This is a genomic window from Burkholderia sp. Ax-1720 (genome assembly GCF_011753035.1).
GTDB lineage: Bacteria > Pseudomonadota > Gammaproteobacteria > Burkholderiales > Burkholderiaceae > Burkholderia > Burkholderia gladioli.
Genome location: NZ_VWWK01000041.1, coordinates 1 through 49171, shown reverse-complemented (window position 1 = coordinate 49171; position 49171 = coordinate 1). Strand labels below are relative to the sequence as shown.

Annotated in this window: 46 protein-coding genes, 2 tRNA genes and 2 pseudogenes; 17 read left to right on the top strand and 33 right to left on the bottom strand. The window is 66.4% G+C overall.

The window, feature by feature from the left end:
• The 4 genes and pseudogenes from F3J18_RS15145 to F3J18_RS15130 all read right to left on the bottom strand — a co-directional run.
• A pseudogene (locus tag F3J18_RS15145) lies at window positions 1-212 on the bottom strand (23S rRNA pseudouridylate synthase B); the annotation flags it as partial.
• A 63-nt stretch (window positions 213-275) separates the two neighbouring features.
• Window positions 276-1385 (bottom strand): SMC-Scp complex subunit ScpB, encoded by a 1110-nt coding sequence (scpB, locus tag F3J18_RS15140; RefSeq protein WP_166913229.1) that lies wholly within the window; start codon window positions 1383-1385, stop codon window positions 276-278.
• Window positions 1386-1689: 304 nt separating this feature from the next.
• The gene (locus tag F3J18_RS15135; protein ID WP_240154657.1) at window positions 1690-2895 is read right to left on the bottom strand and encodes a pyridoxal phosphate-dependent aminotransferase; all 1206 of its coding nucleotides are present in this window, start codon (window positions 2893-2895) and stop codon (window positions 1690-1692) included.
• A gap of 64 nt (window positions 2896-2959) precedes the next feature.
• Window positions 2960-3862, bottom strand: a complete 903-nt coding sequence (locus F3J18_RS15130) for a LysR family transcriptional regulator (protein ID WP_025098688.1) — start codon at window positions 3860-3862, stop codon at window positions 2960-2962.
• A gap of 415 nt (window positions 3863-4277) precedes the next feature.
• On the opposite strand from F3J18_RS15130, the gene F3J18_RS15125 reads away from it, so the two are divergent.
• Window positions 4278-4679: a transposase gene (locus F3J18_RS15125; protein WP_013697771.1), complete on the top strand. Its 402-nt coding sequence runs from the start codon at window positions 4278-4280 to the stop codon at window positions 4677-4679.
• Window positions 4680-4817: 138 nt separating this feature from the next.
• Here F3J18_RS15125 and F3J18_RS37835 read toward each other — a convergent pair whose 3' ends face one another.
• Both F3J18_RS37835 and F3J18_RS15115 read right to left on the bottom strand, forming a co-directional pair.
• The gene (locus tag F3J18_RS37835) at window positions 4818-5075 is read right to left on the bottom strand and encodes a hypothetical protein (RefSeq protein WP_205194098.1); all 258 of its coding nucleotides are present in this window, start codon (window positions 5073-5075) and stop codon (window positions 4818-4820) included.
• A gap of 190 nt (window positions 5076-5265) precedes the next feature.
• The gene (locus F3J18_RS15115; RefSeq protein WP_013697770.1) at window positions 5266-5583 is read right to left on the bottom strand and encodes a hypothetical protein; all 318 of its coding nucleotides are present in this window, start codon (window positions 5581-5583) and stop codon (window positions 5266-5268) included.
• 200 nt (window positions 5584-5783) lie between these two features.
• Between F3J18_RS15115 and F3J18_RS15110 the strand changes: the two genes are divergently transcribed.
• The 3 genes from F3J18_RS15110 to F3J18_RS15100 all read left to right on the top strand — a co-directional run bounded on the left by F3J18_RS15110 (window position 5784) and on the right by F3J18_RS15100 (window position 7401).
• Window positions 5784-6500 carry a YdcF family protein gene (locus F3J18_RS15110; RefSeq protein ID WP_166913227.1) on the top strand — a complete coding sequence of 239 codons (717 nt, stop codon included), beginning with the start codon at window positions 5784-5786 and terminating at the stop codon, window positions 6498-6500.
• A 228-nt stretch (window positions 6501-6728) separates the two neighbouring features.
• The gene (locus F3J18_RS15105) at window positions 6729-6989 is read left to right on the top strand and encodes a hypothetical protein (RefSeq protein ID WP_013697768.1); all 261 of its coding nucleotides are present in this window, start codon (window positions 6729-6731) and stop codon (window positions 6987-6989) included.
• 157 nt (window positions 6990-7146) lie between these two features.
• Complete coding sequence (locus F3J18_RS15100; protein ID WP_013697767.1) at window positions 7147-7401, top strand: hypothetical protein; 255 nt, start codon at window positions 7147-7149, stop codon at window positions 7399-7401.
• Between the two features lie 51 nt (window positions 7402-7452).
• On the opposite strand, the gene F3J18_RS15095 is transcribed toward F3J18_RS15100, so the two are convergent.
• On the bottom strand, window positions 7453-7743 hold the full coding sequence (locus tag F3J18_RS15095) for a putative quinol monooxygenase (protein ID WP_013697766.1): 291 nt from the start codon (window positions 7741-7743) through the stop codon (window positions 7453-7455).
• A gap of 493 nt (window positions 7744-8236) precedes the next feature.
• Complete coding sequence (gene bamC / locus F3J18_RS15090; protein ID WP_166913226.1) at window positions 8237-9460, bottom strand: outer membrane protein assembly factor BamC; 1224 nt, start codon at window positions 9458-9460, stop codon at window positions 8237-8239.
• A 619-nt stretch (window positions 9461-10079) separates the two neighbouring features.
• On the opposite strand from bamC, the gene F3J18_RS15085 reads away from it, so the two are divergent.
• The 3 genes from F3J18_RS15085 to F3J18_RS15075 all read left to right on the top strand — a co-directional run bounded on the left by F3J18_RS15085 (window position 10080) and on the right by F3J18_RS15075 (window position 12807).
• A complete protein-coding gene (locus F3J18_RS15085; RefSeq protein WP_166913225.1) occupies window positions 10080-10244 on the top strand; it encodes a hypothetical protein in 165 nt (54 codons plus the stop codon).
• A gap of 5 nt (window positions 10245-10249) precedes the next feature.
• Entirely contained in the window at window positions 10250-11875 is a 1626-nt protein-coding gene (locus F3J18_RS15080; RefSeq protein ID WP_166913224.1) for a hypothetical protein, read from the top strand.
• A gap of 389 nt (window positions 11876-12264) precedes the next feature.
• Window positions 12265-12807, top strand: coding sequence for a class I SAM-dependent methyltransferase (locus F3J18_RS15075; RefSeq protein WP_240154656.1), 543 nt, complete (start codon window positions 12265-12267; stop codon window positions 12805-12807).
• A 325-nt stretch (window positions 12808-13132) separates the two neighbouring features.
• On the opposite strand, the gene F3J18_RS15070 is transcribed toward F3J18_RS15075, so the two are convergent.
• Window positions 13133-13209 (bottom strand) — tRNA-Pro (locus F3J18_RS15070).
• A gap of 85 nt (window positions 13210-13294) precedes the next feature.
• Window positions 13295-14539, bottom strand: coding sequence for an MFS transporter (locus F3J18_RS15065; protein ID WP_166913223.1), 1245 nt, complete (start codon window positions 14537-14539; stop codon window positions 13295-13297).
• A 232-nt stretch (window positions 14540-14771) separates the two neighbouring features.
• On the opposite strand from F3J18_RS15065, the gene F3J18_RS15060 reads away from it, so the two are divergent.
• Complete coding sequence (locus F3J18_RS15060; RefSeq protein WP_166913222.1) at window positions 14772-16220, top strand: PLP-dependent aminotransferase family protein; 1449 nt, start codon at window positions 14772-14774, stop codon at window positions 16218-16220.
• Window positions 16221-16271: 51 nt separating this feature from the next.
• Here F3J18_RS15060 and F3J18_RS15055 read toward each other — a convergent pair whose 3' ends face one another.
• The gene (locus tag F3J18_RS15055; RefSeq protein WP_025098695.1) at window positions 16272-16442 is read right to left on the bottom strand and encodes a Flp family type IVb pilin; all 171 of its coding nucleotides are present in this window, start codon (window positions 16440-16442) and stop codon (window positions 16272-16274) included.
• A 361-nt stretch (window positions 16443-16803) separates the two neighbouring features.
• Between F3J18_RS15055 and F3J18_RS15050 the strand changes: the two genes are divergently transcribed.
• Complete coding sequence (locus F3J18_RS15050; RefSeq protein ID WP_166913221.1) at window positions 16804-18978, top strand: hypothetical protein; 2175 nt, start codon at window positions 16804-16806, stop codon at window positions 18976-18978.
• A 103-nt stretch (window positions 18979-19081) separates the two neighbouring features.
• Here the strand turns inward: F3J18_RS15050 and F3J18_RS15045 are convergent, their stop codons facing one another.
• From F3J18_RS15045 to F3J18_RS14980, 14 genes are all read right to left on the bottom strand, one after another.
• Window positions 19082-19492 carry a MerR family transcriptional regulator gene (locus F3J18_RS15045; RefSeq protein ID WP_166913220.1) on the bottom strand — a complete coding sequence of 137 codons (411 nt, stop codon included), beginning with the start codon at window positions 19490-19492 and terminating at the stop codon, window positions 19082-19084.
• A 56-nt stretch (window positions 19493-19548) separates the two neighbouring features.
• A complete protein-coding gene (locus F3J18_RS15040) occupies window positions 19549-19950 on the bottom strand; it encodes an integration host factor subunit alpha (RefSeq protein WP_013697759.1) in 402 nt (133 codons plus the stop codon).
• A 73-nt stretch (window positions 19951-20023) separates the two neighbouring features.
• Window positions 20024-22453, bottom strand: coding sequence for a phenylalanine--tRNA ligase subunit beta (gene pheT / locus F3J18_RS15035; RefSeq protein WP_166913219.1), 2430 nt, complete (start codon window positions 22451-22453; stop codon window positions 20024-20026).
• A 79-nt stretch (window positions 22454-22532) separates the two neighbouring features.
• The gene (gene pheS, locus F3J18_RS15030; RefSeq protein WP_013697757.1) at window positions 22533-23546 is read right to left on the bottom strand and encodes a phenylalanine--tRNA ligase subunit alpha; all 1014 of its coding nucleotides are present in this window, start codon (window positions 23544-23546) and stop codon (window positions 22533-22535) included.
• A gap of 148 nt (window positions 23547-23694) precedes the next feature.
• Window positions 23695-24054 carry a 50S ribosomal protein L20 gene (gene rplT / locus F3J18_RS15025; protein WP_004192938.1) on the bottom strand — a complete coding sequence of 120 codons (360 nt, stop codon included), beginning with the start codon at window positions 24052-24054 and terminating at the stop codon, window positions 23695-23697.
• 29 nt (window positions 24055-24083) lie between these two features.
• Complete coding sequence (gene rpmI / locus F3J18_RS15020; RefSeq protein WP_004191477.1) at window positions 24084-24281, bottom strand: 50S ribosomal protein L35; 198 nt, start codon at window positions 24279-24281, stop codon at window positions 24084-24086.
• A 188-nt stretch (window positions 24282-24469) separates the two neighbouring features.
• The gene (infC, locus tag F3J18_RS15015; RefSeq protein ID WP_080562332.1) at window positions 24470-24994 is read right to left on the bottom strand and encodes a translation initiation factor IF-3; all 525 of its coding nucleotides are present in this window, start codon (window positions 24992-24994) and stop codon (window positions 24470-24472) included.
• Between the two features lie 49 nt (window positions 24995-25043).
• A complete protein-coding gene (thrS, locus tag F3J18_RS15010) occupies window positions 25044-26951 on the bottom strand; it encodes a threonine--tRNA ligase (protein ID WP_013697755.1) in 1908 nt (635 codons plus the stop codon).
• Window positions 26952-27201: 250 nt separating this feature from the next.
• A tRNA-Val gene (locus tag F3J18_RS15005) sits at window positions 27202-27278 on the bottom strand.
• A 93-nt stretch (window positions 27279-27371) separates the two neighbouring features.
• Window positions 27372-29606, bottom strand: a complete 2235-nt coding sequence (locus F3J18_RS15000) for a bifunctional (p)ppGpp synthetase/guanosine-3',5'-bis(diphosphate) 3'-pyrophosphohydrolase (protein ID WP_025098699.1) — start codon at window positions 29604-29606, stop codon at window positions 27372-27374.
• Between the two features lie 31 nt (window positions 29607-29637).
• On the bottom strand, window positions 29638-29991 hold the full coding sequence (locus F3J18_RS14995; RefSeq protein ID WP_025098700.1) for a RidA family protein: 354 nt from the start codon (window positions 29989-29991) through the stop codon (window positions 29638-29640).
• A gap of 81 nt (window positions 29992-30072) precedes the next feature.
• Window positions 30073-30972 (bottom strand): alpha/beta hydrolase, encoded by a 900-nt coding sequence (locus F3J18_RS14990; protein WP_166913218.1) that lies wholly within the window; start codon window positions 30970-30972, stop codon window positions 30073-30075.
• 262 nt (window positions 30973-31234) lie between these two features.
• Entirely contained in the window at window positions 31235-31876 is a 642-nt protein-coding gene (locus F3J18_RS14985) for a CoA transferase subunit B (protein ID WP_047837208.1), read from the bottom strand.
• A 1-nt stretch (window position 31877) separates the two neighbouring features.
• Window positions 31878-32582: a CoA transferase subunit A gene (locus tag F3J18_RS14980; RefSeq protein WP_025098703.1), complete on the bottom strand. Its 705-nt coding sequence runs from the start codon at window positions 32580-32582 to the stop codon at window positions 31878-31880.
• Between the two features lie 222 nt (window positions 32583-32804).
• Between F3J18_RS14980 and F3J18_RS14975 the strand changes: the two genes are divergently transcribed.
• Window positions 32805-33350: a LuxR C-terminal-related transcriptional regulator gene (locus tag F3J18_RS14975; RefSeq protein WP_166913217.1), complete on the top strand. Its 546-nt coding sequence runs from the start codon at window positions 32805-32807 to the stop codon at window positions 33348-33350.
• 61 nt (window positions 33351-33411) lie between these two features.
• Here F3J18_RS14975 and F3J18_RS14970 read toward each other — a convergent pair whose 3' ends face one another.
• Both F3J18_RS14970 and F3J18_RS14965 read right to left on the bottom strand, forming a co-directional pair.
• On the bottom strand, window positions 33412-33843 hold the full coding sequence (locus F3J18_RS14970; protein ID WP_013697748.1) for a thioesterase family protein: 432 nt from the start codon (window positions 33841-33843) through the stop codon (window positions 33412-33414).
• 33 nt (window positions 33844-33876) lie between these two features.
• Window positions 33877-34653: an SDR family oxidoreductase gene (locus F3J18_RS14965; RefSeq protein WP_025098705.1), complete on the bottom strand. Its 777-nt coding sequence runs from the start codon at window positions 34651-34653 to the stop codon at window positions 33877-33879.
• Window positions 34654-34822: 169 nt separating this feature from the next.
• Between F3J18_RS14965 and F3J18_RS14960 the strand changes: the two genes are divergently transcribed.
• Window positions 34823-36496, top strand: a complete 1674-nt coding sequence (locus tag F3J18_RS14960; RefSeq protein ID WP_025098706.1) for an electron transfer flavoprotein-ubiquinone oxidoreductase — start codon at window positions 34823-34825, stop codon at window positions 36494-36496.
• 127 nt (window positions 36497-36623) lie between these two features.
• Here the strand turns inward: F3J18_RS14960 and aroC are convergent, their stop codons facing one another.
• From aroC to F3J18_RS14945, 3 genes are all read right to left on the bottom strand, one after another.
• Window positions 36624-37724 carry a chorismate synthase gene (gene aroC / locus F3J18_RS14955; protein ID WP_036051822.1) on the bottom strand — a complete coding sequence of 367 codons (1101 nt, stop codon included), beginning with the start codon at window positions 37722-37724 and terminating at the stop codon, window positions 36624-36626.
• A gap of 163 nt (window positions 37725-37887) precedes the next feature.
• Window positions 37888-39822, bottom strand: coding sequence for an MFS transporter (locus tag F3J18_RS14950; protein WP_025098708.1), 1935 nt, complete (start codon window positions 39820-39822; stop codon window positions 37888-37890).
• Between the two features lie 183 nt (window positions 39823-40005).
• Entirely contained in the window at window positions 40006-40476 is a 471-nt protein-coding gene (locus F3J18_RS14945; protein WP_013697743.1) for a CBS domain-containing protein, read from the bottom strand.
• A 229-nt stretch (window positions 40477-40705) separates the two neighbouring features.
• Between F3J18_RS14945 and F3J18_RS14940 the strand changes: the two genes are divergently transcribed.
• Entirely contained in the window at window positions 40706-41026 is a 321-nt protein-coding gene (locus F3J18_RS14940; protein ID WP_025098709.1) for an Mpo1-like protein, read from the top strand.
• A 119-nt stretch (window positions 41027-41145) separates the two neighbouring features.
• Here F3J18_RS14940 and F3J18_RS14935 read toward each other — a convergent pair whose 3' ends face one another.
• Complete coding sequence (locus F3J18_RS14935) at window positions 41146-42459, bottom strand: YihY family inner membrane protein (protein WP_166913216.1); 1314 nt, start codon at window positions 42457-42459, stop codon at window positions 41146-41148.
• 84 nt (window positions 42460-42543) lie between these two features.
• Between F3J18_RS14935 and wrbA the strand changes: the two genes are divergently transcribed.
• The 4 genes from wrbA (at window position 42544) to F3J18_RS14915 (ending at window position 46028) form a co-directional block, all read left to right on the top strand.
• The gene (gene wrbA, locus F3J18_RS14930; protein WP_036041330.1) at window positions 42544-43152 is read left to right on the top strand and encodes an NAD(P)H:quinone oxidoreductase; all 609 of its coding nucleotides are present in this window, start codon (window positions 42544-42546) and stop codon (window positions 43150-43152) included.
• A complete protein-coding gene (locus tag F3J18_RS14925) occupies window positions 43149-43631 on the top strand; it encodes a DUF2069 domain-containing protein (RefSeq protein ID WP_025098712.1) in 483 nt (160 codons plus the stop codon). Before wrbA ends, F3J18_RS14925 begins: the two co-directional genes overlap by 4 nt.
• Before the next feature lie 31 nt (window positions 43632-43662).
• The gene (locus tag F3J18_RS14920) at window positions 43663-45084 is read left to right on the top strand and encodes an FAD-binding oxidoreductase (protein WP_025098713.1); all 1422 of its coding nucleotides are present in this window, start codon (window positions 43663-43665) and stop codon (window positions 45082-45084) included.
• 98 nt (window positions 45085-45182) lie between these two features.
• Complete coding sequence (locus tag F3J18_RS14915; protein WP_166913230.1) at window positions 45183-46028, top strand: metallophosphoesterase; 846 nt, start codon at window positions 45183-45185, stop codon at window positions 46026-46028.
• Window positions 46029-46193: 165 nt separating this feature from the next.
• Here F3J18_RS14915 and F3J18_RS14910 read toward each other — a convergent pair whose 3' ends face one another.
• Window positions 46194-46358 (bottom strand): hypothetical protein, encoded by a 165-nt coding sequence (locus tag F3J18_RS14910; RefSeq protein WP_166913215.1) that lies wholly within the window; start codon window positions 46356-46358, stop codon window positions 46194-46196.
• Between the two features lie 150 nt (window positions 46359-46508).
• Window positions 46509-47450, bottom strand: a complete 942-nt coding sequence (locus F3J18_RS14905) for a LysR family transcriptional regulator (protein WP_166913214.1) — start codon at window positions 47448-47450, stop codon at window positions 46509-46511.
• Window positions 47451-47608: 158 nt separating this feature from the next.
• On the opposite strand from F3J18_RS14905, the pseudogene F3J18_RS14900 reads away from it, so the two are divergent.
• Window positions 47609-49042, top strand: a pseudogene (locus F3J18_RS14900) (efflux transporter outer membrane subunit); the annotation flags it as partial.
• Between the last annotated feature and the right edge of the window lie 129 nt (window positions 49043-49171).

Genomic DNA, 49171 nt, shown 5'->3' with positions numbered 1-49171 from the left:
GCGGCTTCCGCACCTTCGGCCGCCGGATCGGCATTCTTCGATTTCGCCGCCGCGCGACGACGCGCGATCAGGCTGCGCGGGCCGCGACGCAGGCCGCGGCGCGGACGGTCTTCGCCGCCCGCGTCCTGGCCGGACTGCTCGGGAGCGTCCTCGGCGCGCGAAGCCTGGGCGTGCGCGGATTCGGACGAATCAATGTCGTGGGTATCAGTCAAAACAACCTCGAAATGTCAGGTCTCGCGCCCGTCGCGGGCGCGGCAATCTCTATATGGCCGCAATCAAGCGCGGCGTTGCGCGGGCTCGTCCTCGTCGGGCGAGGCATCGCCCGAGCCGGTGTCTTCCGCTGAACCGGTTGCGTCGCCGTGCCGGTAGGCCGGGGCCGCGTCGATATCGTGTGGTGCTGCGTCCGCCGGGTTGCGGCTGGCTTGCGCCTCGTGGTGGCGGGCCGACTCGTCGTCAATCTCGGCACCAGGCACGGGGCCTTGTCCTGCTTCATGCTCGACCGCGAGCGGCCGGGCGGGTTCCGTCTCCGCCTGCTCGGCGCTCGCGTCGACAGGCTGCGATTCCTGCTGTTCGATGACGGTTTCGGCGGCCGGCTCGACTTGCTCCGAGGCCTCCGTTGCTTCGACCGGCTCGACCGAGCCGGCCAAATCCAAGCCAATGGGATCGCGCGCCTCGCCGCCTGCGGCCTGGCTCTCCCCCACCGACGGATCGGCAGCATCGCCGCTCGCGCCCGGCACCGGCTCGCCCCCGGCATTCGCCTGGAGCGATTCGCCCGATGCAGCGGAATCAGCCACGTCGAGACCAGCCTCGCCGGCTTCGCCTTCGTTGAATTCCATCGATGCCTGCGCCAGCAGGCTCGCCTCGAGATGCGCGGCGGGCTCTTCGAGCGCCGGCAGATCGTCGAGCGCCTTCAGCCCGAGATCGTCGAGAAACTGTTTCGTCGTCGCATAGAGCGCCGGACGGCCCGGCACGTCACGATGGCCGATCACCTCGATCCAGCCGCGATCCTCGAGTTGCTTCACGACCTGCGTATTCACCGTGACGCCGCGAATCTCCTCGATATCGCCGCGCGTGACCGGCTGGCGATAAGCGATGATCGCCAGCGTCTCGAGCACCGCGCGCGAATATTTCGGCGGCTTTTCCGGGTGCAGGCGGTCCAGATAGACGCGCATCGCAGGCTTGCTCTGAAAGCGCCAGCCCGTCGCCAGCGCGACTAGCTCCACGCCGCGGCCGGACCACGCTTCCTTCAATTCTTCGAGCAACGTTCGGACTGTGTCCGCCGACACGGTGTCGGCAAAGAGCTGCCGCAGATCGCCCAATTTGAGCGGTTCCTGCGCGCAGATCAAGGCAGTCTCGAGGACGATCTTCGCCTCTTGGGTATTCATGCAGCTAGGCCAGACCCTCTGGTCAAACGAACCGGATCAATATACGAAACAGACGATAAGGAACAGAAGACGCGCTCGCCCGATTCTGATCGGTCATATTGATGGGAGCACGAACCGGGGGTGGCGAAACCAGCGTGTTGCCTGACCCTGACCGGACGGAACAGCACGAAACCATGATGGAATCGCGTGACTGGACGCCATCTTACGCACATTCCGACGACGCGTAAAGCCGGCCATTCGATCGATGCCACGCTTTTTCGGGCAATGGTTTTCAATCGCCACCCCGACCAGCCCGCCCTCGCCCTCAGCCGCCCGCTCCCTGCAAAAAGGCTTTCAGGCGCTCGACGCCGGCGTCGAGCCGGGCCACGTCGCAGGCATAACACCAGCGCACGAAACCCTCGCCCTCGTCGCCAAAGGCGCGTCCCGGTGCCAGCCCGAGCCCCGCCTCGCGCACCAGGCGCTTGCAGAACGCCAGGCTGTCGGCCGCGCCCGGCAGGCGCAGGAACAGGTACATGGCGCCGTCCGGCGCCTCGACATGCACGCCGGGCAAGCCGTTGAGCGCGGCCACCAGGTGATCGCGGGCGGTGCGCAGCGACGCGACGAACTCGGCGACGAACGGTTCGCCCTCGCGCACCGCCGCCACGCCCGCGGCCTGCACGAAGCCCGGCGCGCACGAGGTGTTGTACTCGACCAGCTTGGACAGGGCGTCCATGGTGCGCTCGGGCGCCACCAGCCAGCCGAGCCGCCAGCCCGTCATCGCCCAGGCCTTCGAGAAGGAATTGACCACGATCACGCGCTCGTCGCGGCTGGCCAGATCGAGGAACGAGGGCGCGCCGCCCTCGCCAAAACCGAGCCGTTCGTAGACTTCGTCGGCCACGATCCAGATGCCATGTCGCCGACAATGCGCAAGAATAGCGGCCTGCTCGGCCGTCGAAAGGGTCCAGCCGGTGGGATTGTTGGGCGAATTGACGAACAGCATGCGCGTGTCCGGCGTCAGCGCCGCCAGCAGCCGTTCAAGATCGAGCCGCCAACCCGCCTCGCCGAACGCCAGCGGCACGCATTCGACCCGCGCGCCGAGAATCTTGGGAATCTCGACCAGGTTGGGCCACAGCGGCGTGATCGCCACCACGCGGTCGCCGGCGCCGACCAGCAACTGCGCGGCCAGCATCAGCGCGCTGACGCCGGCGCTGGTGACGGCGATCTGGGCGGCCCGCGTCGTGCCGTGGCGGGACGAAACGTAGTCGGCCAACGCCTCGCGCAGCGGCGCCGCGCCGAGATTGTGGGTGTAGAAGGTCTCGCCGCGGGCGAGCGCCGCGCTGGCCGCATCGCGGATGAAGGCCGGCGTGACCCGGTCCGATTCGCCGAACCAGAACGGCAGCACGCCGTCGAGGCCGAATCCGGCATTGGCGACTTCGCGGATCAGCGAAGGCCGCAGCGATTCGACCGCCACGCGCACATCCGGTGCAGGCCCCGAGGTGTTGACGAAAGCATCCAAGCCCGACTCTCCCATGATGATCGTCGCCAGTGTAGCGGGCCGCGCCCGATTCTGGTGCCAGGCGTCGCGGCGCCTGCCTTCAGGCGAGATCCTCGGCCCGTGCCGGCATGTCCCTCACCAGCCCCCAGATCGCCTCGGCGGCCGGCGACAGCGAACGGTCGCGCCGTCGCACCAGCTCCACGGTGCGCTCGGTGCGCGGCGACAGGGGGCGCGCCACCAGCGAGGACCCCGCCGGCAAGGGCAGGGACAGCCAGGGCAGCACGCTCACGCCGACCCCTGCCTCGATCAGGCCGAACACCGTCGCCGAATGACCGAGCTCCTGCACCACCGATGCGCCGACGCGGTGCAGGCTCAGTGCCGCGTCGATCAGCGGCCGGCTGCCCGAGGCGTAGTCGAGCAGCACCAGCCGCTCGCCGTCCAGGGCGCTCCAGGGCACGCTCTCGGCCGCCGCGAGCCGATGATCGGCGCGCGCGACCAGGCAGAACGAATCGGTCATGAGCGGTTCGCAGACCAGGTCGACCACCGCCAGCGGCCCGATCACCACGCCGAAATCGACCTCGCCCGACTTCACCTTGCGCAGCACGTCGCTCTGCACGTCGTCGCGCAGCCCGAGCGTGACGAACGGGAACTGCCGTTCGGCGGCCGCCACCACGCGAGGCATCAAACGGCAGGCGATGGTCGGGCTGGCCGCCACCACCACGCGGCCGCGCCGCTGTTCGCCGATCTCGCGAATCTCGCGCAGGGCATCGTCGAGGTCCACCAGGAGGCGCGACACGCTGGAGATCAGATTCGACCCCGCATCGGTCAGCTGCACGTCGCGCGTGGTGCGATCGATCAGCTTGAGGCCGATCTCGCCCTCGAGCTCGCGCACGCAGCGGCTGACGGCGGACTGCGTGAGCCCGATCTCGTCGCCGGCCCGGCTGAAGCTGCGCAGCCGGGAGACTTCGATAAACACCCTCAGTTGGCGCAGGGTGATATTCATTGAATGCCCTCATCAATCTCACGCTTCGATGCGCGATTGTAGGGCCTTCGCCGAGGAACGGCTCGCGATGAGTCGGTGCGGTGCAGCACGGCCCGCGGCGCACGCCGCGCGGGCTCGATTGCACAAGATTGGTGATTGTCCCGATTTGCCGCGGGGTCATTTTGGCGTCTTATACGCCCCTAGCTGACTTGGCCGTCGGCCCGGTGCGATGCGGCTTTCACGGGGATTGCCGCCGACATGGCACGCTTCGTGCGTCAAGTCGCGTACAGGGTCGCGGGAACCTTCGGATGCACGGCGATACGTTCGGCTGAAGAAGGAATACGGCACCCCCACCCGGCACCCGACGTGGATCGGGTGCTTGAAGAGTGCGCGGCGCAGGGCAGCGCACCGGAGTTAGCTTCGCTGAGGTGAGGACATGATGCTGTTCGACGATTTGAAGGATAACGAATGGGCGCTGGTCGAAGGACTTTTCTGCGCGGAACCCACACGCAGTGAGCGTCGTGGCCGTCCCCGCGTGGAAGCACGTTCGGTCGTGAACGCCGTTCTTTGGGTACTGTCGACGGGCGAGGGTTGGTCGAAGCTGCCTGGGCGCTATCCGTCGCCGCCGACCTGCCGTCGGCGCTTCGACGAGTGGCAGGCCGACGGCACCCTCGCCGAAGTCGTGAAACGCCTCGGCACCAGCGGCCGCCAGGTTTCGCTGCGCGGCCGGATCGGTGCCAGTGCCGTGAAGCCGCCGGCGCCGCCGAGCCGCGATCGCCTGCGGGGCGCATTCTGGACCAATCCGGAATCCTGGCGCGCCCCCGTGAAGATGGCCTGATCCGCCAACGACGCCGGGCAGCTCGCTCCGCCCGCGCGGCCGATTCGCCGCCGCCCGCCATCGCCCGATGGCGGCGTGCGCGAAACATCTCTTTACCATTGCTTACAGCGTTCAGGCGCTCCCACCCCTACCGTAAGGTCAGGTAAAACAGGCCGCGATGACGGCCTGAAGGGAGCCCGAACCATGCCAAGCCACTTGCTGCTCGCCACCGCGAGCATGGTGCTTGCCCTGGCGCTCGCCCCGCGTGCACTGGCCGACCAGCCAGCGAGAACGCCGCCCGGCCAAGCGGGGCATGCCGGTCATGCACATCCGCCACCGGCGCCGCCGCCAGATCGGCCCGCCGTGGTGCCGCGCGGCGACCTGCGCGGCGATATCGCCAGCAATGCCCGGATCCACGGCGCTCCGCCGCCGCGCTCGTCCGGCGCGCTGCCGCGACGCTAGGCACCGCGGCAAATATCCAGAAAGCCGGGAACTGCGGGCGAGGCCGGCAGTCACAACGAATGCCATGAGCACAGCCTGGCAGCAGCAATGTACCCGGTACCGCCCGTATCTCGCGATACGGGCGTTTTTTTGACTAGTCCCTATGCTAGAGGCGGCTTTCCAGGATCGACACCGCACTCGCGTCGCTCAGCACGTAGTCGTCGATACGACGATCGGTCCAGCTCAGTTGCTTTTCGTCATGTTCCAGCCTGGCGAACTCGGCGCGGCCGGTATCGGTCAGCACGGCGATGTCGACGGGAGCATGGAAGCCCGGGGCCGGCGCGACCGTCTTCTGGCGTACCGTATCCATCAGTCCCAGGCTGCGAAGGTATCCGAAGACGTTAGGGCGCCGCGCCCAGGGGACTTGCCGGTATTGCACGCGCCTCAAGGCATCGAGCACTGCTTCGTTGGAATACGTGGCCATCTGGACTCTTTCTCAAAGTACAGCGATCCTGCTGGCGGCCTCGCCGGCCCGGGACTGCTCCGGCCGACACCGCCACGCAACGACAGGCGGACGCTACCCATGATCCACCTGCGCCTTCCCTACCCGTTCCTCGCCACATTTCGCGGCACCTGGAACCGGTCGAACCCGAGCGGGCAAAAAGTTACCTTACCCCATTCAAATTGATTCTGTTCGATTCATTTGTGCTGCTCTTCGTAGCAGCCGCCCTCTGGCGCAAGCGCCGTTTCGCGATCGCCGCCACCGGCCTCGCCCTGCTGCTGGCGATCGGCACCGGCTGGCTGGCCGCGCCGCTGGTCGCCCTGGCCGAAGCCGGGGTCGAACCGGTCGAAGCGCCCGCGATGCGCGGGCGTACCGCCATCGTCCTGCTCGGCGGCGGCATCGAGCACCGCCACGGGGAACTGGTACCGCCCCACGACGCGCTCTCGCGCATCGTCCGCGCCGCCGAACTCCATTCGGTATGCCAAGCAATCGCATCGCAATGCGACATCATCGTGACAGGCGGCGATCCGCATCACCATGGCATCAGCGAGGCCCAACTCTACGCGCCGCTGCTGCGCGAGCGCGGCGTCGCCGAGCGCGATCTGATTCTCGAGACGCGCAGCCGCACGACCTACGAAAACGCGAAGTACACGGCACCCATCCTACTCGCCCAACATTACGACGCGACAATTCTCGTGACATCCTCGTACCAGATGCGCCGCGCCCTGCTCGATTTCGCGCGCTTCGATATCGAGCCGCAGCCCGTCTACGCGAACCAGTTGCAGCCGATTCTCGGCTGGCGCCCGGTCTGGCACAATTTCGCCGCGGCCTCGCGCGCCCTGCACGAGATCGCCGGAATCATGCAATTTTACGCGTATCGGCGGCTCGGCTGGTTCTGATGTCACGGCGCCGCCACATCATCAAGCCGCGGGCATCAATCGGCCCGTCCATAGGTCCGTGGCGCGCGCATGTCGGCACGCGCCACTGTCGCGACCGCGACACGCCGGATCGTTCAGGATGCCCGAAAGTGCATTGATCCGTCACTTTTGCTACACTCGGCTCACTCGGTTGCAGTGCCGGACGGATCGGCAAACTCGGGTCCATCACCACTTAGCGGAGGTAGAGCAATGAAGAAAATGTCCCTGGCTATTCTGGTTTCGATGTCGGCTCTGGCTGGCGCGGCCTATGCGCAAGAAAGCACGACGATCACGACGATCACCGACCCGGCCAAGATCGCCGAAATCGAGCAGCGGGCCCAAGCTCTGCAACAGCAGCAGGACGCCCAGCGTGCCGCGCGTGAAGAGCAGCCGATGCACGAGAAGCACCATATGGGCAAGAAGCATCATGCCGGCAAGAAGGCCGCCAAGGCAGAGGCGGCCAGCCAGTAAGCGCCTACCCCGCAGCCTGTCGGGCAGCGCGGCCGCCACGAGCCGAATCCGGTCGATCCGGGTTCGGCTTTTTTCATGGCACGGCACATCGCGCACGCTGTGCTAAAGTCGCGCACCCGACTTTTCCACCCGTGCGCACTCCGGTGCGGAGGACAGAATGAGCAATATCCAGCTAGACATCGAATGGACCGAAGCGGCAACGCACAAGATCAAGCAACTGATGCCGCGCGGCTCCGACGAGGCGTATCTCGCCCTGCCGCCGATCGAGTGCCTGCCGATGGAAGGCGACGTGCTGTTCCTGGGGCCGCAAGGCAAACAGCAGCCGTTCATCGTGGTCGAACGGCAGTATCACCATGACGGCGACGCCGACTGGACCATCATCCTGATCCTCGACGTGCCGAACGCGCACTGAGGCATCACATTGAAAGCGGGCGGCATCGCGCCGCCCCGCTACTGCCCGCCTTCAGGCGATCCGCTGCATCACGCGGATCTCCGCGCTGTCGATGAAGTCCGCCGCGGCCTTCCGGTAGGCCAGGATATGCGCGGACTGGGCGTGCGCCGCCAGCGCCGCCTCGCTTTCCCAACGCTCGAAGAACACGAAGCGCCGCGGATCGTCGCGATCGCGGTGCAGGTCGTATTGCAGCGCCCCGGCCTCGAGGCGAGTCGGCCCGACGATGGTCCCGACCTGTTCCAGCAGCTTGTCCTCCATCCCCGGCTTGGCGATGATCGTGGCCACCACTGCGATTTCCGACATCTCTGAACTCCCGTCAAGAAAATGGGCAGCGTACACGAATCCTCGCGGCTCGGCCGTGACGCGAGGATTCCAGCCCCACAAAAAAAATTGCCCGCGCTTCCTTCGAAGCGCGGGCAAAACCGTCGCCCTACGAGGATAGGCGACGGGGCCAACGAGGCCCATGCTCGCGCACGGGCCATCAAGCCGGGCCGATGCTCAAGGCGCATCGGGCCATCGAACGATTCGCGACGGCGGATCCGGCGCCATGCCGTTCCGCCTCGCGAACGATGTGCCGGGGCAACATCATTCCGACATATAACAGCAGCTTCCGTGCCAGGCGAAAATTTCATCCTAACTCGTTGATTTAATTGAATTCACAATCATGCACATCGAAATTAAACGGGCGTTGACCGGTTTCGTTACCGGGTAACGTTACGTAACGTCGTATCGTTTCGCGCGCATCAAAGAAAAAGCCCGCCGAATGGCGGGCTTTCGAAAGCGGCGGAGAACCGGATCAGCGCAACTGGTTCGCCAGCAGCGCCATGATCTGGCGGGCCGGGCCGGTCGAGTCGATGTTGCCGCTGGCGTCGACGATGGCGATGCGCGTCTGGTCCTGCGTCAGCGCCTTGACGTTGACGAGGTACTGTTTCGCGGTCTTTTCCTTCTTGCCGTGGAACAGCTGGCTCCAGAAGCCCTGTTCGGCCGCGGTCAGGTCCTTCGGATCGACGTAGCTGACGTAATAGAGCCCCTTGGTGCGATCGCGATCGTCGACCGTGAAATTGGCGCGATCGAGCGCGAGCCCGACACGCAGCCAGGAACGGTCATAGGGCTCGCCGAGCGTGAGCTCCGACGGCACGTCGGGCACGTCGCCGCTGACGACGCGGCCGGAGGAGCGAGCCGGCGCCGCCGAGTTGGCGACGTTCTGTGCGGCCACCGCCGCTGCCGCTGCATCGCCGCCCTTCTTCGCATCGGCAGCCGCGGCGGACGGTGCCGCCACGGCTGCCGCCGTGGTACCGCCGGCCTTGGCCCGCGCGTCGTTCTGCGCCAGCACGGCCATCAGGCGCTTCAGGTATTCGGTCTCGAGCGCCGGATCGTTCGGCCGGGTTTCCCACTTGCTCGAATCGTTGTTCGTACCGGTCAGGGCCTCGCGCATGCCCTTCTGGCTGATGAACACGTAGGTGCCACCATTGGGCGCGGCGTCGAGCCGCGTGCGGTACTTGTTGCGCTCGGCCGTCACGTAGGAATTGCCCATCGCCTTGGTGATCACGCCGCGGATCAGGCCCTGGTTGACCGACGGATGCGTCTCGTTCCAGTCGGTTTCCATCACGCCCTTGTCGCGCTGGTCGATCACGAGCAGGAAACCCTGCTCCTGCCAGAAACGGCGGATCTGCGGCCAGACCGCGGCGGGCGCCTGGTCATCGATGACGAGCCAGCTCTCGGTGCCGTCGCGCTGCAGGTGCATGCCCGGCGTGACGGGCACCACGGCCGTATCGGACTGCGGCGCGACCTGCTGCGTCTGCTGCAGGCTCGACAGCGAGGTTTCGCCGTTGACCGGCGGCAGCGAACGCTGGTCGGCGGTTTCATCCATCATGTTCGGCGGCACTGCGAGCGACACCTCCTTGACCCGGGAATCGCTCTTGTAGTCGATTTTCGTGGGCGACGGCGAGCTGCACCCTGCCACGAACGCGCCGGTTGCCAGCACAACCGCAAACCGCTTGGTAAGACGAAGATCAGACATGTTCAGGGAATCCTTCCGGCTTAGAGGCCACGGGCACTTTTCCGTGGATCAACCGCGCATTTTACCGGGCTCGCGCCGTCAAGTGCAAAAAGCAGGCTGTCGTTTGTACCGGGGACCGCAAGAAAATCAGCAGATCGCCGGCACGGCGGGCGAAAACAGGGGGCGTCACGAATTCTCTCCTGATCAACCAGGCGCTATTCCGGCGTTTTTTGAACATCGGACACGAAGATCGCCACCGTCGGCCAGCGTCCTTTTCGGACGGCAGAAAAAATGGCCGTATGGCTCACCGATCCTGCGCCGCCCACCATGCCTTGATCGACGACGGAATCTCGCCCCCCCTTATCCACCTCGATACCGCACGCGAATCCTTCCCGTCCAGGCGCCCGCCCGAATGCGCCGCCACTACCTTCCCGGTCTCGCGGCCGGTCTCGACCTGGTGTCGTCGGCTTCGTGACATTCAGCACGTCGCGACGCACGAAAACGAATCCCTAAAAATGACTTCACGCCGCTGCAGGCAAGTTCTCGAAGCGATCACCAAGCATTAACGCCCAGCGTCCATGACGCTTCGCTTCCATCCCCCAATGGCGCCGCCGCGCCATCAGAGCCAACAGGAGTTGATTTGAAAATCACCTCAACGACTCGCCCGGTCATCCCGGCTTCCGATCCTGGGACTCGAACGCCGATCGATGAATACAGCAGCACGGAGCCGCCGCCCGATCCGATCCTGGATACGAGTGGAGACGGCATTCTGGACACCAACGGCAATCCAATCGACGCGCGGTGACGAACATGGGCAAACAAGGCACATATCCTCTCGACGGGCGCATTCTCGCAACCGGCGACACGCTGACCGGCGTGGTCACCGGCCAGACCGCCGACGTCCCGATCGAGAATCTCAAGGCGTACACGGATGGACAGATTTCCACTTCGCTCAGCGAAGGTGCCGCTGCATGGGCCGACGTGAACGGCATCGACAGCAGCGATGGCACCACCGTCCGGAACACGCAGGCCAGCGCCATCCTGCAGCGCATGGCCTATCTGCGCGGTCTGCGCGTGAATGTCTGCGATCCCGCCTTTGCCGGCGGCGCATCGCGCACCGGGGGCGACCTGGTTGCGGCATTCAATGCGGCTGCCGCCTTGCTGCAGGCCCATGGCGGCGGCGTGATCGAAATTCCGTACGGCTCGTTCGGCGTTTCAGCAACGCTGGATATCGCGGAAGGCATCGACGTGCTGGTCCACGGCGCAACGATCAAGGCATTGGCGCCAGTGAAATCCCTGTTCAGGATCACGGCCGGCTTGACCTCCCTCGTCGGCGGCAGCTTCGACAACGCGAATGGAAACGCCCAATCGTTCCTGCAGGTCGACAAAGGCTGGGACGACAAGCCCGTGCTGATCTCGCCCGGGTACGTGGGCGGATTCACCGAAGGCGTAACCTGGCTGGCGGGAGATCGCGCGATCATCAAGGGCGGCATGTACGTCTCGAACGAGATCCACATCCACTCGCTCGACAACATGATGAATTCGGAGATTTCCGACATCCTCATGCTCGGCGGCAATGGCGTTCTTATCGAAAAAACCACCACGGACGGTAGCAAGGGCGCGCCCGAGGGCATCGGCATCAGCAGGCTGAAGGTCTTGCTCGGCCAGTCGCCGGCAACCTATTGCATCAATCTGAAAGCCGGATTGGAAGTCAGGATTCAGGGCAATATCTTCGACCAGATCGTCAACGGCCAGGCGGTGATCCTCGATGCCACCGCGGCAACCGTCAATAACATCAAGCTCGATTGCAACTGGATGGGTCGAAATGCCGGTGCCAGCGGAGCGCAATTCGGCGTATATGCAATCGGCGCGGTCGGCACGCCTCATTTGAGCAACAACACGTATTCGGGCTGGCAGGAGGCGGGCATCTACTTCAACGGCCAGGCGGTCGGCACCGCCGCCTACGATGTCCTGATCGAGGACGAAACCTTTTATCACGTCGACCCGTGCACGATGGACATCAACCTGAACTATGCCCAGCGCACGCGCATTTCCAACGTGACCTTCAATGGCGACGAATCGCTCGGGGTAGGGCCAGGTGTCGACGGACGCGTCGATCTCTGCAACTGGAATTCGAAGCTTCCGCCCGCGCTGACGCTTGGCATGAAGTATGGGCTGCAGGGCTCGGGGATGGTGCTGAAAAGCCGGGGCAAGACGGTCATTCCGCAAACGGATCGCCTGGTTGCTGTCGCACATGGCCTCTCTTACCCGCCGGATCCGTCTCAGCTCCGCGCCTGGGCGATCGGCTTCGCCAACAACGCCCCAGGTGAAATCGTGTGCCAGGACCTCGGCACCACGGGCTTCGACATCGTCTCCCGGAACGATCCCGGCGCTTCAGGTTGCCCGGTGGCATGGACGGCCGACCTGACGGAATAAGGGGATCACCGCCCCTCCCTGCCGATGGAAGGCGCACAGACGAAAAAAACCCGCATCGGCCTCTGCCGATGCGGGTCTTTCGAGTTCCCAGCATGGGTATGTGAATGATGCATCTGGCCCCGAAACAAAAAATTACAACTCCGGCCTGTTATGCGAAGGTCACAAAAATTCCCGGTGCGAGGAGATGTATGAGTCAAGCCTGTTTACTTGGGGAAACAAAATCGCGCACCGAAAATGAGTAGGCTTCATCGCGGATCAGATAGGATCGATGTCCCAGGACCGCGTTTTCACAGTGAGAGACATTGCATATGACTTGCAAAAATTCGCAATTTCCTGAGCTCTCGCACGAGCATGTGGATGGTGCGAAACTGTTCGCTAACCGATTCGAGATGATCAAGGGGTTGAACCTGCCCGTCGGCGGCGTCATTTCAGAAATTGGTGTCGCTCACGGGGAATTTTCCAAGTTCCTGATCGATATCCTTCAGCCATCACAATTCGTCGCAATCGACTTGTTTGAAATGGAAAAATACCCGATCCACTGGGGCATTCCGCAGGAAGTGCTATTGCAAGGCAAAACGCACCACCAGTTTTACAAGGATCGGTTTGCTTTCCTGGGTGACAGGATGACCGTCCATAAAGGCCTGAGCTTCGAGCGCATTCCGGACCTTCCTCGCGATTCGTTCGACATGATCTACATCGACGCAGGCCACGATTACGATAACGTGAAGCGAGATGCTGATCTCTCGCAATACGCGCTGAAGCAGGACGGAACCCTGATCTTCAACGACTACGTGATGTATGACCCGTATATCGATGCCGAATATGGAATCGTGCAGGCCGTGAATGAGTTCGTTACCGTCGGTGGATGGAAGGTAGTCGGCTTCGCGCTTCAACACAGCATGTTTTGCGACATCGCTATCAAGCGCGTGTAAGTCGAAGCCCGATCCGACATCGAGTCGCTGCTACTCAGGATAATTTCGTCGTGAGCGACGGACCGCGAAAACAGCCCCAGCCAGCGAGGTGATGCCAAGGCGAACGTGCAGGTCGCTTCAATCCATCGAACGCATTCGATGTCACGGTCTCACCGACAAACCATTCAGGGACAGCGAACGGCGGTGCCTGGCATCAGCGCGGAAGGAAGGGATGGCGTCGCTACGCGTTCGAGGAAAGAAACCGAGAGACGCGACAGCAAGTTGCGCGGGCCGCTCAGATAGACAAAAGGCCGTCAGGACAAAGCCCTGACGGCCTTTCTACTACTGGTCGGGGCGAGAGGATTTGAACCTCCGACCACCTGCACCCCATGCAGGTACGCTACCAGGCTGCGCTACGCCCCGAAAGAAAAAGAGTATATCAGACAGTTTGCCAGGATAGAACCACCATCGTGCACTTTTTCATCGGAGGCTTCCGCATCTCTCCTTCTCATGCCTTCGGCGCCCGTGACGCACGCCCCGACAAGCTCGCTCCGCGCCACAACACCAAGCCCCCCAGCAGCACCAGGCAAGCCAGCGCGCTCCACGCCGCGCCGTAACGAAAACGGTCGACGAGCACGCCGAACAGCGGCGGCAGGATGCTGATCGCGAGCATGTTCAGCGTCATCGAGAAACTGAGCGTCGAGGCCACCACGCTGCTCGGCGCCATCTCGGCGATCTGCAGCAGATAGAGCGGATACCAGCCGACGCCGACCAGCCCGACGACACCGAAGATCACGGCCAGCACCAGCTTCGGCGTCTCGGCCGGCAACAGCGGCAGGCCGAGCGCGACGGCGATGCAGATCGCCATGCACATGCCCAGCGAACGCAGCCGGCGCCCCGGCCACCAGCGGTCGCTGAGCCAGGCGAGCCCGACGCGCCCCAGGATCCCGAACCACTGCGACAGCGAGAACAGCAAGGCCGCGGCCACCAGCGGGTAATGGAAACGCGCGGCGACGAACGGGATCGCATGCGTCGCGAAGGTGTACTGGAACGCGACCATCGCGGCGCCCGCCGCCATCACCGGCCAGAGCACGGTGTGGCCGGCTACCAGCCGGATCGAGGTCAGCAGCCCCGGCGGCGCGGCCGACGGCAGGCCCGGCGCCTTGCGTTCGTCGCGATGCAGCAGCGCGAACAGCGCGCCGCCGGCCAGGCCGATCGCCCCCTGCACGACCAGCGCGAGGCGCCAGCCCTGGGTCGCTGCCAGCAGCGGCAGCGCCATGGCCGCCAGCGCGGTGCCGAGCGGCAAGCCGGCCTGCCTGACGCCGGTCGCCATGCCGCGCTCCCGCGGCGGGAACCAGCGGACGATGGCGCGCGTGCCGCCGGGCTGCACCGAGGCGTAGGTGGCGCCGATCATCGCGATGAACCCCAGCAGCACCGGAAAGGACGGCGCCATCCAGGCGCCGAGCATGGCGGCCAGGCCCATCATGCTCATCGTCGATGCAACCACGCGGCGTTCGCCGAAGCGATCGATCAGCCAACCGAGCATCAGCATGGTCACGACCTGGCCGCCGTTCAAGGCGCTGATCGCCAGCGCGCCGGCCGCCTCCGACAGGTGAAACGCCGCCTGCAACGAAGGCATCAGCGTATAGAGGCCCTGTGCCGTGATCGACGCGGTGGTCTGTGCCAGGGCGGCGACGCCGAGCACGGTCCAGCGATAGCTGTCGGTCGACTCCCCGGGCAAGACGCGAGACATGGGCAGACTGGGTTTCAAGGCGGATTTTCGTCGATCGCGGCGTGCGCCGCGGTGGCTGGGGCTCGGCGCCACGGAACCAGGCCACGGGCGACACGAGTCGAAGCCCATCTTCGCGCATGCCCGCCGCGCGCGACACATACAGAAAAACGGAAAATCGACCGGTATAGCGAGCCGCTCGAAGCACGGCCGCGTTGCTACAATTTCCGCCCGCACCCGGCTTCCTGCCCGAGACATGACCCACAAATACCGCACCATCGCCGCGCACTACAGCCGGGCGATCGAGACCGGCCTGCTGCCTGTCGGAGAGCGCCTGCCCTCGCTGCGCGAGCTGGCCAACCTGCATCGCGTCTCGCTCGCGACCACGGTCGAGGCCTGCCGCCTGCTGGAGCGGCAGGGTTATGTCGAGGCGCGGCCCAGGGCCGGCTACTTCGTTCGTCATCCCAAGCGATCCGCGGCGCCTCACGCCGACCCGCCCGGCCGCGCCGCGGAACCCGACGAGCCGCGTATCGATGCGGCCGACTACGTGGGCGTCCACGAGCGCATTTCGGTGATGCTCGCGCGCGCCATGCAACGCGCGCCCGAGGTCGACCTGGCGCGGGCGGTCTGCGCGCCGGCGATGTATCCGGGCGCGGCCCTGAAGAATCATGCGCTGCGCATCCTGCGCGCCCGCCCGAGTCTCTACGATGCCAGCCCCGATCCCGGCGGCGTCTCCCGCTTGAAGGAGGCAATCGCGCGCGTCTCGATCACGCGCGGGCTGGACCTCGACCCCGGCGCCGTGCTCGTCACCCACGGCTGCAGCGAGGCCCTGTCGCTCGCCTTGCGGGCCGTCACCTCGCCGGGCGACGTAGTCGCGATCGAATCGCCCTGTTACTTCGGCATCCTGCAGATCCTCGAATCGCTGGGGCTGCGCGCGCTGGAACTGCCGACCGATCCGCAACGCGGCCTCTCGCCGGAAGCCCTCGAGATCGCCCTGCGCCGCCCGGGCGGCGTGCAGGCCGTGATCTGCACGCCGGCCCTGCATAATCCGCTCGGCAGCATCATGCCGGACGATGCCAAGGCGCGGCTGGTCGAATCCTGCGAGCGAAGCGGCGTCCCGCTCATCGAGGACGACAGCTACGGCGCGCTGCTGCCCAATCCCGCGCATGCGCGCCCGCTCAAGTCCTGGGATCGCAGCGGCAACGTGATCCACTGCAGTTCGCTGAACAAGACCGTGTCGCCCGGCGCGCGCATCGGCTGGCTGACGGGCGGCAAATGGCAGAACCGGATCGAGATGCTGATGTACGCCGTGTCGCGCCACCGCGAGGAGATCCCGCAACTGGCCGTGGCCGACTACCTGACGAGCGGCGCCTTCCATCGCCAGATGCGGCGCATGCAGACGCAGCTCGCGCGGCAACGCGCCCTGCTCGCCCAAGCGATCGCCGAGCATTTCCCCGCCGGCACCGAGCTCACTCGTCCGGCGGCGGGTCTGCTGCTATGGGTGACGCTGCCCGGGCGAACCGATACCGACCGGCTGTTCGATCGTGCCCTGCACGAGGGCATCCGCATCAGCCCCGGCTCGATGTTCTCGAATACCGGCCGCTTCGGTCACTGCCTGCGGCTGAGCGCCGGCATGCCGTTCGATTCGCGCATCGAGGCGGCGGTCGAACGGCTCGGGCAACTGGTTCGGGAACTGCCATCCTGAGGCGGACGGCGCGGCAGGCCCGGGAAGGCCGGCAGGAGAAAGCGCCGCGGGTCAGAATCTGTTGAAAAAGCTCGCGACGAACGAAAACAGGCTTTCCACGCTATTGCTCAAGGCGGTTGCGCCCAGCGCCGCGGCCCCGACCACGAAACCGCCGATCAATCCATACTCGACCGCGGTCACACCCGTCTCGTCGGCCAGAAAACGCTTCCACACTGCCTTCATTTCATTCCCCACGTGCATCGTTGAAATCTTGTTTGATCGTTATTGCGGCGATGATACGCCTCGCACGTGACGTCGCAATGGCGATCTACCACGAAATTCGTGGCGATTTCCACCTTCACTTCCGCCCTATTTTTAACGCCAACTCATACGTTCGTTTGAATTCGCGCGTTTGAATTCGATCCGCGCGATCGCCGCCTTTCGCACCGGAACGTCATCCGCCGCGCCGCAACACGCCGAGCGTTTGTTTGGTACCGCTTCTCTAGGCCCCTCGTGCCAGACTTCCCGGCAGTCGGAATCGCACCGACACCGCGGCCGGACGGCTCGACGCCATCACGGACCGATCGACAGGGAGACGAACATCATGCGAACACCGGCATCGCGTGCCTGGCGCACGCGTTTCGCGCCTGCGCGTCGCGCGAGCTGCGGCCAGGGCCTGACGCGTGCGCTCGCCGCGCTCGCGCTCGCGGCCTCGCTGCTCGCCACCGGCTGCGCCGAACCTTCGGCGAACCCGGCCACGACCGCGGGCGGCAGCCTGCCGAAAATCGATCGCGACAAGGCCGAGCAACTGCGGCGCGAGCAGCAGATCGCGAGCAGCCTGCCCTCGCTCGGCTCGATTCCCGTCACGCGATCGCGGCCGCTCAGCCTGCGCGATTCGGGCCAGGACGGCGCGATCACGATGCTGCGCGATGTCGATTTCCGCATCGTCGGCGAGCTCGGCTTCTACGTCCACCAGTTGTCGGCCACGCTGCGCCCGACCCGCCCCGGCGCCCCGATCGTCTTCGACGATCCCTCCAGCTTCGGCATCGACGTGCATCGCGGCATCGTCACGCTCGACGACAGCAAGCTCACTGCGGTCTTCAATACCTACCTGTTCGGCTATCGCGGCGCGCCGCTGCGCAAGCTGCAGGTCTCGGCAGGCGACGGCGTGATCCATCTGCAGGGCGAGATGCAGCGCGGCGGCTGGGTGCCGTTCTCGCTGACCGGCAAGCTCTCGGTGCGCGACGGCACCGCGCTGGTATTCCATCCCACCGAGGTCCGCGTGCAGGGGCTGGACGCAAACCCGGTGATGCGCGCGGCCAACGTGAAGATGGCGGACCTGCTGAAGATCGACACGCCGGTGGCGAAGCTGTCCGGCGACGACCTGGTGATGCAGGTCGACAAGCTGATGCCGCCGCCGCAATTGAAGCTGAAGGTGGTCGCGTTGCGCATCACGCCAGACGGGCTCGACCTCGCCTTCGACGACGGCACCGGAGCCGGTTTCGCGATGCCCGAGGGCGCGCCGCAGCAGGCCATGCTGATCCGCGGCGGCGACGTGAAGTTCATGCGCTCGATGCCGATGAACGCCGACATCCTGATCGGTCCGGCCCGGCCCGCGACGAAGGCCGAGCCCTTCGTGTTCGATCTCTACCACTATCGCGGCCAGGTCTCGACCGGTTACTTCAGCTTCGCGCCGAGCGGCGCGATGACCATCCACATCCCGTCCTATGCCGGCGCGAAACCGCCGCCGGACGCGATCGGCTCGGCCGGCGCGCGCCTGAACGACAGCTTCGTCAAGACCCAGCAGGCAGCCTTGCGCGACGCGCGCCAGCGCTGGTTCTCCGAAGCCCTGCCCGGCGGCGGCGCCTCGCTGGCCGTGAACGCCGCCACCGGCGCGCCGGCCGACGAGCGGCACGTCTCGAGCCGGACCACGGCGATCCAGCTGCGCAACGTGGATTTCAGCATCGCCGGCCAGATCGGCTTCCACGTCGACCAGCTCGACGCGCAGATGGTGCCGCGCCGCGCCGGGGAACCGGTCGATCTCGACGATCCGAACCAGTACGAAATCCGCATCCTCGGCGGCTCGGTGCTCGAGACCTGGCCGGCCATGAATGCGCTGTTCAACGACTACCTGCTCGACTACACGCCGCGCGCGCTCAACGACCTGAAGCTCGCGCCCGACGGCGACAAGCTGCGCGTGACCGGCGGCATCCGGCTGTGGAATCACGTCCCGCCCGGCGTCTGGCTGCCGACCTCGATGACGGGCACGCTCTCGGTGCTCGACGGGCGCCATATCGCCTACACGCCCTCGCAGGTCTCGGTGCTCGGTGTGCCGCAGGCGACGCTGCTGCGCGCGCTCGGCATCGAGCTGGCCTCGCTGACGCCGCTGCGCCGGCGCGGCGCGGAACTGCGCGGCGACGCGCTGGTGCTCGACCAGTACACGGTGTTCCCGCCGCCCGTGTTGAAGGGCCAGCTCGCGCAGGTGCGCGTCGAGCCGGCCGGCCTGCGGCTCAGCTTCCATCGCGCACCCGACGCGCCGCCGCTGCCGAAACCCGGCACCAACGCGAGCAGCTACATCTGGATGGAAGGCGGCGACATGAAGATGTTCAACGTGCTGGAGACCAACCTGCGCGCGCTGATCGAGAACACCGCGCAGCCAGGGGCGATGCGTTTCGATCTCTACGGCTATCGCGAGCAGGTCTCGAAGGGCTCGGTTCGCATGACGGCCGACGGCACCCTGTTGGTCGATCTCGGGCGCGCGAATCCGCTGGCACCCTGAGCACGCCGCTGCCTATCGGCGTCGCGACGATGAAAAAAGCCCGCCAGGCAACAAGCCTGGCGGGCTTTTTCACAAGATCCTGCATGCACGGCGACGATGCCGCCTACTTGCGCTCCAGCACGTCGATCACGTCGATCAAAGCACGCCGCAGTTGGTCGACATCCACCGCTTGCCCGGCCGACGCGGCCTCGGCCTGCGCGGCCGGAAACATCTCTTCCTGCTCGGTCGGCATGCCGCGATCGGAACCATGCGAATCGAGCCGGTTGCGCGCGCCATTGATGGTGAAGCCCTGCTCGTACAGCAGTTCGCGAATTCGCCGGATCAACAGCACCTCGTGGTGCTGGTAATAACGCCGGTTGCCGCGACGCTTGACCGGACGCAACTGCGTAAACTCCTGTTCCCAGTAGCGCAGCACATGAGGCTTCACGCCGCACAACTCGCTGACCTCACCGATCGTGAAGTAGCGCTTCGCGGGAATCGGGGGCAACACGACTTTCTCAACCGTCGATGTCATCGTCAGTCAACCGTCGGTAAGCGCGGGCAAACCGCGCGGCGGCACGAATGTGCCGGTCAGCGTGTGATCGGCGTGTCCGAGCCGTTCTCGACGAGCGCCTTCAGCTTCTGGCTCGCATGGAAGGTGACGACACGACGCGCAGCAATCGGAATCGCCTCGCCCGTCTTCGGGTTGCGGCCCGGCCGTTGCGGCTTGTCGCGCAACTGGAAGTTACCGAAGCCGGACAGCTTCACGCTCTCGCCATTCTCGAGCGCGTCGCGGATCACCTCGAAGAAGGCTTCGACCATGTCCTTGGCTTCCCGCTTGTTGAGCCCGACGCTGTCGAACAGCAGTTCCGCGAGCTCGGCCTTCGTCAGCGTCGGCGTCTCGCCGGACGGCGCCGCTGCCACGTCGCGGTTCAGGGCGCTGCGCTGCGCCGTCAGAAGGGCTTCGAATTCACTCGAGTTCATGTCATTCATATCTGCAAAACTTGCGCATTATCCCTGGTCAAAACCGGCCGGAACCTGCTGCATCCCGGCCGGCTTCCGCGTATCAGCCGCGCAGTCGCGCGCCGTGGACCCGCATGCTCTCGACGAGGGCCTGGATCGCGAGATCGACCGTCTCGTCCTGCAGCGTCCCGGCCGGATCCTGCAGGGTGACGCGGAATGCCAGGCTTTTCTCGTGCGCCGCCAATCCACCGGAAGTGTTTGATTTTGCACGAAATTCGTCAAAGAGTACAACCTTCTGGACGAACTTGCATGCCTCGCCCGACAACGCCCCCTTGATCGCGTCGAACAAGGCCTGCACCTCGACCTGCTGGTCGACCACCACGGCGATATCGCGACGCACCGGCGGGAACTTCGACACCTCGGTCGGCGCCGGCAGCGCGCGCGCGATCAAAGCCTCGGCGTCGATCTCGAACATCACCGGCGCATGCGGCAGTTCGTACTGCTGCATCAGGCGCGGATGCAGCTCGCCGATCCAGCCCACCGCGCGACCATCGAGTTCGATGCGCGCGCTGCGGCCCGGGTGCAGCGCCGGATGCTCGGCCTTCACGAAACGCGCGACGGCCGGCGCGAGCAGCGCCTCGAGGTCGCCCTTCACGTCGAAGAAGTCGACCTGCCGCGTCGGCGCTCCCCATTGCTCGTCGAGCAGCGGGCCATAGGCCAGCGCGCCGACGCGCTTGGGCTGCTGGTAGCCCTCCACGCTCAGCTCGCCCGCCGCCACCTCGGCATCGGCCAGGTAGACGCGGCCGGTCTCGAACACGCGCACGCGATCGGCGCGACGGTTCAGGTTGTGGCGCAGCACGCTGACCAGGCTGCCGAACAGCGTGGTGCGCATCACCGAGAGCTGGCTGGCGATCGGATTGAGCAGGCGCACCGGGTTGGTGTTGCCGGCGAAATCGCGTTCCCAGTCCGCATCGACGAAGCTGAAGTTGACCGTTTCCGCGTAGTCGCGCGCGGCCAGCGCATGACGGATCGTGTGGATCGAGCGCTGCGTCTCGTTGGTTGCGCGCATCTCGCTGGTCGCCACCGGCGGGCGTGCCGGGATCCGCTCGAAGCCGTAGATCCGCGCGACTTCCTCGATCAGGTCTTCCTCGATCTCGATGTCGAAGCGATGCGGCGGCGGCGTCACCGCGAAGCTGTCACCGTCCTGCGTGAAGCTCAGGCCCAGGCGCGTGAAGATGCTGGCGATCTCCTCGGCCGCCACCGCCACGCCGATGATGCGATTGGCGCGCGACACGCGCATCGTCACCGGCGCGCGCGACGGCAGGTTCACCGCCTGGTCGTCGACCGGGCCGGCCTGGCCGCCGCAGATATCGAGGATCAGCTGGGTGATCCGCTCGATGTGCTCGACGGTGGTCGAATAGTCGACGCCGCGCTCGAAGCGATGCGCGGCATCGGTCGAGAAGTTGTACTTGCGCGCCCGGCCGCGGATGCTGTCGGGCCACCAGAAGGCGGCCTCGAGATAGATATTCGTGGTGTCGAGCGTGACGGCCGTGCTGTCGCCGCCCATGATGCCGGCCAGGCTCTCGACCTGGCTCTGGTCGGCGATCACGCCGACCTGCTCGTCGAGCTCCACCGTGTTGCCGTTCAGCAGCTTGAGCGTCTCGCCGCGCTTGCCCCAGCGCACGTCGATGCCGCCGTGGATCTTGTCCAGGTCGAACACGTGCGAGGGCCGGCCCAGCTCGAACATCACGTAGTTCGAGATGTCGACCAGGGCCGAGACGCTGCGCTGGCCCGCGCGCTCGAGGCGCTCGACCATCCACAGCGGCGTCTTCGCGCGCGCGTTCACGCCGCGGATCACCCGGCCCGAGAAGCGGCCGCACAGATCGGGCGCGGAGATGCGCACCGGCAGCGTCTCATCGAGCTCGACCTTGGCCGGCGGGAAGGCGACGGGCTTGAGCGGCGCGCCGGTGATCGCGGCGGTTTCGCGCGCGATGCCGTACACCGACAGGCAGTCCGCCTTGTTCGGCGTCAGCTTGATCTCGAAGATCGTGTCGTTCAGGTTCAGCGTGTCGCGGATGTCCTGGCCGATCGGCGTGTCCTCGGGCAGCACCAGCAGGCCGCTGTGATCCTCGGACAGCTTCAGCTCGCGAGCCGAGCAGAGCATGCCCTGGCTTTCGACGCCGCGCAGCTTCGAGAGCTTGATCAGGAACGGCTTGCCGCCCTCTTCGGCGGGCGGCAGCTCCGCGCCGACCAGCGCGACCGGCACCTTGATGCCGGGCGCCACGTTCGGGGCGCCGCAGACGATGTTCAGCGTCGTGCCGGTGCCGGCATCGACCTGGCAGACGTTCAGCTTGTCCGCGCCCGGGTGCTTGACCACCTCGAGCACGCGGCCGACGACGATCCGCGAGGTCGGCGGCGCGGCGGCGCGCAGCGACTCGACCTCGAGGCCGGCCATCGTCAGCGCATGCGACAGCTCGTCGGTCGTCAGTTGCGGATCGACAAAGGTTCTCAACCAGGATTCAGGGAATTGCATGGGTGTCTACGTTCGAAACAGGTTAGATCGATACAGCGCGGCGCGGCTCGCGTCGAACGACGCGCGCCACGCGCCGGGCTCACGCGAACTGGCGAAGGAAGCGCAGATCGTTCTCGAAGAACAGGCGCAGGTCCTGCACGCCGTAGCGCAGCATCGTGAGACGCTCGAGGCCGCTGCCGAACGCGAAGCCGATATAGCGCTCCGGGTCCAGACCCATGTTGCGGATCACTGTCGGGTGCACCTGGCCGGAGCCCGAGATCTCGAGCCACCTGCCGGCGTTCTTGCCGTGCTCGAACATCATGTCGATCTCGGCCGAGGGCTCGGTGAACGGGAAATACGAGGGGCGGAAACGCACCAGGATGTCGTCGCGCTCGAAGAACTTCTTCAGGAAGTCGGTGTAGACGCCCTTGAGATCGGCGAAGCTGACGTTCTCCTCGATCCACAGGCCTTCGACCTGGTTGAACATCGGCGAATGGGTCGCATCGCTGTCGACGCGATAGGTGCGGCCCGGGGCGATCACCTTGATGGGCGGCTTGTTCATGCGCGCATAGCGCACCTGCATCGGGCTGGTGTGGGTGCGCAGCAGCAGCTGGCGCCCCTGCGCATCCTTGCCGTCGACGTAGAAGGTGTCCTGCATCGAACGCGCCGGATGATTCTCGGGGCTGTTCAGTGCGGTGAAGTTGTACCAGTCGGTTTCGATCTCGGGACCATCGGCGACATCGAAGCCGATCGAGCGGAAAATCTGTTCGACGCGTTCCCAGGTGCGCATCACCGGGTGCAGGCTGCCCGCACCGGCGCCGCGGCCCGGCAGCGTGACGTCGATCGCCTCGGAGGCGAGGCGCTGGTTGAGCAGCGCGTCGGCAAGCGCCTGGCGTCGCGCGGTGAGCGCGCCTTCCACTTGCTGCTTGGCGACATTGATGCGCGCGCCCTCGGTCTTGCGCGCTTCGGGATCGAGCTTGCCGAGCCCTTTCAACAGCTCGGTCAGCGCGCCCGACTTGCCGAGAAAGCGTGCCTTCTCGTTTTCGAGCGTGGTGATATCGGCAGCCTGTTCGAAGGCCTGCTTCGCGTCAGCGACAATCTGGTCCAGATCCATTGATCCCATCATTTCCAACGTCAATCGTTCTCGGCGAGCGAATCGCTCGATCCAACAAAAACGGGGCTCGGATGAGCCCCGTTTTCGCTGCAGCGGCCGTGACTACCGGATCCTCGCTGCAACTGACCACGCAGTGCTAATTTCGCAATTAGGCTGCAACGGCGGCTTTCACCTGCTTGACGATCGCGGCAAAAGCAGCCTTGTCGAACACCGCCATATCGGCCAGCACCTTACGGTCGAGTTCGATCGAAGCCTTCTTCAGGCCGTTGATGAACACGCTGTAGGTCATGTCGTGCTGACGGACTGCCGCATTGATACGCGTGATCCACAGTGCGCGGAACACACGCTTCTTGTTGCGACGGTCGCGATAAGCGTACTGACCGGCACGCATCACCGCCTGCTTGGCGATGCGGTAGACGTTATTGCGGCGACCGCGATAACCCTTGGCCAGGTTGATGATCTTCTTGTGACGGGCCCGCGCGGTTACCCCACGTTTGACTCGAGGCATGTTTCTCTCCTTGGAGTATCAGTTAGGGGTTACGCGAACGGGAGCATCGCGCGGACGGAGTTCAGATCGGAATCATGAACTGCCGTTGCGCCGCGCAGGTGACGCTTGTTCTTCGTGGTTTTCTTGGTCAGGATGTGACGCTTGAAGGCTTGACCGCGCTTGACGGTACCGCCCGGACGCACCACGAAGCGCTTCGCAGCGCTCTTCTTGGTCTTCATCTTAGGCATAACAACTCCAGTTTATTAGATGGAGGTGGGTGTGCGGCTGGCTTGCGCCCTGGCTCCGCCCTTTGAAACCCAGTCCACTTGTGTACGACGCGCACACTGCCCGCGCGCCGTCATGTTGGCGAGCCGCCCTGCCGGGCCACCCGCCGAACTTCGTGCTGGCCGCCGTGCCGGGCACGGCAGCCTCGCGATCACTTCTTCTTCTTCGGAGCGAGCACCATGATCATCTGGCGCCCTTCCATCTTCGGCATCTGCTCGACCTGGCCGAACTCGTCGAGATCGGTACGCAGGCGTTCCAGCATGCGCATACCGATTTCCTGGTGAGCCATTTCGCGGCCGCGGAAACGCAACGTGATCTTCGTCTTGTCGCCTTCCTCGAGGAAGCGCGTCAGGTTGCGAAGCTTGACGTTGTAGTCACCGTCGTCGGTACCCGGGCGGAACTTGACTTCCTTGACCTGGATGACCTTCTGTTTCAGCTTCGCCTCGTGCTGCTTCTTCGATTCCTGGTACTTGAACTTGCCGTAATCCATCAGACGGCAAACGGGGGGGACGGCCTGCGGCGCGATCTCCACCAGATCAACATCCAGCTCTTCCGACTTGCGGAAGGCATCGGCGAGTTTCACGATGCCGATGGGTTCCCCATCGACTCCGACCAGACGCACTTCCGGCGCATTGATTTCACCGTTGATGCGATGCGACGACTTATCAGTAGCGATGTTACGTTTCCTCTAAAAATTAAAAAAACGAGCCGCGCTGCCAGGGCGGTTACTTGAACGCCCGCAGATCCTGCTGCAGACGCTCAACGAAGGCTTCGACCGGCATTACGCCAAGATCGACGCCGCCACGGGCACGCACGGCTACCGTTTGTGCTTCACGCTCCTTGTCGCCTGCCACCAGCAGGTACGGCACTTTTTCGAGCGTGTGCTCGCGTATTTTATAGCTAATCTTCTCGTTGCGCAAATCGGCCTCAACCCTAAGCCCTTGTTTTTGCAACGATTGGCTCAGCGACCGTACATATTCGGCTTGATTTTCCGCAATATTCATCACCACGACCTGCACCGGAGCCAGCCAGGACGGCATCGCGCCGGCATGGTGCTCGATCAGGATCCCGAGGAAACGCTCCATCGAACCGACGATCGCCCGGTGCAGCATGACGGGCCGGCGGCGGCTGTTGTCCTCGGCGACATACTCGGCGCCGAGCCGCTCCGGCAGGACCATGTCCAGCTGCAGCGTGCCGCATTGCCAGGAGCGACCGAGCGCGTCCTTGATGTGGTACTCGATCTTCGGGCCGTAGAAAGCGCCCTCGCCCGGCAGTTCTTCCCATTCCAGACCGCAGGCGGTCAGCGCGTCGCGCAGGCCCTGCTCGGCACGGTCCCAGGTCTCGTCCGTGCCGGCGCGCTGGTCAGGGCGCAGCGACAGCTTGATCGAGATCTGATCGAACCCGAAATCCTTGTAGACGCTCATCGCGAGTTCGTTAAACGCGATCGACTCGGAGATGAACTGGTCCTCGGTACAGAAGATGTGCGCATCGTCCTGCACGAAGCCGCGCACGCGCATCAGGCCATGCAGCGCACCCGAGGCTTCGTTGCGGTGGCACGAGCCGAACTCGGCATAGCGCAGCGGCAGGTCGCGGTACGAGCGCAGGCCGTGGTTGAACACCTGGACGTGGCCCGGGCAGTTCATCGGCTTGATCGCGTAGTCGCGCTTCTCCGATTCGGTCGTGAACATGTTCTCGCGATAGTTCTGCCAGTGGCCCGAGGCCTCCCACAGCGAGCGATCCATGATCATCGGCGTCTTGATCTCGAGATAACCGGCCTCGTTCACGCGACGGCGCATGTACTGCTCGACCTGCTGCCAGAGCGTCCAGCCCTTCGGGTGCCAGAACACCATGCCCGGCGACTCCTCCTGCATGTGGAACAGGTCGAGCTGCTTGGCGAGCTTGCGGTGGTCGCGCTTTTCCGCTTCCTCGAGCATGTGCAGGTAGGCTTCCTGGTCTTCCTTCTTCGCCCAGGCCGTGCCGTAGATGCGCTGCAGTTGCTCGTTCTTCGAGTCGCCGCGCCAGTAGGCGCCCGCCACCTTCATCAGCTTGAAGACCTTGAGCTTGCCGGTGGACGGCACGTGCGGGCCGCGGCAGAGGTCAGTGAAGCCGCCATGCGAATAGAGCTTGATCTCGTCGCTCGACGGGATCGACTCGATGATCTCGGCCTTGTACTTCTCGCCGATGCCGCGGAAATACTCGGCCGCCTCCTCGCGCGACACCACGCGGCGCGAGACCGGCTCGTCCTTCTTGGCGAGTTCCTGCATGCGCTTCTCGATCTTCTCGAGATCCTCGGGCGTAAACGGCCGGCTGTAGGAGAAGTCGTAGTAGAAACCGTTGTCGATCACCGGCCCGATCGTGACCTGCGCCTCAGGGAACAGCTCCTTGACGGCATAGGCCAGCAGGTGGGCGGTCGAGTGGCGGATGATCTCGAGGCCGTCGGCGTCCTTGTCGGTCACGATCGCCAGCGACGCGTCGCGATCGATCAGCGCCGAGGTATCGACCAGTTCGCCGTCGAGCTTGCCGCCGAGCGCGGCCTTCGCGAGGCCGGGGCCGATCGATGCGGCCACTTCGGCGACTGTCACCGGATGCTCGTATTGTCGAACTGAGCCGTCGGGCAGGCGTATCGAAACCATGGCTATCTCCGTGTGATGCCGGTAGGGTGCGGCAGCAATGAGTTAAAAATCGACCAAAAAAAATGCGGCCCCGCTTTCGAGGGGCCGCATTCCGGTGCATCCAAACCACAGGCGAAAACGTTCCTCGACTAGCGCCGCTCCGAAATGCCTTCGGTCAACGTTCGCGGTGTCATAACCGTATTCGCCTTGTGCGTAGAGAAGTGTCTACCGCCACCCCAGCACATGAAACTTCGCTGGAGCCGATTGTCGTTGGTAGGCTCGATTGGATTCGAACCAACGACCCCCACCATGTCAAGGTGGTGCTCTAACCAACTGAGCTACGAGCCTGGAGAAACGAGATTATATGGACCTTTTTCCGGGCAGGCAAGCTTTTTGTGCAAAGCGGCAGACCAGCCACGCCGCCCCGCCTTCATGCCGCCCTCAGGTCTTGCGCGAGGCCCGCACCACGCCCGGCACCTCGCCGAGCAGCGTGCAGGCGCGCTGCACCTGCGCCGAATTCGAGACCTCGACGGTGAACTGCATGACCGCCGCATTGCGCCGGCTCTGCGTCTTCACGCCGATCACGTTCATCTTCTCGCGCGCGAACACTTCCGAGATGTCGCGCAGCAACCCCTGCCGATCGCTCGCGTCGATCATCAGATCGACCGGGTAGACCGAGGCGCCGCGCCCGCCCAGCACATCGGCCGACCAGGTGGTCTGCAGCACGCGCTCGGGCGCGCGCTCGGACATGCGGCGAAACGTCGCACAATCGCTGCGATGGATCGACATGCCCTTGCCGCGCGTGACGAAGCCGCTGATCGGATCGGGCGGCGCCGGCCGGCAGCAGCGCGCGAGCTGGGTCAGCAGCGCGTCGACGCCGACCACCAGCACGCCCGTCGAGGCACCGTGCGCCACGCTGGCGCCGCTGCTGCGCTTCTCGAACTGCTCGGGCACCTCGATCTCGGGCTCGGGCGGCGGCGCATCGGACAGCGCCTGCTCGATATTGCGCAGGCTGAACTCTTCCTTGCCGACCGCCGCGAACAGCTCCTCGGGCGCCTTGAACCCAAGCCGCGCGGCCAGGCTGTCGAGGCTCACCGAGGTCTTGCCCTCGCGCTGCAAGGTCTTTTCCACCTGCGCGCGGCCGCGCGTGATGATCTCCTGCTGGTCGATCAGGTTGAACCAGGCACGCACCTTCTGCCGCGCCCGGCCGCTCTGCAGGTAGCCGAGCTGCGGGTTCAACCAGTCGCGCGAGGGGCCGCCCTCCTTGACCGCGACGATCTCCACCGTCTGCCCGTTCGCCAGCGGCGTGTTGAGCGGCACCATCGCGCCGTCGACGCGCGCGCCGCGGCAGCGGTGCCCCAGCTCGCTGTGCAGGTGATAGGCGAAATCGACGGCCGTCGCGCCGTGCGGCAGCGCGATCACACGCGCCTGCGGCGTCAGCACGTAGATGTGGTCGTCATCGAGCGAGGTCTCGCGCAATTGCGCCCAGGCCTCGTTGCCGGCGCTCTCGGGCGAGCCGTCGGCGATCTCGTCCTTCCAGGCCAGCAACTGCCGCAGCCAGGCGATCTTCTCGTCGTACTTGTCGCTGGCCGAGAACTGGCCGCCGTAACCGCGCGTGCCGGCCTCCTTGTAGCGCCAGTGCGCGGCCACGCCGTACTCGGCGAAGCGATGCATCTCCTGGGTGCGGATCTGCACCTCGAAGGCACGACCGTCGTCGCCGATCACCACCGTATGCAGCGACTTGTAGCCGTTCGGCTTGGGGCGCGAGATGTAGTCGTCGAACTCGCGCGGCACCGGTTGCCAAAGATGATGGACGATGCCCAGCACCGCATAGCAATCCTTGATGTCGGGGACGATCACGCGAAACGCGCGCACGTCGTAGAGCTCGGAGAAATCGAGCTCCTTGCCGCGCATCTTGCGCCAGATGCTGTAGATGTGTTTCGGCCGGCCGCTGACTTCGGCCGGGATCTGCGCGGCGGCCAGCTCCTGCTCGAGCCGCGCGATCGCCTGCGTGACATAGGCTTCGCGCTCGACGCGCTTCTCGTCGAGCAGCTTGGCGATGCGCTTGTAGGTAACCGGATCCTCGAAGCGGAAGGCGAGATCCTCGAGCTCCCACTTCAGTTGCCAGATACCGAGCCGGTTGGCCAGCGGCGCGTAGATTTCGAGCGTCTCGCGCGCCACGTCGGGCGGCGGCTCGATCTTGGCGGCCGCGTAATAGCGCAGCGACTGCAGGCGCGAGGCGAGCCGGATCACCACCACCCGGATGTCCTGGGCGAAGGCCAGCAGCATCTTGCGCAGCGCCTCGATCTGCGCGCGGCGCTCGGCCTGCGCGTCGCGATTGCCCTCGGGCACCTGCTTGGCGGCCATCAGGCTGACCGTGCCGAGTCGCAGCAGCTTGCGCACGTCGGCCACCAGCCGGGCGACCTCCTCGCCGAAACGCTGCGCGATCTCGGTTTCGGGATCGCTCAGGTGCGGCGTCAGCGCGAACAGCGCGGCGGCGCGCACCGCCTGCGGATCGACGTTGAGCGTGCGCATCAGCGCCACCGTGCCGGCCGCGTGATCGACGAGCCGCTCGCCCGAGGACAGGCAGGCCTCGCCCGCGTGCTCGCGCACGAAGGCGAGCACGTCCTCGAACTCGGGCGACGCGGTGGCCGCGGAAACGGAATCGAGATTCATCGACGGACCGGCAGGAAAATCACGAAACGATTCAGCTCTTCTGCGCGGCGACCACTACCACCTCGACCAGGCAGGCCGGGTTCGCGAGCTTGGCCTCGACGGTCGCGCGCGGCGGCGTGGCGCCCTGCACCACCCAGCCTTCCCAGACTTCGTTCATGGCCGGGAAATTGGCCATGTCGGTGATGTAGATCTGCACCGACAGCAGGTTGGCCTTGTCGCTGTTCACTTCGGCCAGCAGGCGGTCGATATGGCCCAGCACTTCCTGCGTCTGGCCCTTGATGTCCTGGTTCGTGTCCTCGGCGATCTGGCCGGCGAGATAGACGGTGCCGTTGTAGACCGCGGTTTCGGAAAGACGGGGACCGACGTGGTGACGGATGACTGCCATGGAAATTCCCGGAAAGTGATGAAGGAAGGCGGCCGGCGCCTCGGGCGGGATTCGCCCGGGGCGCTGCGGCCGAACTGCATATTATGACGCGTCCTGGTCGAAAAAACGGCAGGCGATCGTAATCTGTGCCGAATCGAGGAAGGCCGGCGCGTGGCCGACGCCGGGAATCTCGACGCTCGACACGGCCTGGCCGCGCGCCCTCATGTCCTCGACGGTCCGTGCCGAGAGCAGGTCCGATTCGGCACCGCGCACCACCAGCACCGGCCCGGCGAAGGCCTCGAACGAGCGCCACAGCACCGCCTCGCCGGCCGCCGCCTGCTCCGGCGTGGTGGCGCGGAACGGCTCGGCGATACGCGGGTCGTAGCGCACACGCCAGCCGCCCTGTTCGGCATCCGGGCGCAGCAGCGGCGCATTGATCTCGCGCCATTCCTCTCCCGACAGCGGCCCGAACGAGGCCGCCAGCGAAGCCAGATGGTCGATGCCGGCCTGCTCCGATTCGAAATGGACGTCCTTGCCCAGGTACTCGCCGATCCGTGTCAGCGAGTCGGGCTCGATGCGCGGGCCGACGTCGTTGATCAGCATGCGCGCGATCGGCGTGCCGGGAAGCCCGCCGAGCAGCATGCCGATCAGGCCGCCCATCGAGGTGCCGAACCAGTCCACCCGCTCGACATCGAGCCGCGCGATCAGGGTGACCATGTCGGCCACGTATTGCGGCAGGCCATAGAGGCGCGGATCGGCCAGCCAGCCCGAGCGCCCGCGGCCCGCCACGTCGGGGCAGACCACGCGATAGCGATCCGCAAGCGCCAGCGCGAGCCGGTCGAAATCGCGACCGGAACGCGTCAGTCCATGCACGCAGACCAGCACGCGCGGGTTGTCGGGATCGCCCCATTCGGTATAGGCGAGCCGGTGCAGGCCCGCCGGGCTCGCGCATTGCAGGTGGCGCTCGCGCGGCGTGGCGGAAGGCGGAAGGGAATCGGGCATCGACGCGTCCTCGCGTTGGGCCGGCCGGGCCGGCGGACCGGCGGGCCCGGAACGGCCCGCGCGCAGACCGGGTCGATTCTAAACCGCTTCGATCGCGGCTTGCGCCCGGAACCGGGCGCGGCCTCGGTGACGGCGGCGAGCACATACGGCACGCAACACACAAGGCCAACCCAAACAAAACGCCCCGCGTCGAACCGATCGCGGGGCGTTGCTCACCGGCATGCGTCGCCGGGCGGCGACACCGGAACGACCTCGATTTCGCTCAGGACACCGCGCTGACGTCCAGCGGCGCGCCCGTCTTGGCCTTGATCTCGTCGACGCTCACGCCCTCGGCCAGCTCGACCAGCTTGAGGCCGGCCTCGGTCACCTCGATCACGCCGAGATCGGTGATGATGATGTCCACCACGCCCACGCCCGTGAGCGGCAGGTTGCACTCCTCGAGGATCTTGTGCTGGTCGCCCTTCGCGACGTGCTCCATCAGCACCACCACGCGCTTGACGCCGGCCACCAGGTCCATCGCGCCGCCCATGCCCTTGATCATCTTGCCGGGGATCATCCAGTTCGCCAGGTCGCCGTTCTTGCTGACCTGCATCGCGCCGAGGATCGCCAGGTTGATGTGGCCGCCGCGGATCATCGCGAACGAATCGGCCGAGGAGAAGATCGAGGAGCCCGGCAGGGTCGTCACGGTCTGCTTGCCGGCATTGATCAGGTCCGCGTCGATTTCCTCCTCGGTCGGCGAGGGGCCGATGCCGAGCAGGCCGTTCTCCGATTGCAGCCAGACCTCGACGCCGGCCGGTACATGGTTGGCCACCAGGGTCGGCAGGCCGATGCCGAGGTTCACGTAGAAGCCGTCCTGCAGTTCCTTCGCCGCGCGCGCGGCCATCTGGTCACGATTCCAAGCCATGTCAGTCTCCTTTTGCGCGCACCACGCGTTGTTCGATGCGTTTTTCCGGCGTCGCGTTCAGCACCAGGCGCTGCACGAAGATCCCCGGCGTATGGATGTGATCCGGATCGAGCTCGCCGTTCTCGACGATCTCCTCGACTTCCGCCACCGTGATGCGCCCCGCCATCGCGCACATCGGGTTGAAGTTGCGCGCGGTGCGGCGATAGATCAGGTTGCCGGACTTGTCGGCCTTCCAGGCCTTGACCAGGGCGACGTCGGCCGTCAGCGAGGGTTCCAGCACGTAGTGCTTGTCGCCGAACTGGCGCGTTTCCTTGCCCTCGGCGATCACGGTGCCGAAGCCGGTATTGGTGAAGAAGGCCGGGATCCCGGCGCCGCCGGCGCGCAGCTTCTCGGCCAGGGTGCCCTGCGGCGTGAATTCCAGCTCGAGCTCGCCGGCCAGGTACTGGCGCTCGAACTCCTTGTTCTCGCCCACGTAGGACGAGATCATCTTGCGGATCTGCCGCGTCTCGAGCAGCAGGCCGAGGCCGAAGCCGTCGACGCCGGCGTTGTTGCTGATGCAGGTGATGCCGTTCACGCCGCTGTCACGCAGCGCGGCGATCAGCGCCTCGGGGATGCCGCACAGGCCGAAGCCGCCGACCGCGAAGGTCTGGCCGTCCGCGACGATGCCCTCGAGCGCGGCAGCCGCGCCTGGGTAGATCTTGTTCATGTTTCTGTCCCTTCCTCTATGGAAACCAGCCGAACCGGTTCGCGATGCGCGACGAACCCGCCGCATCATTCTAGACAGGCCTCGATGACCCTGCCTTGAAGGCCGGCCACCGGGGGAGTCACTGCTGGAAAGGGTACGATGGCCGGCCGATGCGGCACAATACGCAAAAATACATAAGCGTTCGCCGCAGGCGCGGGGAACGCGCCCGACCACTTCCGCCCGATGCCCGAACTCGACTACCAGACCGCCTTCCATCTCGCCCCGATCGGGCTCGTGCTGTCGCGCGACCGCGTGATCGAGGACTGCAACGACGCGCTGGCCACCATGTTCCGCTGCCAGCGCGCCGACCTGATCGGCCAGTCGTATCGCGTGCTCTACCCCTCGCCGGACGAATTCCAGCGCATCGGCGAGCGGATCACCAAGGTGATGGGCGCGACCGGCAGCTATGCCGACGATCGCATCATGAAGCGCGCCGACGGCGACCTGTTCTGGTGCCACGTGACCGGGCGCGCGCTGGACCGCGCCGCGCCGCTGGCCGACGGCATCTGGACCTTCGAGGATCTGAGCGCGACGCGCCGGGTGGCCGTCGAGCTCACGCCGCGCGAACGCGAGATCGCCGCGCAACTGGCCACCGGCAAGACCAGCAAGCAGATCGGCCGGGTGCTGGAGATCAGCTCGCGCACGGTCGACATCTACCGGGCGCGGCTGATGCGCAAGTACGGAACGGGAAACACCGCCGAGCTGATGCAGCGCCTGCTCGGCCAGTGAGGCCGCGGCCGGCGTGCCGCATCGGGCACGCCGGCCGCGGCGCGAAGGAAGGAACGCCGGCTTACGCGACGCGCTGGCGCAGCGCCGATTCGATGGTCTCGCGCAGCAGCTCCGGCAGCGGCGTGGACTTGCCCAGCGCGTAGTCGACCCACACGCAGCGCGCGTTGCCGCGCGCGTAGAGCTGGCTGGGATCGTCGGCGCGGCTCAGCTCGAAGCCGGTGTCGAAGCTGCTGCGGCCGGGCTTGGCGGCCGTCATCCGCGCGATCACGTCGCCCGGGTAGTGCAGCTGCTTGAGGAACTCCATCGAGGCGGTGACGATCACCGGCCCCTGCCCCTCGCCATTGCCGCCCGCGATGCCCAACTGCTCGAACCAGGAGATCCGGGCCTGCTCCATGTAGCGGAAATAGACCGTGTTGTTGACATGGCCGAACGCGTCCATGTCACCCCAGCGGATCGGCATCGACATTTCGAAAACGGGTACGTACTCGCTCATCTCACTGCTTCCCACGACAGACAAACAACCGCTTCATGCGAGCCCGAATCCGTCGTCGGCCGAGATGATCGAGCCGTTGACGAACTGCGACTCGTCGGCCGCCAGCAGCAAGAGCAGGCCGTCGAGATCCTGCGGTTTGCCGACCCGGCGCCGCGGCAGCATCGACTGCAGCTTCTGGCCCTGCTCGGTATCCCACAGGTAATGATTGATTTCGGTATCGATGTAGCCCGGGCAGATGGCGTTCACGTTGATGCCGTGGCGCCCCCATTCGTTGGCCATGGCGCGCGTCATGTGCACCACCGCGGCCTTGCTCATCGAGTACAGGCCGATCTGCGGCAGCACGCGCAGGCCCGCCACCGAGGCGATGTTGATGATCCGGTACGGCGGCTTGCCGTGGCCATTGCCGCGCATCATCATGCGCTTGGCCACTTCCTGGGCCACGAAGAACGCGCCGCGCGTGTTGGTATCGAACACGTAGCCGAAATCCTCGGGCGTCACGTCGACCAGCTTCTGCATGGTCGAGACGCCGGAATTGTTGACCAGGATGTCGATCGTGCCGGCTTCCGTCTCGGCATGCGCGACCGCCGCGCGAATGCTCTGATGATCGGTCACGTCGAGCGAGACCACGTGCGCCGCGCCGCCCGCCGCCTCGATCTGGGCGCGTAATTCCTTCAAGCGCTCGACCCGGCGGCTGGCGAGCACGATCTTCGCCCCCGCTTCCGACAACACCTGCGCGAAACGCTGGCCCAGGCCGCTGGACGCGCCCGTCACCATCGCCACCTTGCCTTCCAGATTGATCGAACGACCCATCACTGCTCCTTGCTGGATGGCCCGGCACGCAGCTTGCTGCCGGGCGTGAACCTTATCATATAAATAGAACGATCGTGCTAATCTAGCCGCATTCTGTTGCGGCAACCGTTTTATTTGGCCGACAATACGCTCCCAATTAAAAAGCATTCTAACGGTTAGAGGAACGCCAATGACCCCCGCAAGCCTCATCGAGCAATACGGTCCACGAGAATCGATGGAATACGACGTCGTGATCGTCGGCGGCGGCCCGGCCGGGCTGTCGGCGGCGATCCGCCTGAAGCAGCTGGCGGCCGGCAAAGGCGGCGAGATCAACGTCTGCGTGCTCGAGAAGGGCTCGGAAATCGGCGCCCATATCCTGTCGGGCGCCGTGATGGACCCGCGCGCGATCGGCGAACTGTTCCCCGACTGGAAGGAAAAGGGCGCGCCGCTCAACGTCGAGGTGAGCGAGGACCGCTTCCTGTTCCTCTCGGAGAGCGGCGCCAAGTCGGTGCCGAACTGGGCCCTGCCCGACAATTTCAAGAACCACGGCAACTACGTGATCAGCCTGGGCAACGTCACGCGCTGGCTCGGCCAGCAGGCCGAGGCGCTGGGCGTCGAGATCTTCCCGGGCTTCCCCGCCGCGGAGATCCTCTATCACGAGGACGGCTCGGTGAAGGGCGTGGCGACCGGCAATCTCGGCGTCGGCAAGGACGGCGAGCCGACCGAGAACTTCCAGCTCGGCATGGAGCTGCATGCCAAGTACACGCTGTTCGCCGAGGGCTGCCGCGGCCATCTGGGCCGCCAGCTGATCGACCGGTTCCGGCTCGACGCGAACAGCGACCCGCAAGCCTACGGGATCGGCATCAAGGAGCTGTGGGAGATCGACCCGGCCAAGCACAAGCCGGGCCTGGTGATCCACACCGCCGGCTGGCCGCTCGCCTCGGACACCTACGGCGGCTCCTTCCTGTATCACATGGACAACAACCAGGTGGTGGTCGGTTTCGTGGTCGGGCTCGGCTACAGCAACCCCTACCTGTCGCCGTTCGAGGAATTCCAGCGCTACAAGACGCACCCGGAAATCCGCAAGTTCCTGGAAGGCGGCAAGCGCGTGTCCTACGGCGCGCGCGCGATCACCGCGGGCGGGCTGGTGTCGCTGCCCAAGACGGTGTTCCCGGGCGGCGCGCTGATCGGCGACGACGCGGGCTTCCTGAACGCCTCGCGCATCAAGGGCAGCCACGCGGCGATCAAGACCGGCATGCTGGCGGCCGACGCGGCCTTCGAGGCGGTCCAGGCGGGCCGCGAGCGCGACGAACTGGTGGCCTACCCGGAAGCCTTCAAGCAATCCTGGCTGCACACCGAGCTCTACAAGGCGCGCAACTTCAAGCAATGGATGGCCAAGGGGCTCTACCTGGGCACGCTGATGGTCGGCCTCGAGCAGAAGGTGCTGGGCGGCAACGTGCCCTGGACCCTGCATCACCAGCACGCCGACCACGAGATGCTGAAACCGGCCTCGCAGTGCACGCCGATCAGCTACCCGAAGCCCGACGGCAAGCTGACCTTCGACCGGCTCTCCTCGGTGTTCATCTCGAACACCAACCACGAGGAGAACCAGCCGGCCCACCTGACGCTGAAGGACGCCAGCGTGCCGGTCAACGTGAACCTGCACACCTATGCCGGGCCCGAGGCGCGCTTCTGCCCGGCCGCCGTCTACGAGTTCACCAAGAACGACGACGGCAGCGACCGCCTGGTGATCAACGCGCAGAACTGCGTGCACTGCAAGACCTGCGACATCAAGGATCCGACGCAGAACATCGTGTGGGTCACGCCGGAAGGCGGCGGCGGCCCGAACTACCCGAACATGTAAGCGGATCGGCCGGCCTCGGCACCGGCCGCAAGCGAAAAGGGCATCGCGAAGCGAATCGCGATGCCCTTTTTTCATGGTCGCCGGTGCCGGGCGCCCTGCCCGGCGCGGGCCCTGGTGTATTGCGCCGTTACGGCGCTTCCGGCGCGATCCTCGGCGTCTCGGTGACGACGTCGCCGCATTGCGCGCGATGGCGCAGCGCGTGATCGATCAGCACCAGCGCCAGCATCGATTCGGCGATCGGCGTGGCGCGAATACCCACGCAGGGGTCGTGCCGGCCGAAGGTCTCGACCACGGCCGGCTCGCCGGCCTTGGTGATCGAGCGGCGCGGCGTGCGAATGCTGGAAGTCGGCTTGATGGCGATCGATACGGTCAGGTCCTGGCCGGTCGAGATGCCGCCGAGGATGCCGCCCGCGTGATTGCCGACGAAACCCTGCGGGGTCAGCTCGTCGCCGTGCTCCGAGCCGCGCTGGGCGACGCTGGCGAAGCCGGCGCCGATCTCCACGCCCTTCACCGCGTTGATGGCCATCATGGCGTGCGCGATATCGGCGTCGAGGCGGTCGTAGAGCGGCTCGCCCCAGCCCACCGGCACGCCCGAGGCGACCACGTCGATGCGCGCGCCGATCGAGTCGCCATCCTTGCGCAGCGCGTCCATGTAGTCCTCGAGCTGCGGGACGATCTCGGCGTTCGGCGCGAAGAACGGGTTCTCGCGCACATGCGACCAGTCGACGAACGGCACCTCGATCGCGCCGAGCGCGCTCATGTAGCCGCGCACCTCGATGCCGAAGCGCTCGCGCAGCCACTTCTTCGCCACCGCACCCGCGCCGACGATCGGCGCGGTCAGGCGCGCCGAGGAACGGCCGCCGCCGCGATAGTCGCGGATGCCGTATTTCTGCCAGTAGGTGTAGTCGGCGTGGCCGGGGCGGAAGGTCTCGACGATATTGCCGTAGTCCTTGCTGCGCTGGTCGGTGTTGCGGATCAGCAGCGCGATCGGGGTGCCGGTGGTGCGCCCCTCGAACACGCCCGAGAGGATCTCGACCGCATCCGGCTCCTGGCGCTGCGTGACGTGACGCGAGGTGCCCGGCTTGCGGCGATCGAGTTCGAGCTGGATGTCGGCTTCCGTCAGCTCCATTCCCGGCGGGCAGCCGTCGATCACGCAGCCGATCGCGGGACCGTGCGATTCGCCGAAGGTCGTGACAGTGAAAAGCTTGCCGAGGGTATTGCCGGACATGGGGAGCCGTTCCAGAGAAAAAGTCGGGGAAACCGCTATTATGCCAGCCGCTCCGGCCATCGCGGGAGGCGCGCCGCGCCGGGGACGGCCGCGCGACCGGCCCCGCTTTCATGAAGCTTTCGCCCGCGACGACTCGGGCCGGCACGCAAGGCCCTGCCCCACCTTACTTGCGCGCGCCGCGCAGCTCGCTCACCGCCTGCTGCAGCATGTCGGGCGTGGCCGCCGAAGCCGCGATCGGCTCGCCGACCGCCAGCGTCAGCCGGCTCATCGCACCCTTGCGCATCGGCCTCGGCCAGCGCGCATCGCCATGGCGCGAGAACCAGCTGCCCCACAGTCCGCGCAATGCCATCGGCACCACGGGCGCCTCGACGCGGCGCAGGATCTCGCTCACGCCGTGATGGAAGGTGTTGATGTCGCCGGTCTTGGTCAGCTTGCCCTCGGGGAAGATGCAGACCAGCTCGCCCTCCTTCAGCGCGGCCTCGCAAGCCGCGTAGGCTCGCTCCAGCATGGCCGGATCCTCGTGGCGCGGCGCGATCGGGATCGCCTTGGCGTGGCGGAACGCCCAGCTCGCGAAGCGCGTGCGGAAGATCCGGTGATCCATCACGAAGCGGATCGGCCGCGGGCTGGCCGCGGCGATCACCAGCGCGTCGACATAGCTGACGTGGTTGCAGACCAGCACCGCCCCGGTGGTTTCGGGAATCCGCTCGGCATGCACCAGCCGGATCCGGTAGAAGGTATGCACCAGCACCCAGGCCACGAAGCGCAGCAGGAATTCGGGCACCAGCGAGTAGATATAGGTGGCGACCAGCACGTTGAGCAGGCCGGTGACCAGGAACAGGCCCGGGATGCCGACGCCGGCGTGGGTCAGCGCCATCGCCATCAGCGCCGAGACCACCATGAACAGCGAATTGAGGATGTTGTTGGCGGCGATGATCCGCGCGCGGTGGGTCGGCGCGCTGCGGCTCTGGATCAGCGCATAGAGCGGCACGCTGTAGAAACCGCCGAACATCGCGAGCAGGAACAGGTCGGCCAGCACCCGCCAGTGGGCGGCCTGGCCGAGGAATTCGCCGACGCTGAGCAGGTGCGTCTGGGCCGGCAGCGCGTGGCTGGCGAAATACAGGTCGATCGCGAACACGCTGATGCCGATCGAGCCGAGCGGCACCAGGCCGATCTCGACGCGCCGCCGCGAGAGCCGCTCGCAGAGGATCGAGCCCAGGCCGATGCCGATCGAGAAGGTAGCCAGCAGCACCGTCACCACGTCGGGATTGGCCGACAGCACGTCCTTGGCGAAGCCGAAGAACGAGGTCAGGAAGGTCGCGCCGACGAACCACAGCCAGGAGATGCCCAGCAGGCTCAGGAACACGGTGCGGTTCTGCCCGGCCAGCTTCAGGTTGCGCCAGGTTTCGGAAACCGGGTTCCAGTTGATCTTCAGCTCGGGCTGCGGCGCCGGCGTGTGCGGCACGCCCGAGGCCACGCCCCGCCCGATCACCGCGATCAGCACGCAGCTCCCCGCCAGCAGCAGCTCGCCGCGCCCGTCGATGCCGGCCGCCGCGCCGCCGATGATGGTGCCGATCAGGATCGCGATGAAGGTGCCCATCTCGACCAGCCCGTTGCCGCCCACCAGCTCCTGGTCGCTCAGGTGCTGCGGCAGGTAGGAATACTTGACCGGGCCGAACAGCGTCGAATGCATGCCCATCATGAAGGTGCAGAGATAGAGCAGCGCCGCGGTATGGGTCACGAAGCCGGCCGCGCCCACCAGCATCAGCGCGATCTCGAAGCTCTTCACGAAGCGCGTGAGCCGCGCCTTGTCGTACTTGTCGGCGATCTGGCCCGAGGTGGCCGAGAACAGCATGAAGGGCAGGATGAACACCGCCGAGATCAGGAAGGCCGCCGTCTTCGGGTCGACGCCGCTGAATTTCGCGCTCTGGTAGGTGATCAGGGAGGTGAAGCCGATCTTGAAGACGTTGTCGTTCAGCGCGCCGAAGAACTGCGTGGCGAAGAATGGCGCGAAGCGCCGCTGACGAAGCAGATCGAACTGCGAGGTGTGGGCGTGGCGTTCGTTGCGCCGTTCGGTATTGGTGTGTGTTGAATCGCTCATGCGCTCGGGGCGCGCGGCTGCGACGCCGCACGCGCGGTCAGTGTCGGATCGAAAACGGCCGGCACGCTCGCGCATACCGGCCGTGGAAGGATGCGCGGCTCGCCAGCGCACCGGGAATGTCGGCGCCGCGCGGTTCGCCGCGGCGGCTTGCGGCGAACGCCATCGCGCCGCCGATGATTCAGTTCAGCTCGCCACCGGCTTGTGGTGGACCTCGCCGTCCGGCTCGGGCGGCCAGTCGCGGATATAGGCCTTGAGCATGCGATTCTCGAAGCTCTGCGCTTCCACCACCGTCTTGGCGACGTCGTAGAACGAGATCACGCCCATCAGCACGCGCTTCTCGAGCACCGGCATGTAGCGCGCGTGACGCTCGAGCATCATCCGTCGCACCTCGTTGACGTCCGTTTCCGGCGTGCAGGTGAGCGGATCGTCCATGACCTTGCGGACCTGCACGTCGCCGATCGCGCCGCCGTTTTCCTTCAGCCGCAGGATGATCTCGCGGAAGGTCAGGATGCCGACCAGGTCGCCATACTCCATCACGACCAGCGAGCCGATATCGCGCTCGGCCATCGTGTCGACTGCCTCGCGCAGCGGCATATCGGGCGTCACCGTGTACAGCGTGTTGCCCTTGACTTTCAGAATATCGCTGACGCGCATTCTTGCCCCCAAAAACTGGATGGTACTTAACCGGCTTCCGATGCTAGCGGAAAGCCCATCAAAAGGAAAGCGCGCGGCCCGCCGCACAAGCCGCCACGGGCGATGCGCCAGGTGGGACAGTTCGCGCGGCGGCGGGTTCGGGCGATGCCGCGGCCGGTTGCGGACTGGCGGCCCTCGCCGCACAATGAAGCCTGCGTCGCGACGGGCATGCCGCCCGCGGGAGACAGCCATGAGCCAGACCGCCCAGGGCGAACATTTCGCCAATTTCGCGCAGTTCTACCCGTTCTACCTCAACGAACACCGCAACCTGGTTTCCCGCCGCCTGCATTTCGTCGGCTCGCTGGGCGTGATCGGCTGCCTCGCGATGGCCGTGGCGACCGGCCATTGGGGCTGGCTGCCCGCCGCCGTCGTCTGCGGCTACGGCTTCGCCTGGGTCGGCCACTTCTTCTTCGAGAAGAATCGCCCGGCCACCTTCCGGCACCCGATCTACAGCCTGATGGGCGACTGGGTGATGTTCAAGGACATCTGCCTGGGTCGAATCTCCTTGTAAGGTCCGCGCCTCGGTCGGGTGCGGCACCGGCGGTCGATCGCGGGCCGTGTGCATTTCCCGCGGCGCCGAACCGCCGCGACGGCCGCCAGCCGCAAACCCGGACAGCTTTCAGGCCCCGCTCAGGCCGTTTTCGGCGGCGCCGCGGCCGCGGCGCCGGCCTGCTCGCCGCGCTCCTCCGCCAGTGCCTCGCCGCGCTTCACCAGCAACTGCGCCAGCGTCGCCCCCAGCCGCTCGCCCGTGAGCGCCGCCACCAGCCGCTCGCCGTCGATCGAGGGCCGGCCGCGCTGCACCTGGTACAGCAGCTCGTCGCGATCGACCACGAAGGCGTCGAACAATTGCGACACCGTCAAACGCTCGGGATTGGCCAGCAGCACGTAGCGCGACACGGCAATGTCGCCGCCCTCCAGCCGCGCGACCCACTCTCGATCCTCCATCGCCGCCAGCAAGCGCTGCGCGGTTTCCATGCCGCAGCGCACCATCACGGCCAGGCGCGCGGCCGAATGGCCCGGCTTGCCGGCCTCCTGCGCGTCGGCCAGGCGCGCCAGCAGGGCCAGCGCGTCGAGCAGGTCGCTGCCCGGATAGGCGACCCGGTGGAACTGCCCGATCCGGATCACCGGCAGCGCCGAGGCCACCATCGCCCCCGCCAGCGTGATCAGCCAGCTCAGGTACATCCACAGCAGGAACAGCGGCACCGCCGCGAAGGCGCCATAGACGGCCGTGTACGTCGGGATGCGCCGCACGTAATAACCGAAGCCGCGCTTGGCCAGCTCGAAGGCGATCGCCGCGCAGATCCCGCCCACCACGGCATCGCGCCAGGCCACCGTGCAATTCGGCAGATAGACATACAGCAGGGTGAAGGCCAGCACCGTCAGCGGCAGCGAGGCGGCCGTCAGCAGCCATTCGACCGAGGTGGTCGCGGCCGGCGTGCCGGCGATCGCCAGCGACTTGGTGAACAGGTAGGAGGAGATCGACAGGCTGATGCCGAACAGCAGCGGCGCCAGCGTGATGAAGGCCCAGTAGGCCAGCACGCGCTGCGCGAAGGGCCGTGACTTCCTCACGCGCCAGATCACGTTGAAGGCCGACTCGATGGTCATCATCGTCATCACCGAGGTGACCACCAGCACGATCAGGCCGGCCGTCGTCAGGCCCTTGGCCTTGGCCGAGAACTGGTTCAGGTACTTGAAGATCTGGTTGTTGATCTGGGCCGGCATCAGGTGGTCGGCCAGGAAGCCCTGCAGCGAGGACTGGAACGAGGAGAACATCGGGAAGGCCGTGAACAGCGCGAAGGCGACCGTCACCAGCGGCACCACCGCGAGGATCGTGGTGAAGGTCAGGCTGCCCGCGACCTGCGGAATACGGTCCTCGGCACCGCGCTTCGCGGCGAATCGGGCAAGACGCCGGATCGTGACCAGATCAACACTCAGCTTCGGCAACGGCTTTCTCCTTCGGGCTGCAGGCGTGCCGCCACGCGTCGCGGCGGTCGCACCCCCTATAATAGCCGCTCACTCAAGAGGCTTATGAAAGACATCCTGGTGCTCTACTACAGCCGCCACGGTGCGACGCGCGAGCTGGCCCTGGCGATCGCCGCCGGCATCGACGCGGTGCCCGGCGCGCAGGCGCGGATCCGCACCGTGCCGCCCGTGTCCACCGTCTGCGAGGCGACGTCGCCCGAGATTCCGTCCGACGGCCCGCCCTACGCGGAGCTGCGCGACCTGGAGGAATGCGCGGGCCTGGCGCTCGGCTCGCCGACCCGCTTCGGCAACATGGCCGCGCCGCTCAAGTATTTCCTCGACGGCACCACGCCGCAATGGCTGTCGGGCGCGCTGGCCGGCAAGCCCGGTTGCGTGTTCACCTCCACCGGCAGCCTGCACGGCGGCCAGGAATCGACCTTGCTGTCGATGATGCTGCCGCTGCTGCACCACGGCATGCTGATCGTCGGCATCCCCTATACCGAAAGCGCGCTGACCACCACCGACGGCGGCGGCACCCCCTACGGCGCCTCGCATCACGCGCGCAGCGGCGCGCCGGCCTCGCGCCAGGGTATCTCGGCCGACGAGAAGACGCTGGCCGTCGCGCTCGGCAACCGGCTGGCACGCGCCGCGCTGCGCCTGGCCGATCCGCAATGAGCGCCCCGGCCGCCGCCCGCCCCGCTTTCGCGTTGGCCGCGGCCGGCTGCCTGGTCGCGCTGATCGCGCTGTCGATCGCCTGGGAGCTGTGGCTCGCGCCGCTGCGCCCCGGCGGCTCGGCCCTGATGCTCAAGGCGGTGCCGCTCGCGCTGATGCTGCCGGGCGTGTGGCGGCGCAGCGTGTACACGCTGCAATGGGCGTCGATGCTGATCCTGCTCTATGTCGCCGAGGGCGTGGTGCGCGGCATGACCGACGGTGGATTGTCGGCGCGGCTCGGCTGGCTGGAGCTGCTGCTGGCGGCCGGCTTCTTCGCGGCCGCGCTGGCCTATGTGGCGCCCTTCAAGCGCGCGGCGAAGCAAGCGGCCAGACAGAACGCGACATCCGCCGAAGCGCCGGCTGGAGCTACCCGCCCCAAGGCCGGCGCAAGGCCTGCCCAGGCAGGCGACAATACAAAATCCGCGCGGCGCCGCCGCCCCTGATGCCGCGCCCTTCCCCTTCGAGACTCCCGCGATGACCACCTCCTCCGCCTTCCTCGATGCCTGCCGCGCCGCGATCGGCGCGGACCACGTGCTGAGCGACGCGCACGACACGGCGCCGTTCCTGACCGACTGGCGCAAGCGCTACCGCGGCACGGCCTGCGCGGTGCTGCGCCCCGGCAGCACCGACGAGGTGGCGGCGATCGTGAAACTGGCCGCCGAGCACCGCGTCGCGATCGTGCCGCAGGGCGGCAACACCGGCCTGGCCGGCGGCGCCACGCCCGACGACAGCGGCACCCAGGCGGTGCTGAGCCTGGCGCGCCTGAATCGCGTGCGCGAGCTCGATGCGCACAACAACACCATCACGGTGGAGGCCGGCGTGATCCTCGCCGAGGTGCAGGCGCGCGCGCAGGAAGCCGGGCGCCTGTTCGCGCTGAGCCTGGCCGCCGAAGGCAGCTGCACGATCGGCGGCAATCTCTCGACCAATGCCGGCGGCACCGCCGTGCTGCGCTACGGCAACACGCGCGAGCTGTGCCTGGGCCTGGAAGTGGTCACGCCGCAGGGCGAGATCTGGCACGGCCTGCGCGGCCTGCGCAAGGACAACACCGGCTACGACCTGCGCGATCTCTACATCGGCGCCGAGGGCACGCTGGGCATCATCACCGCCGCCGTGATGAAGCTGCATCCGCGCCCGGCCGCCCAGGTCACGGCGCTCGCCGCGCTCGAATCGCCGCATGCCGCGCTCGACTTCCTGGCACTGGCCCAGCGTTGCGCCGGCCCGCTGCTGACCGGCTTCGAGCTGATGTCCGATTTCTGCATGCGGCTGGTCGGCAAGCATTATCCGCAGTTGCGCTACCCGTTCTCGACCACCCATGCGCAGACGGTCCTGCTCGAGCTGTCCGACAACGAGAGCGAGGAACACGCGCGCGCGCTGTTCGAATCGATGATGGCCGAGGCCTTCGACGCGGGGCTGGTGGTCGATGCGGTGGTGGCGGAAAACCTGGCGCAGTCGCGCGCGTTCTGGGACCTGCGCGAGCACATCCCGCTCGCGCAGGCCGACGAGGGGCTCAACATCAAGCACGACATCGCCGTGCCGATCTCCTCGATCGCGCGCTTCATCGACGAAACCGACGCGGCGATCCAGCAGGTCGCCCCGGGCGCGCGGATGGTCACCTTCGGCCACCTCGGCGACGGCAACCTGCACTACAACGTGCAGACGCCCGAGGGCGGCGACCCGAAGGCTTTCCTGGCCGAGTTCCAGAAGCCGATCAATCGCGTCGTCTACGACAACGTGCATCGTCACCACGGCACGATCAGCGCCGAGCACGGCATCGGGCAGTTGAAGATCGATGACGCGCAGCGCTACAAGTCGCCGGTCGAGATCGAGCTGATGAAGACGCTCAAGCGCGCGCTCGATCCGCACCAGTTGCTGAACCCGGGCAAGGTGCTGCGCTGACCCGGCAGGCGGCGGCGCGGCTCGTGCAGCCGGACGCGCCCCGCCCTGCCGCCCCCTCCCCCTCGATACCGCGACCGTCACCAGGAGCCCCCATGTCGATCCGCGTGCGCGTGCTGTCCGACCTCCATCTCGAAGGCAATACCCCCGAGGCGATCCCGGGCGCGGCGGCCGACCTGGTGGTGCTGGCCGGCGATATCCACAATCACGCGGAAGGCCTGCGCTGGGCCGCCGAAACCTTCGACGCCGAGGTGCCGGTGATCTACGTGCCCGGCAACCACGAGTATTACGACGGCGATTTCGGCGCGCTCGAGGCCGCGATGCGCGACACGGCGCGCACGCTCGACCAGGTCCATTACCTCAATCGCGGCGTCTACCACGCGCCGGATGGACGCTTTCGCGTGCTCGGCACCACGCTCTGGACCGATTTCGAGCTATATGGCGCCGACCAGGCGCGCCGCGCCGAGGCGATGACCGCCTGCGCCCGCGCGATGTTCGATTTCAACGGCGCGATCCAGGTGGACTGGGCACCGGGCAACGGCGCCGGCGAGGCAGGCGGCGCCCTCGCGACGCAAGCCTCGCGGGCGCTGACGCCCGCCGACACGCTGGACCTGCATCGCGCCTCGCGTGCCTGGCTGGCGGCGGAACTGGCCCGGCCCTGGGCCGGCGCGACCATCGTCGTCACCCATCACGCGCCCCATCGCGCCAGCCTGGCCGAGCGCTACGCGAACGAAATCGTCTCGGCCGGCTTCATTTCCGACCTGGAAAGGCTGGTCGCGCCGCCCGTCGATCTGTGGATCCACGGCCACACGCATACGTCCTTCGACTACACGGCGGCGAGCGGCACGCGCGTGGTCTGCAATCCGCGCGGCTATATCCGGCGCAGGACGGGCGAGCGCGAGAATCCGGCCTTTGCCTGGGACAAGGTGGTAACGCTGGCAGCCTGAGGGACGAAGCCGCGCCGTAAACGACAAACGGGCGTGCGAGAAGCACGCCCGTCTTTCCAATCCGGCAGGACCCTGCCGCCGCGATGCCGCTCAGGCCGGCCAACTTCCCGGGCCGCCCGCCGCCGTCACAGCCTGAAACATCTTCGAACCGGTACCGCGCCCGGCTCAGTCGCGCGACGATCGGCGCGCATCGAAGCGCTGCGCATCACGACGCACCCGAATCGGCACCAACTGGCGCTGCATCCGTTCGCGCAGCAGATCGCGCGCCGCCACGATACCTGCCCAGCCGATCACGGCCGCGAGACCCAACATCACCCAGTGCGCGTTCATTGCCTTTCTCCGTCAGTCAGTGCGTCGATTCGATGACTCAACAGTAGCAAACCCCGCGCGTTTCAAGCGTAAAAAAATGTTGCCTCACTGCAAAGAAACGTCAGGCCGCCGTTCAGGCGTGCCCGAGCGGTTTTCGATGCTCCCCTCTATTCAGGTTTCGTGGGTGAATTGCTCGAGCGCGGTGATGTCGGCCTCGAGCGTGGCAGGCAGCGATTCGCGCATGAAATCCACCCAGGTGCGGATCTTGGCGTCGAGATACTGGCGTGAGGGATAAAGCGCGTAGATATTCATCACGTGCGAGCGGTATTCGGGCATCACGCGCACGAAGTCGCCATTGCGCAGGCCGGTGATCGCCGTATAGAGCGGCAGCACCCCGACGCCCATGCCCTCGCGGATCGCCACCGCCAGCGCCTCGGCGACATTCACGCTGAACGGCGGCGAGGCCACCGACAGGGTTTCGTCGCCCTCGGGCCCGAGCAGGGTCCATTCGTCCCACTGGAAACCGGGCGCCACCATGCCCAGGCAGGTATGGGCGTCGAGATCGCTCGGCCGGCACGGCACGCCGTGCCGCTCCAGGTAATCGCGCGAGGCGCAGACCACGCTGAAGGTCTCGCCGAGCCGCTGCGACACCAGCCCCGAATCGGGCAGCTCGCGGCCGACCACGATCGACACGTCGAAACCCTCGTCGAGCAGGTCGGGCAGCCGCTGCGCCAGCGTCAGGTCCACCTGCACGTCCGGGTAGCGCTGCCGGTAGCGCGCCGCGAGCGGCACCGTGTAGTGCTGGCCCATGCTGGTCATGCAATGCACCTTGAGCTTGCCCGAGGGCCGCGCATGCGCGTCGCTGGCCTCGGCCTCGGCCTGGTCGACATAGGCCAGGATCTGCTCGCAGCGCTGCAGGTAGCGCTCGCCGGCCTCGGTCAGCGCGATGCGCCGCGTGGTGCGGTTCAGGAGGCGCGTGCGCAGGTGCGCTTCCAGGTCCGATACCGCCCGCGAGGCGTAGGCGGTCGTCGAATTGAGCTGCTGGGCGGCCGCGGTGAAACTGCCCGCATCGACCACGCGCATGAACACACGCATGTTCTGAAGCGTATCCATACTGATTCCCCCTTCAATGCGGGCAGATTGTTGCACAGAGCCGCGGCAATATTATCTCAAGATACGTAAAGATTCCTTGCACCCTTACCGGCTTATCCATCAATAAGCGAAAAAATATAATCGCTTCCGAATCATCTTTATCCGAACGGGAGAAAATCGTGCAGTCTCCGGTAACAAAAGGGACGCTCGCACTTGCGGTTCTTGCATTCTCATTAACAATGGCCGGATGCGCGAGCATGGGCAATGTTGCACCGCAAGCAACGCGCGTCGACCCCGCCACGCTGGACGCGGGCGCCGCGATCCGCGCGGCCAACCGCGACGCGGGCTGGCCCAGCGCCGACTGGTGGCGCGCCTACGGCGACCCGCAGCTCGACGGCTGGATCGCGGCCGCCCAGGCCGGCAATCCGTCGCTGGCCGCCGCGCAGGCGCGCGTGCGCCAGGCGCAGGCGGTGGCGCGCATCGCGCACGCCGACGAACTCCCGCAGCTCGACGGCGAACTGGCCCTGCAGCGCAAGCACTGGCCCGACGACTATTTCTACGGCCCCGGCACGCTCGCCAACACCAATAGCTGGAACAACACCGGCACGCTGAACCTGTCCTACCACCTCGATCTCTGGGGCAAGGACAAGAACAATGCCGAGCGCGCGCTCGATTCGGCCCGCGCCCAGGCCGCCGACGAACGCGCGGCGCGCCTCGAGCTGGAGGTCAACGTGGTGCGCGCCTATATCGACTTCGCGAAGAATTTCGCCCTGCTCGACATCGCGCAGCAGACCTACGACCGCCAGAACGAGCTGATCCAGCTCGCGCAGAAGCGCCTGCGCGCCGGCATCGGCACCCAGCTCGAACTGAGCCAGGCCGAGTCGCCCTTGCCCGACTATTCGCGCCAGATCGACAGCTACCAGGAGGCGGTGCAGCTCGGCCGCCACCAGCTCGCTGCCCTGGCCGGCAAGGGCCCCGGCGCCGGCGACACCTTGACGCGCCCCAAGCTCGCGCTCGATACCCCGGCCAGCCTGCCCTCCGCGCTGCCCGCCGAACTGATCGGCCGGCGCCCCGACGTGGTGGCCGCGCGCTGGCTGGTCGACGCGCAGGCACGCGGCATCGACGTGGCCAAGGCTCAGTTCTACCCGAATGTCGACCTGCTTGCCTCGCTGGGCGGTTTCGGCGTCGGCTCGGCCTTCGCCGGCTTCCTGCGCTCGATGAACGGCGGCTGGTCGGCAGGGCCCGCCATCACGCTGCCGATCTTCGAGGGCGGGCGCCTGCGCGCGCAGCTCGGCGCCGCCTCGGCCGGCTACGACGAGGCCGTCGACCAGTACAACCAGACGCTGGTCTCGGCGCTCAAGGATATCGCCGACGACGTGGTGCGGATCCGCTCGCTCGACACGCAGCGCGAGGACGCCGCCCGCTCGGTGGCCCTCACGCGCCGCACCTTCGATCTCTCGCACCAGGGCTTCAAGCGCGGGCTGACCGACTACGTGAACGTGCTGGTGGCGCAGTCGCAACTGCTGCGCGCGCAAGAAAGCCAGACCCGCATCGAGGCCGAGCGGCTCACCGCGCACGCCTCGCTGATGGCCGCGCTCGGCGGCGGGCTCGAAGCATCCGAGGAACGCGCCGCCGTTGGCGTGGATCACCTGGCCGGTCATGTACCGGGCCTTGTCGCTGCACAGGAAGCCCACCAGCGCCGCCACCTCCTCGGGCGCGCCGCGCCGCCCGACCAGGGTCTT

Bases quoted from the DNA above. Each gene is read 5' to 3' on its own strand.
- bamC (WP_166913226.1), bottom strand. From the start codon at position 9,460: ATGTCTGATCTTCGTCTTACCAAGCGGTTTGCGGTTGTGCTGGCAACC.
- rpmI (WP_004191477.1), bottom strand. From the start codon at position 24,281: ATGCCTAAGATGAAGACCAAGAAGAGCGCTGCGAAGCGCTTCGTGGTG.
- F3J18_RS15115 (WP_013697770.1), bottom strand. From the start codon at position 5,583: ATGGCCACGTATTCCAACGAAGCAGTGCTCGATGCCTTGAGGCGCGTG.
- F3J18_RS15100 (WP_013697767.1), top strand. From the start codon at position 7,147: ATGAGCAATATCCAGCTAGACATCGAATGGACCGAAGCGGCAACGCAC.
- F3J18_RS14965 (WP_025098705.1), bottom strand. From the start codon at position 34,653: ATGGGTCGTTCGATCAATCTGGAAGGCAAGGTGGCGATGGTGACGGGC.
- rplT (WP_004192938.1), bottom strand. From the start codon at position 24,054: ATGCCTCGAGTCAAACGTGGGGTAACCGCGCGGGCCCGTCACAAGAAG.
- scpB (WP_166913229.1), bottom strand. From the start codon at position 1,385: ATGAATACCCAAGAGGCGAAGATCGTCCTCGAGACTGCCTTGATCTGC.
- F3J18_RS14910 (WP_166913215.1), bottom strand. From the start codon at position 46,358: ATGAACGCGCACTGGGTGATGTTGGGTCTCGCGGCCGTGATCGGCTGG.
- F3J18_RS15055 (WP_025098695.1), bottom strand. From the start codon at position 16,442: ATGAAGGCAGTGTGGAAGCGTTTTCTGGCCGACGAGACGGGTGTGACC.
- F3J18_RS15130 (WP_025098688.1), bottom strand. From the start codon at position 3,862: ATGAATATCACCCTGCGCCAACTGAGGGTGTTTATCGAAGTCTCCCGG.
- F3J18_RS14990 (WP_166913218.1), bottom strand. From the start codon at position 30,972: ATGCCCGATTCCCTTCCGCCTTCCGCCACGCCGCGCGAGCGCCACCTG.
- aroC (WP_036051822.1), bottom strand. From the start codon at position 37,724: ATGTCCGGCAATACCCTCGGCAAGCTTTTCACTGTCACGACCTTCGGC.
- thrS (WP_013697755.1), bottom strand. From the start codon at position 26,951: ATGGTTTCGATACGCCTGCCCGACGGCTCAGTTCGACAATACGAGCAT.
- pheS (WP_013697757.1), bottom strand. From the start codon at position 23,546: ATGGATCTGGACCAGATTGTCGCTGACGCGAAGCAGGCCTTCGAACAG.
- F3J18_RS14980 (WP_025098703.1), bottom strand. From the start codon at position 32,582: ATGAACAAGATCTACCCAGGCGCGGCTGCCGCGCTCGAGGGCATCGTC.
- F3J18_RS15000 (WP_025098699.1), bottom strand. From the start codon at position 29,606: ATGAATCTCGATTCCGTTTCCGCGGCCACCGCGTCGCCCGAGTTCGAG.
- F3J18_RS15050 (WP_166913221.1), top strand. From the start codon at position 16,804: ATGCGAACACCGGCATCGCGTGCCTGGCGCACGCGTTTCGCGCCTGCG.
- F3J18_RS14985 (WP_047837208.1), bottom strand. From the start codon at position 31,876: ATGGCTTGGAATCGTGACCAGATGGCCGCGCGCGCGGCGAAGGAACTG.
- F3J18_RS14950 (WP_025098708.1), bottom strand. From the start codon at position 39,822: ATGAGCGATTCAACACACACCAATACCGAACGGCGCAACGAACGCCAC.
- F3J18_RS14960 (WP_025098706.1), top strand. From the start codon at position 34,823: ATGACCCCCGCAAGCCTCATCGAGCAATACGGTCCACGAGAATCGATG.
- pheT (WP_166913219.1), bottom strand. From the start codon at position 22,453: ATGCAATTCCCTGAATCCTGGTTGAGAACCTTTGTCGATCCGCAACTG.
- F3J18_RS14970 (WP_013697748.1), bottom strand. From the start codon at position 33,843: ATGAGCGAGTACGTACCCGTTTTCGAAATGTCGATGCCGATCCGCTGG.
- F3J18_RS15040 (WP_013697759.1), bottom strand. From the start codon at position 19,950: ATGAATGACATGAACTCGAGTGAATTCGAAGCCCTTCTGACGGCGCAG.
- F3J18_RS15080 (WP_166913224.1), top strand. From the start codon at position 10,250: ATGGGCAAACAAGGCACATATCCTCTCGACGGGCGCATTCTCGCAACC.
- F3J18_RS15045 (WP_166913220.1), bottom strand. From the start codon at position 19,492: ATGACATCGACGGTTGAGAAAGTCGTGTTGCCCCCGATTCCCGCGAAG.
- F3J18_RS15075 (WP_240154656.1), top strand. From the start codon at position 12,265: ATGATCAAGGGGTTGAACCTGCCCGTCGGCGGCGTCATTTCAGAAATT.
- F3J18_RS15125 (WP_013697771.1), top strand. From the start codon at position 4,278: ATGATGCTGTTCGACGATTTGAAGGATAACGAATGGGCGCTGGTCGAA.
- F3J18_RS14925 (WP_025098712.1), top strand. From the start codon at position 43,149: ATGAGCGCCCCGGCCGCCGCCCGCCCCGCTTTCGCGTTGGCCGCGGCC.
- wrbA (WP_036041330.1), top strand. From the start codon at position 42,544: ATGAAAGACATCCTGGTGCTCTACTACAGCCGCCACGGTGCGACGCGC.
- F3J18_RS15060 (WP_166913222.1), top strand. From the start codon at position 14,772: ATGACCCACAAATACCGCACCATCGCCGCGCACTACAGCCGGGCGATC.
- F3J18_RS14920 (WP_025098713.1), top strand. From the start codon at position 43,663: ATGACCACCTCCTCCGCCTTCCTCGATGCCTGCCGCGCCGCGATCGGC.
- F3J18_RS15095 (WP_013697766.1), bottom strand. From the start codon at position 7,743: ATGTCGGAAATCGCAGTGGTGGCCACGATCATCGCCAAGCCGGGGATG.
- F3J18_RS14905 (WP_166913214.1), bottom strand. From the start codon at position 47,450: ATGGATACGCTTCAGAACATGCGTGTGTTCATGCGCGTGGTCGATGCG.
- F3J18_RS14995 (WP_025098700.1), bottom strand. From the start codon at position 29,991: ATGGCAGTCATCCGTCACCACGTCGGTCCCCGTCTTTCCGAAACCGCG.
- F3J18_RS15135 (WP_240154657.1), bottom strand. From the start codon at position 2,895: ATGGGAGAGTCGGGCTTGGATGCTTTCGTCAACACCTCGGGGCCTGCA.
- F3J18_RS15065 (WP_166913223.1), bottom strand. From the start codon at position 14,539: ATGTCTCGCGTCTTGCCCGGGGAGTCGACCGACAGCTATCGCTGGACC.
- F3J18_RS14945 (WP_013697743.1), bottom strand. From the start codon at position 40,476: ATGCGCGTCAGCGATATTCTGAAAGTCAAGGGCAACACGCTGTACACG.
- F3J18_RS14940 (WP_025098709.1), top strand. From the start codon at position 40,706: ATGAGCCAGACCGCCCAGGGCGAACATTTCGCCAATTTCGCGCAGTTC.
- F3J18_RS14975 (WP_166913217.1), top strand. From the start codon at position 32,805: ATGCCCGAACTCGACTACCAGACCGCCTTCCATCTCGCCCCGATCGGG.
- F3J18_RS15105 (WP_013697768.1), top strand. From the start codon at position 6,729: ATGAAGAAAATGTCCCTGGCTATTCTGGTTTCGATGTCGGCTCTGGCT.